Origin of the sequence: Pseudomonas sp. 10B238 (genome assembly GCF_000970615.1) — a bacterium.
GTDB lineage: Bacteria > Pseudomonadota > Gammaproteobacteria > Pseudomonadales > Pseudomonadaceae > Stutzerimonas.
In genome coordinates, this window is the sequence record NZ_KQ033931.1 from 1 (window position 1) to 55747 (window position 55747).

The following is a 55747-nucleotide window of genomic DNA, read 5'->3' on the forward strand; positions in this document are numbered from 1 at the left end:
CGCCAGCAAGCTGGCTCCTACAAAAACACCGAGCACACCCGTAGGAGCGAGCTTGCTCGCGATCAACCTTCAGGCACCTCGTAGCAACGTTAGCTTGCAAGCCCGCAAGCCCGCAAGCCCCCAGTTTCGCCAATAACCAAGCTGCCAATGCGAGATCAGCTAACGGCACGTTCAATCGTCGAGCGATGGCCCGATCATCTCCGCCAACTGTGGATACACGCCCGGACAGGCGACGAGATATGGATTGCCAAGCAGCAGCCCGTCGTTACGGAAGAAGTCGTTGACCCGACCGCCCGCCTCTTTCACCAGCACCAGCCCGGCCATGCAGTCCCAGCTTTTTAGCTCAGTCTCGTAGTAACCGAGCAGCCGCCCCGCTGCCACGTAGGCGGTCATCAGCGCGCCGGAGCCATTGCGGAAGAACATGCCGCCTTCGGCCAGCAGCTTTTCCATGAACGGAATGAAGTGCTCTTTCCCGCGAGGATGAAAGGTGCCAGTCGCGGTCACGCCTTGGCCGACGTGGGTCGCCGCGCTGACTTTCAATGGGGTGTCGTTGACGAAGGCGCCCTTGCCCAGGCAACCATAAAACAGTTCATTGTGGTTGGGGTCGGCAATCGCACCGAGGTGCGGCTCACCGTCAATCAGCAGGCCGATCGACACGCACCAGTTATGCAGGCCATTGACGAAGCAGGCAGTGCCATCGATCGGGTCGATGACCCAGACGCAGCGGGCGCCCAGATCGGCCGAACCACTTTCTTCCCCTAGGAACCCGTCCTCGGGGAAAAGTTGGGTCAGTCGCTCGCGGATAAAGGCTTCGATCTGCTTGTCGGCAATGCTGACCACATCCTGCAGGTCGTCGCCTTTGTGTTCGATGGTCAGTGCCTCGCGCTTGCGGTAGAAGTCCATGCCAAGCTGAGCGGCCTCGAGGGCAAGGGCTTTGGCGCTGGCATAGCGCGCGTCGATATCGAGCAATTGCTGGGAAGTCATGTCCGTCCTGTGAAGCGGCTGCGCGGTAGTCGCGCGGAAAGGCGGATTCTAGTCAATCGATCGCGATGGGCATACAGAGCGCCTTGGCTCACTGGCGCGCCAAGGCGTTGTCCACCTGACCTGACCGGCCAGGCGGAGCCGCCCGTTCTGACTCAGGGCAATTCTTCACCCTGCTCGTGCAGGCGCACGTTGAGTTCATCGACCACTGGCGCCCATTCGGCGTCGTCCATCAACAGCTCCTTGAGAAAGGAGCCCTGAGCTTGGCTCCAGAATGGCGCCTCGGAGACCTTCATATGGTTGGGAATCGGGCGGTGGCTGGCGATGAACGCATCGATGCTGGCCGGGTCCGACGGCAGGCCGAGCTGTTCGAAAAGTGTACCGAGATCTTTGTTAGGTAATTCCATGAACGGGCTCCATCAGGCTATGCAGAAAAATTCGACCGCCTCGCTGGCGATCCCTGTTCTAGATAGAGACGATGGAGTACCGCACAGTTCAACCCGAAGCCGGCAAGGAGCCAATGCCAGCGCTTTGTGCGTATCACGAGGGAGTCAAAAAACCCGCCGCAGCCAATGGGCTGCGACAGGTTAGAAAGGGTCAGGCAGCCCTGTCGAACAGCTGCCGTCCCTGATCGAGGCACTGATCGACCAGCCACTTGCCATGGGCGATGGATGCCCGCTGTGCCTGTTCGAGTTCCGCCATGAAGGCGTGCCCAACCGGAAGCGCCATGCGCCGGGTTGTCTGCCCCTGGGAATTGCTGATACGGCAACCGCCGGCCCAAGGGGTCGGTGTGCCGGGATGTTCCATTACCTCCGCGGTAATGACGTGATCACGGTACTCACACTGCATCATGGTCATGATGTCACCTCGCCTGCTGGTGGCACGGGTTAGCCACTGGAGCTCGCCCACGTGCCTGATGATCCCCCTTTTCGTCATCCAATTGCCGCACATTCCCGAGCGCGCTAGGCGGCCCGGCATCCAATGCAGCTCCATGCGGTATAGCACAGGAACGAACGCTCAGAGGCCCGGCCATCGGATCGACGGGGTCATGCGAGAACAGATGATGGCGAGGTTTAGCGAGGGGGCAGGCTTCGCGGGGCGATGCCTGCCTGTTGCGAGAGGACGTTAGGTATCAGAGCTGCGCAGCTGCTCGTCGGCAAGGAAGTCTTCTTCCAGCAAGGCGTCGCGGCCTTCCACTTCCAGGGTCTCGCCTTCCAGGGGAGTCGGCGCCGAGGCGCGCTTGCTGCGCAGCTTACCGAACTGGTGACTCAGCGCGTTGTTAAGCTTGTCGATGGCGCCATCGACCGCCAGCTCAAGCGAGGCTGCTTTGTGCGTAACGGAAACGGGTTGTTGGCCCTTCGGCCGTGCCTCGATCTGGCAGCGCTTGTCCTGCGCGCCGGCCTTCACGCCGTTCTCGTCGTTCAGGTGCACCACGACGCGGGTGACTTCATCGTCGAATCGATCCAGCTTATCGGCAACACTGCCACTGACCCAATCTACGAGACGGGCGCTGCCTTCGATGTGGTTATCGCTATGAACTTGGATCTGCATATGCTCTTCCTTCTACGCGATCTGGTAACCACCGTTCAGCCACAAACGGCCTGATCTAGGAATGCCACTATTGCGCAGAATAAGCAAGGCCAAGAAAGTCGCGTTTCGCTTGTGATCACCGGCCTGATGCGGCCGGATCGTTACGAGACGTAAATCAGCTACCAGATGCCAGTTTCTTCTTCGGGTAGATATCGTAACGGCTCGACTTGCCCTCCAGGCTGTAGCCCGGATTTCGCCCGTCGATGGCCGGAGCCTTGCGTGGTCGCTTCACCACCACCCGATGGCTGGCCAGCGCCAGCGCCTGTTCGAGCAAGACGCCCGCATCCAGATCATCACCAACAAAAGGCCGGAACAGGCGCATCTCCTTTTTCACCAGTGCGCTTTTTTCCCTGTGCGGAAACATCGGATCGAGATAGACGACCTGGGGCGGTTCGCCCTGCCAGTGCCCCATCAATTCGATGGCGTTGCCCTGCTGCAAACGCATGCGTTCGACGATGGGCCGCACCTCGGCATCATCGCGACCACGCCTCAGACCGTCTTCCAACAGTGCGGCAATCAGCGGCTGCCGCTCGAATAGCACCATTTCGCAGCCCAATGTCGCCAGCACGAACGCATCGCGCCCCAGGCCAGCCGTCGCGTCCAAGACGCTGGGACGGATGCCGGACTGGATGCCAACCGCCTTGGCGATCATCTGCCCGCTGCCCCCGCCGAACTGCCGACGATGCGCAGCACCGCCTTCGACGAAATCCACCCGCACCGGCCCTGGCGCGTTCGGCCCGAGCAACTGCAGCTGCAGACCGTCTTCCCCAAGCTGGAGCGCGAACTCCGCGTCGTCCGCTCGTATCGGCAAGCCCAGCCGCACCGCCCAGACGTCAGCCTCTTCGGCGAATCGAGGAGCGAGGGCTTCGACGCGAACCAACGGAGAAGAGGTCATAGGGAAACTCGGGGTCGGAAAAACGGCGCATTTTGCCAGAGGCGACGCCGGGCTGCCTCAGCGGCACATGCCGAAACCGCCCATATCCACATGAAAATGATCGTGATGGGCAGCGTTGTACTCAGGGCTCAGGGTGATCTTGAACGCATCACAGGCGGCTGCCTTGACCTCGCGGAGAAAGCGCGCCTTATCGTCGTCGCCGTTCCAGTCCCGCGCAACGGTAATGCGCGTGCCATCTTCCAGGCGAAACCCGGCCAGATCCAGCGCATTGGCCGAGGCGTGCTGACTGCGCCTGTTGCTTCGCGCAATGTTGCGGCAGGCGAAGCTGCCGAAATGATCGACTCGCGCAACCGGCTGATCGAAGATCCGCTGTGCTGCAGGCTGCAAACCATGTCGTTCAAACATCGCATACGCCGCGGCCAGAGGACAGGTGGCCAGAAACGCGCCGTTGAAGCGAACTGCCGAACCGCTGACGCGAACAGCGTTCTCGACCGGGCAGCCAGGTTGCGGCGTGCTGTCGGGCACGGCCACGTAGTCTAGGTCGGACGTTTTCAAAGCCTGTTCACACAATGCACGATTCTGCTGCAGCCGTCGCAGTTTGTAGGAGGTCAGCAGGTTCGGCGCCTCGCGGATGTCCAAAGGTGCCCAAGGATTCCACTTCGCCGGGACATCGACGTGCCCGCGCCACACCGCGTAGGCAAACCCAGCCACTGCGACGAGTAGCAGCAGAAAGAAACGGCCAAATGTCATAGCCGTTTCGGCAACGTCGGGACGTGAAGGTTGCAGCGCTGGCGATTGCGGTCTGTGCTGTTAGCGTTCCTCAGCCACGCCGAGCAGGGAGAGCTGCGACTCGGTTTGCATGGGCGGCGCGGTCAGCGGTGGCAAGCCGGGTAGCCGCTCGCTGAGCTGCTCATGGAAGCGCATGGCCAGCTCGGGCGCCAGGCGATTGTCTGGGGTATGCAAGTAGACGTGTGGGCGCTTCCCTGCTTCGATCCATTCCGCGACCTTGCCTAGCCAAGGCGCCATGAAGCGGTCATTGGCCTCCAATGCCGGATGCCCGACGAAGCGAAGCTGCGGAGACTCGCTGAACGCCGCCGGCCGCACCGGCAGCCGTGGCTTCTTGCTCTGGGCATGCAGCAGAGCCGGATCGCTGGACTGGCAGCTGAACAGCGCGCGCGTGTCCATGCAGATTCGTTCGACACCCCGCTCATGCAGCAACCGGTTCAGCGCCCGCTCCTCCTCACCCTTGGCAAAAAAGGCACTATGGCGCACCTCCACGGCAAGCGGTCTGTCTAGCGTCTCGATCAACTGCGCCAGCTCTGCCAGCCGAGCAGGGCCGAACGAAGCAGGCAGCTGCAGCCAGAATGGCGTCACACGCGCGCCAAGCGGTGCCAACAAGGTGCGGAACGACCGGATCAGATCTTCGACTTCGTACAGGTTCGGCGCCTGACTGATCTCGCGAGGCAGCTTGGCGCAGAAGCGGAAACCCTCTGGCATCAGCGCTGCCCACCGCTCGATCTTCTGCACCGAAGGCCAGGCATAAAGCGTGGTATTGCCCTCGACCGTGTTGAATACGGAGCAATAGCGCGCAAGGTATTCACTGGCGGGCAAGCCCGGCGGATAGAGCGAGCCACGCCAGGCGGCATCGTTCCAGGAGGGACAGCCGAGAAAATAAGGAAGATTCAAACGCGGTTCACTAGCAGGCCGTTGAAAAACGTGGGCGAGGCAGCCAGTGCAAGGCAAAAACAGGCGAAAAAGCGGAGTTTACGAGTTGTAAATGAGCATTTTGAGCCTGTTTTTAACGCAGCAATGGCAACGCAGGTAGTTTTTCAACAGCCTGCTACGCCTCAGGCATAGAGATCCAGACCTAGCACTTCGTGAGCGTCGAGGTCAGCCGTGAAGCTGGCAGTGGTGCCATAGCTCTGCAGCGCCTGGGTGGCGCGGCTGGTAAGCGGTCGCTCCATCATGGCTTCGAAGCGCGCCGGCATAAAATCACCGGAAATAACCGAACCGTAGTCAGTCGACTCGCTTTTGCTGCGTCGTGCGAGGTGTTCGTAGGTGGCATCGGCTTGGCTAGCCGGTGTAACGATGGACTCGCGTGCCTGCTCCGCAGCCCTTTCGCTTTCACGATAAGGGACCGGCGCACTGCCAGGGTGGGCAGGACGTTCAATGGGATAGGCAGAGGGGGCGAGACCGTTAAGGCGCATCATTCACCTGTTCAAGTTCGCCGACTCTAGCGAGCCGCTCCGCAATTGGCAATGCCGCTTGTCACCGAGGGGCCTTGGGAGTGGCGACATTGTCACGCAGGTAGATCGGCTGGGCCTGATCAGCTTCCACCGCTTCCCCACGCTGCCAGGCGAAGCCGGCCAACGTAAGCAGATCCAAAGCATGCGGTAGCAGGGTCGCGTCGCTCGCTGAGGGCTGAACGGCGAGACGCGCGCCATAACCCCAGCCCGTACCCGCACCGAACCATTGCCCTTCGCTTCCACGGGGAAGGCTGACCTGTTCCGGTGGCAACACCGCTTCGCTGCCGGCCAGCTGCATTTCACCCTGCTGCGCCCGATAGCAACCCCAGTAGACCTCGTCCATGCGGGCGTCGATCGCCACCGCCACCTGCTCCGTACCCTGTTCGCGGTAAGCGCGCTGGGCGATGGTTGCCAGGGTCGAGACTGGCAGCACCGGCCGCTCCAGGGCGAACGCCAGGCCCTGCACCACACCAACGGCAATACGCACCCCGGTAAAAGCGCCGGGACCACGGCCGAATGCCAGGGCGTCTACTGCCGACAGCGCGATGCCCGCCTCGCTCAGGAGCGTCTGGATCATGGGTAGAAGACGCTGGGCATGCAGCCGCGGAATCACCTCGTAATGGCTCAGCACCTGACCGTCATGCAGCAGCGCGACGGAGCAGGCTTCGGTGGCGGTATCCAGGGCCAGCAGCGTGGTCATCAGATGTTCCGGTCAGCAGGAAAAAGGGCGGCGATTGTAGCAGTTGCGCTTGTGCCGATTGAACAATGACGGCCCCGCCGTCCTGCAAATCTGGGAGAAACGAAAACGGCCCGCAAGCGGGCCGTTTTGGGAATCAGGCGATATCAGCTGAGCGCTGCCATCACCTTCGAGGTGATCTCTTCCACGGAGCCGACACCTTCGACGCGGCTGCACTTCGGCGTGCCTTGGGCCGCTTCGAGGTTCTGATAGAACGCAACCAGCGGCTTGGTCTGGGAATGATAAAGGCTCAGGCGGTGGCGGATGGTTTCTTCCAGATCGTCCTTGCGCTGAATCAGCTCTTCGCCTGTCAGGTCATCGACGCCAGGCACCTTTGGCGGGTTGTGCTCGGTGTGATAGACGCGACCTGAAGCCGGATGCACACGGCGACCGGACAGGCGACCCACGATCTCTTCATCGTCTACTGCGATTTCCAGTACGTGGTCCAACTTGACGCCGGCATCACGCAGCGCTTCGGCCTGTGGAATGGTGCGCGGAAAGCCATCGAAGAGGAAACCGTTGGCGCAATCGGGCTGCTGCAGACGCTCCTGGATCAGCGCGATGATGATCTCGTCGGAAACCAGACCACCGCTATCCATCACGTCCTTGACCTGCAGGCCCAGGGGCGTGCCGGCCTTGACCGCTGCACGCAACATGTCGCCGGTGGAGATTTGCGGGACGGCGAACTTCTCGGTGATGAAGCGTGCCTGTGTGCCTTTCCCGGCACCCGGCGCTCCCAGCAGAATGACGCGCATGGAGTGAGTCCTCAAGTTTGCAAAGGGATGCCGCCAGGATCGATGCAACGCACCCTCACCTCTGGCGAATCAAAAATTCTGGTTTGCCGCCATGCGACAAAAGGTTGAACACGATACACAGCGCACAGAATGCAGACAAGCGGCGCCCATTGCGCCTTGGCATGCCGATCCCGCGCAGCGTGAGGGGCCGATAAAATGCCGCTCACTGCCCATGGTGGCGGTTGCCAGACGCCACCTGAGCGAGACTGCGAAGGATCAACCAGTGTTGCGCAGCCCTGCGGCAATACCCGCGACGCTGACCAGCAAGGCCTGCTCCAGAGGGCTTTCCGCCGGACTTTGCTGTTGCCGTGAACGCGCCAGCAGTTCGGTCTGCATCAGATGCAGCGGATCGAGATAGGTGTTGCGCAGACTGAATGCCTCCAACGTTGTAGGGCTGTGCGCCAGCAGCTCTGACTGCTCGGTCAACTCAAGCACCGCCGCTACAGCCTGCGACAATCTGTCACGTAAATCGCGCCCCAACGGTTGTAGCTCTGCGCTGACCAGTCGCGCGTCGTAGCGTTCGGCTATTTCCGCGTCAGCCTTGGCCAGGACCATTTCGAGCATGTCGATGCGGGTGCTAAAAAACGGCCAGTGCTGGCGCATTGTCTTGAGGCGTTCACTTTCGCCTCGCTCCAGCGCCCCGCGCAGCGCCTGCTCCCAGCCCAGCCAGGCGGGCAGCATTAGTCGCGTCTGGGTCCAGGCGAAGATCCAGGGAATCGCTCGCAGGCTTTCAACACCCCCCTCCCGGCGCTTCGATGGGCGACTACCCAGCGGCAGACGCCCAAGCTCCTGTTCGGGCGTCGCCTGGCGGAAATACTCGACAAACTGCGGGTGATCGCGCACCACGCTGCGGTAGGTCGCCACGCCGTCCGCTGCAAGCTGCTCCATGGTTTCGCGCCAGTCCGGCTCGGGCATAGGCGGCGGTAGAAGGGTCGCTTCAAGCACGGCAGCCAGATACAGGCTGAGGTTCTGCTCGGCGATATCCGGCAGGCCGAACTTGAAGCGGATCATCTCGCCCTGCTCGGTGGTGCGGAATCGCCCCGCTACCGATCCGGGTGGCTGCGAAAGAATCGCCGCATGCGCCGGTCCGCCGCCACGCCCAACCGTACCGCCACGGCCATGGAACAGCAGCAATTCAACCTGATGAGCGCGGCAGATCTCGACCAGGCTTTCCTGCGCACGGTATTGCGCCCAGGCAGCCGCAGTGGTGCCGGCATCCTTGGCCGAATCCGAGTAGCCGATCATTACCTCTTGCGGGCCGTGGAGCCGCTGACGATACCCGGGCAACCCGAGCAGTTTGTCGATGGTCGGCCCGGCATTGTCGAGATCGGCCAGCGTCTCGAACAGCGGCACGACCCGCATCGGCCGTCGCAGCCCAGCTTCCTTGAGCAGCAGCTGTACGGCGAGCACATCCGAGGCGCCCCTTGCCATGGAGATGACATAGGAGCCGAGCGATGCAGCTGGGGCCTGTGCCACCACACGGCAGGTATCCAGCACTTCGGCCGTTTCGGCCGAGGGCTGGAAGTTCGGAGGTAGCAACGGCCGACGGTTGTTCAACTCCGATTGCAGGAAATCCAGGCGCTGCTGTTCGTCCCACTGATCGTAATGGCCGATACCCAAGTAGTCGGTAATTTCGGCCAACGCGGCAACATGCCGGGACGAGTCCTGGCGGACATCCAGGCGCACCAGAAACAAACCGAAGGCAGCAGCCCGGCGCAACGTATCGAGTAAGTCGCCATCGGCGATCATGCCCATGCCGCAGGCATGCAGCGAGTGGTAACAGAGCTCCAACGGCTCGCACAGGTCCTGATTATCGAACAACACTAGCGCTGGTGCCGGCTGGTCATGCTCGATTGCACCGTTCGCCCAGTCACGCGTGGCTTGCAGGCGCTCGCGCAGGGTCTTGAGCAAGGCCCGGTAGGGCTCGGCCGACTGCCCGCTGCGGCTGAGCAGTTCATCGCTGGCAGTCTGCATCGACAACGCCGTGATCAGACCGTCGATATCGCGCAGGAACAGGTCTGCCGCGACCCAGCGTGCCAACAGCAAGACCTCACGGGTCACCTTCGCCGTCACATTGGGGTTGCCGTCACGATCGCCGCCCATCCAGGACGCGAAACGGATCGGCGCGACGTCCAGCGGCAGGTGCAGACCGGTGCTGCGTTTGAGTGCTTGATCGGTCTGGCGCAGCACGTTCGGCAGCGCTTGCCACAATGAATTTTCGATAACGGCGAAGCCCCACTTCGCCTCTTCTACCGGTGTCGGTCGGCTGCGACGAATCTCTTCGGTGTGCCAGGCCTCGGCCACGAGCCGCTGCAGACGCAGCTCGATCTTGGCCAGTTCTCCTTGGCCAAGATCGGTGTGGTCCCGCGCCGCCAATTGCGCGGCGATGGCGTCGTATTTCTGGATCAGGGTCCGTCGTGAGACTTCAGTCGGGTGCGCGGTCAACACCAGCTCGATGTCCAGGCGGCCGACCTGGCGTGCCAGAAACTCCTGACCGAAGCCGTCACCCTTCAGGCGCTCGAGCAGGTCACTTAATGCACCAGCTTCGGGCGGGGCCGCTTCGTCAGTTCCACGCCTGCGCACCTGGTGATATTGCTCAGCGATATTGGCCAGGTTGAGAAACTGGCTGAAGGCGCGGGTCATCGGCAGCAGCTCGTCATCGCCCAGCCCGTCGAGCGTGTCCTGCAACAGCTGGGCCCCATCAGCCGAGCCACGGCGCGCGCCTTTGGCGCCCTTGCGAATGCGCTCGATCTTGTCGAAGAAGGCATCGCCGTGTTGCTCGCGAATTGCATTGCCCAGTAGCTCACCGAGCAGATGAACGTTTTCGCGCAAACGCGCGTCGATCTTCGCCATGTTCGCCTCTCTTTTTTTTACAGGCCGCCGCATCGGACGCACGTAAACAATGCTGCCCATGCTGAACGGCTACGCTGTATGAACCGTCCAAACAGAGTGCACAGCGTCTACGACGAAGACAAGGCATAGCAGAACAAGCCTGTCGATGCTGGCTCGTAATACCCGCCAATATTGCTCGCCAAGCGAGCTAAGGATTGAGCTAGATGAAAATTTCAGAACTGGTCCGGGAATGGGAAAGCAGCGCCACCGGCCGCATGAGCGCCGCGCAGTACACCATTCCACTGGATGTCGAAAGCGCGGCAAGGCTGGCAGCGCTTGCCGAGATGTATCCGAAGCGCAGCACTGAAGAGCTGTTAGGCGAACTGGTGGGTGCGGCTCTCGAAGGGATTGAGACCAGCCTCCCCTACGAGCAGGGCTCCAAGGTGATCTCGACGGACGAGCAAGGCGACCCGATCTATGAAGACATCGGGCCAACGCCGCGCTTCCTGGCCTTGTCACGCAAGCATCTTGAGCGCCTGCTTGCCGAGCGCGCTGAGCAAGCTTGATCGATTTTGAACGTTGCCGCCAACGTCAAATGGGCGTACCGAGGTGGCGTGCCATCGTCCCCTCGCGCCTGCTAAATGGCTCTAGTCAGGCCTTTTTCTAATCGTTGGGCTTGTTTTTACTGGAACGATTACGCTCAGCCGGCCTCACAAAAACATGCCCGTTTTAATTGCTGACCGCTCCTCACGAGTTCAAAGCACAGCCTAACGGGCACTGTTCTCGATATCCCATCCGATATCCCACTGGAGACTGGCCATGAAAATGAACACCATCGAAAGCCCTCTATCGCGATTTCAGCTGCCCAAGCTGGCAGCCGTTGCACTTGGGGGCCTGTTGCTGGTTGGTTGTGCCGGCAATCCACCAAACGAGCAGTTCGCCGTGACCGAATCGGCCGTGCGTGGCGCGGTGAGCGCTGGGGCCACCGAATACGCCCCGGTGGACATGCGCGCCGCTCAGGAAAAGTGGAAGCAGGCCGAACTCGCGATGCAGAAAGAAAACTATGAGGAAGCCCGTCGACTCGCCCAGCAGGCCGAGTGGGACGCCCGGGTTGCAGAGCGCAAGGCACAAGCCGCCAAGGCCCAGAAGGCCGTTGAGGACGCTCAGAAGGGGATTCAGGAGCTGCGCGAAGAAAGCATGCGCGGCCTTCAGCAATAACCCCTTCCCTTCCGCACTCTCATTTAGCAGAGGATGAATCGACATGCATAAGCTAGTAGCCATCCCCACAGCGATCGCCATGAGCATCGGCCTTGCTGCTTGCTCGTCGCAGCCAAACCAGAATCTGGAAACGGCACGCAGCGAGTTCTCGTCACTGCAGAGCAATCCGCTGTCACAGAAATACGCCGCTCTCGAAACCCAGGACGCCTCCAAGCAACTCGACGAAGCCAACAAGGCCTATCTGAACGACGCGGATGAAGAGCGCGTCAACCAGCTGGCCTACCTGGCCAACCGTCGGATTGACCTGGCCGAACAGACCATCGAACTGCGCAAGGCCGAGCAAGAGATCGAGCAGGCTTCCACACAGCGCGCACAAGCGCGGCTGGAATCCCGTGAAGCGATGCTCAAGCGTCAGCAGAACGAGATCCGCCAGCTACAGCAGGATTTGCAGGCCAAGCAAACTGAACGCGGCACCCTGGTGACCTTCGGCGACGTGCTGTTCGACCTGAACAAGGCTGAGCTCAAGGCTGCCGGTATGCGCGACGTTCAGAAGCTCGCCGAGTTTCTCAACGAGAATCCGGAGCGCAAGGTCATGGTCGAAGGCTATACCGATAGCACAGGCTCCGATTCGTACAACCAGCAGCTATCCGAGCGTCGAGCTGAAGCGGTGCGCCGCGCGCTCGTCCATTCCGGTGTAGAAATCGATCGAATCCAGACCGTCGGTTACGGTGAAGCGTATCCGGTTGCGAGCAACGACTCGCCTGCCAGCCGGGCGAGGAACCGCCGCGTTGAGGTGACAATCTCCAACGATGACAAGCGTGTAGCACCGCGCTCTTCGATGGAGTGACGGCGTCTCGAACCGCACCGTGACACCGAAGCCCGCCGTTATGGCGGGNGCCTTGAACAGCGACGCTATGGCTTGTTTGCCGGTGCCCTCTCGGTCGGCACCTGCTGGCCCATACAGCGGATCGCACGCCTGCGATTGTCAACCAGCACGCCGGTCAGGCCCTTCTGCTCGGTATCGAAGAGCACCAGCACGCCGTCTATGCACTCTGCGACCTGTGGCGCGGGTTTGAGCGAGACCCGATAGTCTTCACCGGGAACGGTTTTGAGCATGGTGTAGTCGGCCAGCAACAGCGCGTCTTCCGGCTTGGCGATGTGCACATAACCGTAGTAGGACAGCACCGCAACGGTGCCGATGACGCTGCCGATAGCGGTGAGAATCAGCGGAATGGGGTTGCGTTCGGACATGACGGGTTCGCCTGATCAAAGAACCGGCATTGTCGCAAAAATAACGGCCTCAGCGCGAAATCCGCTGACCGCCCAACACCAATCGACCAAGCTAAGCGCGCGTCGGCATAGGTGGTTTGCCATGCAAATGCCAGCAATCGTGAATATCAGTAATCACCCGTCATTGCCGAGGCGAATAGCGCTTCCCGCGCAGGTGCTAATTGCCGAAGGTTGTTCGATCTGCTGTGCTGCCATGCTTGCCGTTGCATGCAAGCGTCCTCTTGCCTTCGATAGAACGAGTCCGCAATGGATCTTTCCGCCAGCCCCGACGCTCTCGATCTGAACCATCCATTCGCTGCGGTCCCAGACCTTATCGCCTATTGGGCCCGACATCGGCCCGACCGAGCCGCGTTGATACAGGATGAGCGCCGCGTGAGTTACGCCGAACTCGACGCGCTGATGAGCAGCGTTGCTGCGGCCCTGCAGCGCGATGGGATGCACGCCGGCGATGTGCTGGCGATCTGTGCATACAACTCCATCGAATACGCCGTCGTGTTTCTCGGTGCGTTGCGCGCCGGCGTGGCAGTAGCCCCTTTGGCGCCCTCTGCCAGCGCCGAAAGCCTGCTGACCATGCTCGCTGACGCCGCGCCCCGCCTGTTGTTCGTCGACACCCATGCGGCCCAGCATCTGGAGCCGGTGGCAACTCGCCTTACTTGCCCAGCCCTGCGCCTGGAGCAGACGACAGAGGACGGCCTGTCCGCCTGGCTGAGTGATGCAGCGCCAGAGCCCGTCGCGACCCAACCGGAATGGGCGTTCAACATCATTTATTCCTCCGGTACCACCGGCGAGCCCAAGGGCATCGTGCAATCGCATGCCATGCGTTGGGCCCATGTACGCCGCAGTGCCGCCTACGGATACGGTGATGACGCCACCACGCTTATCTCCACGCCGCTGTACTCCAACACCACGCTGGTGGCCTTTCTCCCAACGCTGGCCCTGGGCAGCTGCGCTGTACTGATGAGCAAGTTCGAGGCTGGCGAATACCTGCGCCTGGCCCAGCAGCACGCCGTGACCCATACGATGTTGGTGCCGGTGCAATACCAGCGGCTCATGGCACGCGAGGACTTCTCGCAATACGACCTCAGCCACTTCCGCTACAAGATGTGTACCAGCGCGCCGTTCGGCGCGGCGTTGAAAGCGGATGTTCTGGCTCGCTGGCCGGGCGGGTTGATCGACACCTACGGGATGACCGAAGGCGGCGGCACCTGCATCCTCGCCGCCCATGAGCATCCGGACAAACTGCACACCGTCGGCAAGCCAGCCGAGGGGCATGACATCCGCGTGATAGATGATGCGGGTAACGAATTACCCGAAGGTGCCATTGGCGAGATCGTCGGGCATTCGCCGGCGATGATGACCGGCTACCTGAACAAGCCGGACAAAACGGCTGAGGCCGAATGGTTCGCCCCCGACGGTAAGCGGTTCATTCGTACCGGCGACATCGGCCGCTTCGATACTGAAGGCTTCCTGACGCTGGTCGACCGCAAGAAAGACATGATCATTTCCGGCGGCTTCAATCTCTATCCAAGCGATCTCGAGGCGATACTGCGTGATCATCCGGCCATAGCGGACGTCGCCGTGGTCGGCGTGCCATCAACGCGTTGGGGCGAAACGCCGGTGGCCTTCGTGGTGCTTTCGGAGCGTCAGTCGGAGGCGCTCGAGGCGCTGCTCGATTGGTTCAACAGCCGCGTGGGCAAGACGCAGCGACTGGCCCGGCTGGAGCTGATCGACGAGCTACCGCGGAGCGCCATCGGCAAAATACTCAAGCGGGAACTTCGCGATCGATACCTGGCCGAGCATGGAGCAGCTGATTGATCGCCGCCGGCTGACCCATCGCCGCTAATTGCCGTACAGCCCATCGCTGCGGCTTGCACGCGATGGGCTTCGGAGTGCAATTACTCGCGGATCGTATCGGGTGGGGGCCGCGTCCCGGCGAGCCCCGCCCTTAAATTTCAGCCGAAGCTGATCAGTATCCGCGCTGGATGTCGATCACGCCGCTGATAGATCGCCCGTCTTCCAGCGCAACGATCTTGTCCGCGATCTGGGCGATGGTCGCTTCGCGCAGGGTTCGCGCCGAGACATGCGGAGTGATAGTGACCTGTGGCATCTGCCAGAACGGATGCGACGACGGCAGCGGTTCTTCCCGGAACACGTCGAGCACTGCACGGGTCACCTTGCCCTCTTCGATGGCACGGCAAAGATCCTCGTCGACCAGATGCTCGCCGCGCCCAACATTGATCACCACTGCGTCAGGCCTTAGCCGCGACAGCAGCGAGTGGTCAATCAGATCGCGCGTACTGTCGGTCAGCGGCAGCGTGTTGACCAACACACGCGTTTCAGCGAGGAAGTCATCGAGTTCCACCTCGCCAGCAAAACTGCGCACTCCGTCTATGCCATGTGCGGAACGCGACCATCCCCTAACCGGGTAATCCAGCGTCGCCAGCGTCTTGGCGACCCGCTGGCCGATATGCCCGAGCCCGAGCACACCGATCGGCCACTCGCTGCGCTCGATGGGCCGCCGTAACTTCCACTGTCCGGCCGCCTGCTGCTCACGATAGGCGTCCATGTCGCGACTGATGCCTATCACGTGATAGGCAACGTACTCCGCCATCTGCACCGCCATACCGGCATCTTCCAGGCGCACTATCGGGATATCGCGCGGCAGGTTAGGTATCCGCACCAACGCATCCACGCCTGCGCCAAGGTTGAACACTGCCTTCAGTTGCGGCTCCTTGTCGAACAGCGTCGCGGGCGGATGCCAGACGATGGCGTAGTCAGCGGCGCAACTCGGATTGTCCGGCTGCCAGACCTGGATTTCGGCGTCTGGCAGGTGTTGCTGGATCAGGCTGGTCCAACGCTCGGGCTTGGGGTCGGCAGCGACGAAGAGGATTTTCATGGTCACTCAGCTTTATTCCTTGGAAGACGTCCGGAGCGCGCTAGCGTAGCGCTATATCGCATAGACATGACCATTGGCTTCCAGCAGACGCAACAATGCGGGCCAGGTCAGTTTGGCGGCGCTACCCAGCTCGGCCGATTGCTGGCGAGTCGTCTCGATGGCAGCCGCTGAAGGCATATGGGTCGGGCCGCAGGCCTGAGCGCGCACCTGAATCTCGCAGGCCTTCATCAGAAAATAGAGGTAGGTGAAGGCTTCGGCGACCGTGCCGCCTGCCGTCAGCACGCCGTGGTTGCGCAGCATCATCATTCGCTTGTCACCGAGGTCGCGGATCAGCCGCTCGCGCTCACTCAGGTCCAGCGCGACGCCTTCGTACTCGTGATAACAGAGGTGATCGAGGCAGAGCATGGCCGTCTGGCTCAGCGGCAGGAGCCCATCGCGATGCGCCGAAACCGCGACGCCGTCGGCGGCATGAAGGTGCATGACCGCGCCCGCATCTTCGCGGCCCATGTGTACCGCGCTGTGGATGGTGAAACCGGCCGGGTTGACCCGATGCAGGCTGCCGCTCTGAACGATCTGCCCCTCCTGATCGACCTTGACCAGCGACGAGGCGGTGATCTCCTGAAACAGCAGACCGTAGGGGTTGATCAGAAAATGGTGTTCCGGCCCGGGTACGCGGGCGGAGAGATGGGTGAACACCAGGTCATCCCAGCCAAAATGCGCGACCAGTCGATAGGCCGCCGCCAGATCCTTGCGCACCTGCCATTCGGCTTCCCGGTTCGTAGCGGTTGAATCTTGCATAGCATCTGCTCCGTTGATTTCGAAGGCGCCAGCCGGCGCGTGGCCTTGCAATGGCTTCGCTGCCGTCAGGCCTGCTCGGTGCTGGCGGCGTGTTTGCGGTTTTCTTCTTCCTGCAGTGCACGCCACATGAGCTTGCCCGTGGAGGACCGCGGCAACGATGCGACGAACTCCACGTAGACCGGCGCCTTGTACGCCGCCATTTCCGCCTTGCACCAGTCGATGATGTCCTGCTCGCTGACCTGCCCGGCCTGCCCATCGCGCAGCACGACGCATGCCTTGACCGTCTCACCGCGCTTGGGGTCGGGCCGCGAGATCACGCAGCACTCCTGGATCGCCGGGTGGCGATACATCAGGCTTTCCACTTCCGACGGCCAGACTTTGAAGCCGGACGCATTGATCATCCGCTTGACCCGGTCTACCAGGAAGAAATAGCCCTCTTCATCGTAGTAGCCCATGTCGCCGGTGCGGAAAAACCTGTGGCCGTCCAGTTCGATGAAAGCGCGCTCGGTCTCTTCCGGACGGTTCCAGTAACCTTGGAACAGCTGCGGCCCACGGCTGATGATTTCGCCTACTTCATCTGGGCCAAGCTCTTGCCCGGTATTCAGATCGATGACGCGGCTGTCGACGTCGAATACCGGAATCCCGAGGCACTGCGCCTTGGGTCGCGGCACCGGGTTGATATGGGTGGCCGCGATGGTTTCGGAAAGCCCATAGCCTTCGATGTAACGTAGGCCGGTAAGCCGATGCAGCTTCTCCTCAACCGCCTTGGGCATCGCGGCGCCACCGCCGCCGACGCTGACCAGGCTGGACAGGTTGTAGCGCTCCAGGTCCGGATCGGAGAGAAAGTCGATGGCCATCGTGGCGATATTCACCCAGCCGGTCACGGCGTGGCGCTCGATCAGTTGGGCCGCAACCTTGCGGTCCCAGCGGGTCATGATCACGGCGGTGCCGCCGTTGTAGATCGGCCCGCTCATGGCGCCCTGCATGCCCGTGACATGAAAGTACGGCAGTGTCGCGAGGATTACCGATTCGCTGGTGCTGTTGGTCCAGATGATGCGATGGATGATGGTCGCCATCGCCGAACGATGGGTATGCATGCAGCCCTTGGGCGCGCCAGTGGTGCCGGAGCTGTAAGGGAACACACAGAGATCGTCCGGACCGGCCGTGTGCGGACCGGGTGCGTGGCCGGCCGCGATAGCCTCGCGCCAGGCGGTGCCGCCTGAGAACGTCGGCGCGGCGACGGGCGCCTGCACTTCGGCCGGCAGCGCCAGGTCGGTGGGCTGGCGGACATACTCCGAATAGGCCGCAACGATTACCTGACGCAGCTGCGCCGTGCCGACCAGCGGTGCGATGAAGCCGGTCAGCTCCTGTCCGCAAATACATACGGCCGCGCCCGTGTCGTGCAGGTAGTGCTCCAGCTCGGCGCTGTGGTTCATCGGGTTTACCGGGATCACCACGGCATCCGCGCGCAGAATCGCATAATAGGCGATGGTGAATTGCGGGGAGTTCTGCATGTACAGCAGTACCCGATCGCCTTTTTCCACGCCCAGATGCTGAAGGTAACCGGCCAGCGCCTCCACCTCGCGCAGGAGTTCGGTATAGGTGATCAGGGTGTCGTAATAGACGATGGCTGGCTTGTCGGGAAAACGCCGCGCTGAGATCTCGAGATTAGTGAACAGGCTGGTTTCCGGCACGCTCAGGTGCTTGGGCAGATCGTCAGGCCAGACCGCATGATGACGAGTGAACATTACAGAACTCCTGAATCGCAATTGTTGGCCAGATCGGCCACAGCCCATTCTTCGCCCCATTCGAGCCAGGCACGGGTTTCGCGCAGCGGGGTGATGGCGATGCGCTTCTCGCGCAGCGCTGCGACGTCGAGTTCGGGGTCCGTGAGGTGAGCCGATGAGTGCTCGAAGCCAAGCCACCAGTACGGCAAGCCTCGCCCGTCATGGCCCGCCTGCAAACGCGGCCGGGTGATCGAGCCATGGGACTGACGGGTCATTCGCAGATGGCTGACAAGGTCAGCCGAGCACGCCGGGAAATTCACGTTCCAGCAGCAGCCGTTCTCTTCGCGACGTGCCCACAGCGCACGGATGGTGGCCGCGGCGTAGCGCTCGACGCTTGACCAGTCGATGGCGGTTCGATCAAGGAAGGCCTGGCTCAGACCGATAGCCGGCACCCCCAGCAGATCAGCACTGAGCACCGCGCCAAGGGTGCCGGAATAAGGCACCGAGTCGCCGATGTTCGCCCCGCTGTTGACGCCGGACAGCACCAGATCAGGCGGCGCGTCCTGCAGCCATTCGGCCATGGCAAACATCACGCAGTCCGACGGCGTGCCGGAGACGGCGAAGCGGCGTTCACCGTGGTGGTACACCCGCAACGGCGCATGCACCGAAATGCCCTGGCCCGTGCCGCTCTGGTCGTGCTCGGGTGCGACCACCCAGACTTCCTCGGCCAGTTGCGCGGCAATTCGCTCGAGCAGTGCCAAACCCGGCGCGGCGATACCGTCGTCATTGGTCAGAAGAACGCGCCGTAATAATGGGTTGCTCATGCCACCACCCCGCTATTGCCACGCTGGGCGATCCGCCAGCCCGCCTCAGCCAAGAGACCGGCACGCTGGCCAACCTGCAACGCATCGGCATTGCTGGCATTGCCCTGCAGGGCTCGCGCGTACACGCCCTGCAGGATCGCCGCGAGCCGGAACAGTGAAAACGCCACGAACACATGCCAGTCGTCGATGCCGTCACGCCCGCTCTTCAGGCAATACCGTTGCAGCACCTCGTGCTCTGACGGAATACCCTGCGCCCGCAGATCGATGCCAATCAGACCACGCAAACCGTCGACGCCGGCTGGCAGGTGATACGGCAGGCAGAAGTAGGCGAGATCCGCCAGCGGATGGCCGACGGTGGACAGCTCCCAATCCAGAATCGCCGCGACCTTCGCCTCGCCCGGCGCGAAGATCAGATTGCCGAGGCGGTAGTCACCGTGGGCAATGGCGCATTCGTCATGCTGCGGGACCTGCTCCGGCAGCCATTGCATCAGATGTTCCATCGCCGGCATGTCGCCGGTGCGAGACGCCTGATACTGACCGGACCAACGTTTCACCTGACGGGCGAAATAGCCCTGAGCCTTGCCGAAATCGCTCAACCCCGCCGCTTCAACGTCGACCTGATGCAGCGCGGCCAGCGTATCGATAGCAGCCAGGTGGATCGATTGGCGTTCGGCGACCGGCAATTCGTCCAGGGCCGGGTGACTAAAGATTCGTCCTTCAATATGGTCCATTACGTAGAACGCGGTGCCGATGATGCTTTCGTCTTCGCACAGCAGATGCACAGAGGGCACCGGCACGCTGCTGTGTTCGGAGAGCGCGCGGATCACCTTGTATTCGCGTTCGACCATATGCGCCGAGGGCAGCACCTTGCCCGGCGGTTTCTTGCGCAGCACGTAACGGCGCCCGGCGCTTTCCAGAAGATAGGTGGGGTTGGACTGGCCGCCCTGAAACTGGCGGACCAGTAGATCGCCAGCCATCTGCGGCAGATGCTCGCGCAGGTATCGAGCCAGGGCCGCCTCGTCGAATCGATGCGCCGGCAGCACGTCGATCAGCTCGGGTTCGTTCATCGTTGCGCCCTCAACATGCGGTTTCGCCACCATCGGCGACGATCACCTGCCCAGTGATATAGGCGCTGGCGGGCGCGGCCAGGAAGACCGCGAGACCGGCGATGTCCACCGGCTCACCGATACGGCGCAGCGGTGTCTTTTCGGCGGCGCGGCGAACCCGCTCCGGATCATCGAGCAATGCCTTGGCGAAATCGGTACGCACCAGCCCCGGCGCGATGGCGTTGACGCGGATGCCCTTTGGCCCCCACTCCGCCGCCAGGTTACGCGCCAGTGCCGCTTCGGCTGCTTTGGATACGCCGTAGGTGCCGATCACCGTATTGCCGCGCAATCCCGCAATGCTGGAAAGCATGATGACCGCGCCTTCGCCACGCTCGGCCATTTGCGGCAGCACCATGTTGGACAGCCAGAAGGTGCCCTTGACGTTGGTGTCCATGATCTTGTCCCAGGCGTCGTCGGTCAGCTCGCTGGTGGGACCGTAAACCGGGTTGGTAGCCGCGTTGCAGACCAGCACGTCTATGCGCCCCCAGGTCTGCAAAGTGGTGTCGACCAGCCGTTGCAGGTCTTCCTTGCGCCCCACGTGGCAGGGCACGGCGATGGCCTCGAAGCCAGCCGCGTTCAGCTCGGCAGCAACGGCCTCGCAGGCGTCGGCCTTGCGGCTGGAAATCACCACCCGCGCGCCGCAACGGGCCATTTCTCCGGCAATGGAGCGACCGATACCGCGAGTGGAACCCGTGATCAGCGCCACCTTTCCAGACAGGTCGAATAAGGGATTGGTCATCGGACGGCATCCTTCTTGTTGTTTTGGTGGAGGCTCAGCGCTTGCTGGCGTAGTTCTTCAGTTCCAGTTTGGCAATGGTGTCCAGGTGCACCTCGTCCGGGCCGTCGGCCAGCCGCAGGGTTCGTTGGTGCGCCCAGGCTGCTGCCAGGAAGCTGTCCTGGCAGACACCCTTGGCGCCATGGACCTGAATCGCGCGGTCCAGCACGCGCAGCGCCATGCTCGGTGCGGCGGCCTTGATCATCGCGATCTCCTGACGCGCCACCTTGTTGCCAACGGTGTCCATCATGCGTGCCGCCTTCAGCGTCAGCAGGCGAGTCTGTTCGATTTCGATACGGGACCGGGCGATGTCCTTGCGGATCGAGTCGAAGTCAGCCAGCGGCTTACCAAACGCGACACGCGAATGCACTCGCTCGCACATGGCTTGCAAGGCCCGCTCGGCTACGCCGATGGTGCGCATGCAATGGTGGATGCGCCCTGGGCCGAGCCGCCCTTGGGCGATTTCGAAGCCGCGGCCCTCGCCGAGCAGCATGTTGCTGGCAGGCACCCGGACATTGTTGTAATGGATTTCAGCATGGCCATGAGGCGCGTGGTCGTAACCGAACACGTGGAGCGCACGGACGATCTCGACGCCAGGCGTATCCAGCGGTACGAGGATCATCGACTGTTGCCGGTGCCGCTCGGCCGAGGGATCGGTCTTGCCCATGACGATGGCTATCTTGCAGGTGGTAGTCATCGCGCCCGACGACCACCACTTCTGCCCATTGATCACATACTCGTCGCCTTCACGGCGAATCTCGCAGGCGATATTGGTCGCGTCGGATGACGCAACCTCGGGTTCGGTCATGGAGAAGCAGGAGCGAATCTCGCCATTGAGCAACGGCTTGAGCCACTGTTCCTGCTGCTCGGGCGTGCCGTAGCGCGCCAGGACTTCCATGTTGCCGGTATCCGGCGCTGAGCAGTTGAACACCTCGGCGGCGACATGGGAGCGGCCCATGATTTCGCAGAGGTGCGCATACTCGAAATTGGTCAGTCCGGCGCCGTGTTCGCTTTCCGGCAGGAACAGATTCCACAAACCTTGCGCTCGGGCCTTGAGCTTCAATTCCTCGAGGATCGGCGGTGGTGCCCAGCGGTTGCTGGCGGTGGCGACCTGCTCGTGAAAGACGTGTTCGTTCGGGTAGATATGTTCATCCATGAACGCCGTGAGTTGCTGCTGGAGTTCCAGCGCCTTGCCGGTCAGTTCATACATCGCCGTCTTCCTTCTTGTTGTTGGGCACGAGGAAATCCACAGGCACGCCTTGCGCCTGTTCGCTGCCAGAGCGTAGCCGGAAGGTCGCCTCGCCAATCGCCAGCAGGCGATCGTCCGCGTCGCGCACCTCACCCGAGCTATTGAAAATGCGTGTCCCACCGGCCCGTCGCCGACCAATGGCGCGTATCACACCGCCCGAGCATTGGCCGGTGAAGGTGGTGTTGAGCACCAGGGTGATGGCCTTGCGAACGCGTCCCGGATAAGGGCAATAGGTGCCAGCCTCCGCGAGCACCACATCCAGCAGCGCAGTCATCACGCCGCCATGAAGCACGCCGGCCATATTCAGATGGCAGGCCTGCACATCGAGCTCGATCACGGCTTCGTCTTCGGTCCAGGACACCTGACGATAGCCAAGCACTTGATGAAAGCCAGGCAGGTCGCTGCCTCCACTGATGGGCAAATGATTGGTCCGGCTGTCGTCGACCGGCAGCTCCGTTTCCTGCCCTTTCATCGCGTCACTACCGCATAGCCGTAGGCAGCTGCAGAACCGGAGCGTGGACCTTGCGTCTGGGTGTCTCTTGCGTCGAGGCGCATGGCGAGTCCTCTCGATTGTTTTTGTGGGGAGTCCTCTTCTTTTTGAAGCTGGCATGCTTGAAACATTGCGTCAATTCGGAATCCAGTTCCATCAGGCAGAATTATGATGCCCCACAAACAGAACCGTCTAAGCTCAACCTTTGCTGGACAGGCAACGATTAGCCAGTCGCAGGACGCCGAACTCTTTATCGAGAAAGGCCGCGATAGCCTTCTGCTAGCGCTTGAAAAAGCCCCGCGCTATGTTAGCTTTCGATCAGCTCTGCAAAAGTCAGTTCTGCTGTGCGAAACAAGCATGCGACGCACGTGATACAAAGATGGCCTCAGCCAGACAATTACAACAAGAGGACGCGTTATGAAATCCATGCTCAAAAAGCTACTCGTTCCCGCCGGTCTGGTAGCACTGGCGGTTTCCGCCATGGCTCCGCAGATGGCGGCCGCACAAGACGTCACCAAATGGCGCGTGCAATCGCATTGGCCGAGTGCCAGCAGTTCCTATCAAGACAGCCTCGTCAGACTCAAAAACGAAATCGAGCGGCGCACCGATGGTCGTCTGGAGTTGCAACTGTTCGAGTCCGGCGCGCTGTTCAAGCCGCAGGAAACCTTCAATGCCGTCAGCCGCGGTATCGTCCAGATGGGCACCATCTCCCCCGGTTACGCACAGGACAAGATGACGCTCGCCGGTATCGCCTCCGGCCTGCCCTTCGCTTTCCAGAATGTCTGGGAGGCTGCGTACTTCCATAAGCAGATGGGCTTCGAGGACATGCTTCGTGAAGAAGCCGCGCAACACGGCGTGTACTGGTCGACCGACAAGGTCTACCCAACTGAAATGGTGGTGAAGAAGCCGATCAACAGCTGGGAGGATTTCACCAAGCTGAAGATTCGTTCATCCGGTGCGCTGCAGAAGTTTCTCGACGAGGCTGGTGCTTCGACCACCTATCTGCCTGGCGGCGAACTGTACCCGGCGCTCGATACCGGCGTAGTTGACGGTGCCCATTGGGGTGCCGTGCAAGGTGCCGCCAGCATGAGCTTCTACGAAGTGGCGAAGAATCACGTGCGGCCAGCACTGAACATCGCCGGCACAGATGTGATCATCATCAGCCAGAAAGCGCTGGACAAGCTGTCCGAGCGCGACCAGGAGATCGTCAAACAGATCCTCGATGAGCAGTTCTGGTATCGCACCAACGAGTATCTGTATCAGGAACAGATCGCCCTGCAGAAAGCCATCAAGGAACAGGGCGTAACGGTCAACGTATTGCCGGAAGACGTTCAGGCTCGGCTCCGCGAAGTTGCGAAGAAGACCTGGGAAGAAGAAGGCAAACGCAGTGACAAGTCGGCCGAAGCCCTGCAAAAGCTCAAGACTTTCCTCAGTGACCTCGGCTACCAGTAAACCCCTCGCCTGACCCATCCTCGGCGCGATCACGCGCCGGGGGTGCGATTCGCTCAATCCTTGCTCGTGGGGCCTGTCATGCGCCTGATTCATGCCTACATCAACGGCATCACCCGGCTCAACGAATTCATTGGCCGCTGGGTGGCCTATCTGATCTTCCTGATTTTCATGCTGCTGCTGCTCGAAGTCTTCATGCGCTATCTGTTCTCGAGCCCGACCTCCTGGACCAACGAACTCGGACAGATGCTGTTCGGGGCCTATGTCGTGCTGTCTGGCGGCTATGTCATGGCGCACCGGGACCACGTCAATGTGGATTTGCTCTACGCCTCCTTCGGTCCGCGCACACGCGCTTGGGTCGATATCTTCACCTCAAGCATGTTTTTTTTGTTCATGGCTGCACTGCTGTATTTCGGCAGCTCTATGGCCTGGGAGTCGGTTCAAGGGATGGAAACCTCCTACTCCGCCTGGAATCCGCCGGTCTGGCCGATCAAGGCGATGATCCCACTGGGCACCTTGCTGTTGTTGCTGCAGGGGATCGCCAAGCTGCTGCAGGACATCCTTATTGCGCTAGGACATGAATCACCCAGCAACACCAGTCACGCGGGGGATGCGCAATGAGCATCGAAATCACCACGCTGCTGTTCTTCCTGACACTGGTCTTCTTTCTGGTACTCGGCTTGCCGCTGGCCTTTGTGTTGGGCGGTGTCTCGGTGCTGTTCCTTTACTTCACCTGGGGCGTTGACGCCTTCTATATGGTCGCCTCGCAGATGTGGGGCACCATGGAAAGCTTCACGCTGGTCGCCATTCCGCTCTTCGTATTCATGGCCATGCTGCTCGAACGAACCGGCGTAGCACGCGACCTCTATCGCATGATGCACCTGTGGTGCGGCGGCATGCGTGGCGGGCTGGCAATCGGCACGCTGGGGATCTGCGCGGTGTTCGGTGCCATGGTCGGTATCAGCGGCGCGGCGGTCGTGGCGATGGGCACCATTGCCTTGCCTGCGATGCTCGAACGCGGCTACGACAAACGAATGGTGCTCGGCTGCATCAACACCGGCGGCGGCTGGGGCATCCTGATTCCACCAAGCATCATGATGATCCTTTACGCGATGATCAGCGGCCAGTCGGTCGGCAAGATGTTCGCGGCAGGCGTCTTGCCGGGTCTGCTACTGGTCGCGCTGACCGTTACCTACGTGCTGGTGCGCTCGTTCCTGCAGCCCCATCTGGCACCCGCACTGCCTAAGGAAGAGCGAGGCAGTTGGGGCGACAAGCTGCGCGCGATACGTGCAGTGCTGCTGCCCATCGGCATCGTCGTCATGGTGCTCGGCTCGATCATTGGCGGCTTGACGACCCCGACCGAGGCAGCCGCAATGGGTGTATTCGGCGCGCTGATCTCCGCTGCCGTCTACCGCAAGCTGAACTGGCCGGTCCTGCAGGAAGCCGCCATTCGCACGTTCAAACTGACCGGCATGATCGCCTGGATCCTGTTCGCCGCCCACGCGTTCAGCTCGGCCTATCAGGGCATGGGCGCGCAGTCGCTGATCGAAGGGCTGATGATGGATCTGCCTGGGGGCCGCTGGGCCATCATCATCGTCATGATGGCGATCGTCTTTGTCATGGGCATGCTGCTCGACCCCGTCGGCATCATGCTGATCACACTGCCGGTATTCCTGCCAATCGTCGCTTCACTCGGCTTCGATCCGATCTGGTTCGGCGTGCTGTTCGTGATCAACATGGAAATCGGCTACATGACGCCACCGTTCGGGTTCAACCTGTTCTACCTCAAAGGCATCGTGCCGCCCGGCATCACCATGAAAGACATCTACTGGTCGGTCATACCCTTCGTGATCGTCAACATCATTGGCATGGGCATCATCATGCTATTCCCGGAGATCGCAACCTACCTGCCGAATACGCTGTTCTGACGACGGGTCGCTGAAACGAAAAAGCCGGAGCGAAAGCTCCGGCTTTTTTGTGCGCTCCGGTCAGATGATATTGGCGTAATCCGCTTCGATCCGATCCAGGCTCAGGTGATTGAGGAAGTTGGAAAAACACATCCAGGCCGACAGCGCATTCAGGTCCTGAAACTGTTGTGGCAGATACTTGGGCGGCACCACCATGCCCTCCTCGACCAACTGGCGCAGGGTGCGCATGTCTTCCAGCGTGGTCTTGCCACAGAACAGCAGCGGAATCTGCTCCAGCTTGCCCTTGCGCACCGCCAGCTGGATGTAGTTGTAGATCATGATGAAGCCCTTGAGATAGGACAGGTCCTTGGTGAAGGGCAAGCCATCGGGCGTCGACCCGCGGAAGACGCGGCTGGCATTGCCGTAGCTGTCTTCCTCCGAATAACCCTGCTCACGGAAGAAGCCGAACACATCCAGAAAATCCGCGCCCTCTTCGGCCATGTGGATGGCGCGGGTGCGGTTGGTGAGCTTGCGCAGGCGGGTCGGGTAAGACGCGAATGCGATGACTTCCATCAGGATTGCGAGGCCTTCCTGGGTCACCGTCGACGACGGCGGCCCCTTGGCGAGGAAGGTGCAGATCGGCTGGTTTTGCCCGTTGAGCGTGGTGCCGACATGCACCAGCCCCTCGTGGACCTCCAGCGCACGCACGTCGCGTTCGTTGAACATCGCATCGCTGCGGATTTTGATGTAATCGGCGCCAGCGGCGGCATCGGCGAGGATGCCGTCGGACTCGAACACCCGGATCACGCCCTCGCCTTCACCGAACACCAAGTCCAGGCGACGCTGGAGCATGTCCACCGCCTGCGGGGCGTTGAGCGTTTTGGCTTCGTCTTTCAGGTCGCCGCGGTCGGCGATATTGTTCAGGTAATCGGAAAGCATCAGCCCGAGGTCGGCGAGCGTCGGATCACCGGCATGGAAGGCGTCCGAAGCGGCACCATAAAGCTCTTGGGAAATCAGGCCGAAATCGGCGGTGCCGCGGGCCTCGAGCATGCGGATCACCATGCGGTATTCCTTGCACATGCGTCGCATGATCTGCCCGACCGGGTTGAATTGCCCCAGCTGACGGGTGATGTCGCGCTCGATGTTCTGGAACTCTTCCTTCTTGGCGCTGGAATCGAAGCCCAGCGGACGGCCCTCGTAGTAGGCGCGGTCGACCTTGGGCAGCTCACGGCCGCCGGCGGCGAAAAAGCCCTGGCGGACGTTATCGTCCCACTTCACCGCATCGAGCACCCGCACCGGGGTTTGCGCCTCGACGATGCGATCGGACAGGCCGCGCACCGTGAGTTGGTATTCATCCAGGTTGTTGCGGGTATTCATCCGTACCTCGTCAGTGATGAGCCGTCGCCTTCAAGTTATACACCAGCGGGCCATGGCAATCCGTGCCCGGTTCGCGAACGGCCCGCTAAGCGTATGGAAGTGTGTCGGCGGACATCGACCGATCTGAACCCGGCCGAAGAGGCCAGCTGGGTAACCCCAGCGATGCCGCTTAGGCCTGAGCATGACCTTGGCGGAGTCTCCCTTGTAACCCGCGCCGCGACCTCAAATCACAGCGTGGGTAAGACGGCCGCTCGACCGAACATCCGAGCGGCTGCGCGCCATGGTCAGACTTCGGGACGCATGTGCGGAAACAGGATCACGTCGCGGATCGATGGCGAGTTGGTCAGCAGCATCACCAGACGGTCGATGCCGATGCCTTCGCCCGCTGTCGGCGGCATGCCGTATTCCAGCGCGCGGACGAAGTCGGCATCGAAATGCATGGCCTCGTCGTCGCCAGCGTCCTTGTCGCGGACCTGCGCGTGGAAGCGCTCGGCCTGGTCCTCTGCATCGTTCAACTCGGAATAAGCGTTGGCAATTTCACGGCCGCCGATGAACAGCTCGAAGCGGTCGGTGACGCTTGGGTCGTCGTTGCTGCGACGCGCCAGCGGCGAGACTTCGAACGGGTAACGGGTGATGAAGGTCGGCTGCTCCAGCTTGTGCTCGACCAACTCCTCGAAAATCATCACCTGCAGCTTGCCCAGCCCTTCGAAGCCGAGCACCTTGGCGCCGGCCTTTTTGGCGATGGCGCGGGCGGTGTCGATGTCCTGCAGGTCGGCGGCGCTGATTTCGGGGTTGTACTTCAGAATCGCATCGAACACCGAGAGCCGGGCGAAGGGCTCGCCGAAGTGGAACAGCTTGTCGCCGTACGGCACATCTGTACTGCCCAGGACCAGCTGCGCCAGCTCGCGGAACAGCTCTTCGGTGAGGTCCATGTTGTCTTCGTAGTCGGCGTAGGCCTGGTAGAACTCGAGCATGGTGAACTCGGGGTTATGCCGGGTCGAAACGCCTTCGTTACGGAAGTTGCGGTTGATCTCGAAGACACGCTCGAAGCCACCGACCACCAGGCGCTTGAGGTACAGCTCCGGCGCGATACGCAGGAACATCGGCAGGTCCAGCGCATTGTGGTGAGTTTCGAACGGCTTGGCCGCGGCGCCACCGGGGATGGTCTGCAGCATCGGCGTTTCGACTTCGAGGAAGTCGCGCTCGTTGAGGAACTTGCGAATATGGCCGATCACCTGCGAACGCACGCGGAAGGTGTGGCGAGTCTCCTCGTTGACGATCAGGTCGACATAACGCTGGCGGTAGCGCTGCTCGGTGTCGGTCAGGCCGTGGTGCTTGTCCGGCAGCGGACGTAGCGATTTGGTCAGCAGGCGTACGTCGGTCATCTCGACATAAAGATCGCCCTTGCCTGAACGCGCCAGGGTGCCTTCAGCGGCGATGATGTCGCCCAGGTCCCAATGCTTGATCGCTTCCAGAGTATCGGCCGGCAGCGTCTTACGATTGACGTAGACCTGGATGCGCCCTGTCATGTCTTGCAGGACCATGAAGGCGCCGCGGTTGAGCATGATGCGTCCGGCAACCTTTACCGGGATCGCCGCTTCAGCCAGCTCTTCCTTGGTCTTGTCGACGTACTTCTGCTGCAGGTCATTGCAATAGCTGTCGCGACGGAAGTCGTTGGGGAAAACGTTGCCCTTGGCGCGTTCGGCAGCCAGTTTTTCCTTGCGCTGAAGGATCAGGCTGTTTTCTTCCTCGTGGATGGCGTGCTGGTTCAGCGGTTGTTCGCTCATGGTTTAAAAATGCCTGGATCGAATGAATGAATCCCGGGGAGGGTGTGTTGGAAGGCGTTTCACTTCAGCCCACCATGGCCTGCCCCTGTTTTGGTGGGCTGAAGCCCACCCTACATCTGGACACTGGAACTCGAGTTGGGTGGGCCGGGCGGCATTCCGCTTCAGCCCACCCACGCTGGCCAAGCTCAGTAGCGTTAAAGCCCTTGCTTCAGACTGGCTTCGAGGTACTGGTCGATGTCGCCGTCCAGCACCTTCTGGCAGTCGCTACGTTCCACGCCGGTACGCAAATCCTTGATGCGCGAGTCGTCGAGCACATAGGAGCGAATCTGATGACCCCAGCCGATATCGGATTTGGTGTCTTCCAGCGCCTGGGAGGCCGCGTTGCGCTTCTGCATTTCCTGCTCGTACAACCGGGCCCGCAGCATTTTCATGGCGGTGTCCTTGTTCGCGTGCTGGGAACGCTCGTTCTGGCAGGCCACCACCGTGTTGGTTGGTACGTGGGTAATACGTACCGCCGAGTCGGTGGTGTTGACGTGCTGACCACCAGCACCGGAAGAGCGGTAGGTGTCGATGCGCAGGTCGGCCGGATTGATGTCGATCTCGACCCTGTCGTCGATCTCGGGCGAGACGAACACTGCTGAGAATGAGGTGTGGCGGCGGGCGCCAGAGTCGAACGGGCTCTTGCGCACCAGGCGGTGCACGCCGATCTCGGTGCGCAACCAACCAAAGGCGTACTCGCCTTTGATGTGCACAGTGGCGCCCTTGATACCGGCGACTTCGCCCTCGGACAGCTCGACAATCTCGGCGCTGAAACCGCGCTTGTCGGCCCAGCGCAGGTACATGCGCAGCAGGATGTTGGCCCAGTCCTGGGCTTCGGTGCCGCCAGAGCCGGCTTGGATGTCGAGGTAGGCGTTGTTGGGGTCCATTTCGCCGCTGAACATACGACGGAATTCCAGCCCTTCGAGGATGCCGCGCAGGCGGTCGAGTTCGGCGGCGACATCGTCCACGGCGCTCTGGTCGTCTTCTTCGACAGCCATGTCGAGCAGATCGCGGGAATCGGCCAGGCCGCCCTCCAGGTCGTCGATGGTCTCGACGATCTGCGCCAGGGTGGCGCGCTCGCGGCCCAGGTTCTGGGCGTACTCAGGCTTGTTCCAGACGTTGGGGTCTTCGAGTTCGCGGTTTACTTCGACGAGACGATCATGCTTCTGATCGTAGTCAAAGATACCCCCGAATTGACTGGGTGCGCTCGGACAGGTCCTTGATGCTGTTGAGGATCGGGTTGATTTCCATAGGTCGGCAGCTCTCAATCGGACGGTGCGAAAAGCCGGCGATTATAGCGCAGCAGGCCGCCGCTGACAGCCCACACGGGACCGCCGGAGCGGCAAAAGTCAAGCGGACTTAGTTTAGGAACGAGCGGAGGCGGCCCAGTGACCGCCCCGCATGCGGTCAGGCGGAGACGCCGCGCACTTGGCTTTCCAGCTCGGCCTTCAGCCCCGCTTCGAGTTTCAACTGGCGGGCCAGTTCGTCCAGGTAGGCACGCTCCATGAACTGTTCCTCGTCCACCATCAGCACGCTGGCGATATACATCTCCGACGCCATTTCGGGCGTGGTAGCAGCCGCGGCGACGTCGACCGGATCGAGTGGTTTGTTCAGCTCGGCTTCAAGCCAATGCTGCAAAGCTGGGTCATCAGTGAGCTGGGCCAGTTCGGCCTCGATCAACTTGCGTTCCTGCTCGTCGACGTGTCCGTCGGCTTTGGCCGCGGCGACCAGCGCCTTGAGGATGCCCCGGCTGTGCTCTTCCACTTGCTCGGGTGGCAGTCGGTCCACGGTCTTTGGCTCGGTCTGAACGGGGTTCGGCTGATTCACCCCGGCCCCACCCTGCTGCGCCTGTTGTGCCTGCCAGTTGCCGTAGGCTTTGTAGGCCAGCATGCCGAGCGCGGCCAGGCCTCCATAAGTGACGGCCTTGCCACCCATGCGGCGCCCTCGTCGGCTACCGAGCAACATGCCAAGCGCGCCGGTTGCCAGCGCGCCTTTCCCACCGCCGCCCGCACCTCCGAGCAAGCTGCCAAGCGGTCCGCCTGCGCCGGAAAGCATGTCACCGAGCGAGCCGCTGCTGCTGCCCTTCGGAGCGCCTGGAGGCGTAACGGAGTTTTGCTGTTTTTGTAGAAGGTCCTGCCCAGACTTGAGCAGCTGATCGAGCAAACCGGAGGCTTTCATAATATTTCCTGCTTACGAATGGAGGGGTTAGTCGAGCGAATCGGGGACCTGCCGGATCGGCGTATTACGATGGGCTGCACGTACATATTGGGCAGGCCAGGGCACCGAGTTATCACGCAGATCTTCGGCCGCGTGCAGCGGCCAGTAAGGGTCGCGCAGCAGCTCGCGGGCGAGCAGGATCAGGTCCGCCTGACCGGTGCGCAGAATGTGTTCGGCCTGGACCGCCTCGGTGATCATGCCGACCGTGCCAGTGGCGATACCCGCTTCGCGGCGGACCTGCTCGGCAAACTGGGTTTGGTAACCCGGCCCAACGGGAATCTCGGCGTTGACCGCTGTACCGCCGGACGATACGTCGATCAAGTCGACGCCCAGCGTCTTCAGCCGACGCGCCAGTTCGACGGTTTCTTCCGAATTCCATCCGTCCTGAACCCAGTCGGTTGCCGACAGGCGAACGAATAGCGGCAGCTCCTCCGGCCATACGGTGCGCACCGCCTGGGTAACCTCCAGTAGCAGCCGAATGCGGTTTTCAAACGAACCGCCATAGCCATCCTGACGCTGGTTGGAAAGCGGTGAGAGAAACTGATGCAGTAAGTAGCCGTGGGCAGCGTGTATCTCTGCGATCTTGAAGCCCGCCGCCAGGGAACGCTCGGCGGCACGAACGAATGCCTGGATGACGTCTGCGATCCCTGCGTCATCGAGCGCAGTGGGCACCGCATGCTCCGGATCGAAGGCAATGGTCGACGGCCCCACGGGTGTCCAGCCTCCAGCGGCGATGGGAACGCTACCGTGGCGTCCTAGCCACGGCTGCCAGGTGCTGGCCTTGCGGCCAGCATGCGCCAGCTGAATGCCCGCGACCGAACCCTGAGCCTCGATGAAGCGCGTAATACGCCGCAGCGGCTCCACGTGCTCATCCGACCATATGCCCAGATCCTCTGGCGAAATCCGCCCGTTGGCTGTAACTGCAGTTGCCTCGATAATCACCAGCCCCGCGCCACCCACCGCACGACTGCCCAGGTGCACCAGATGCCAATCGTTGGCCATGCCAGCCTTTGCCGAGTACTGGCACATGGGCGATACGGCAATACGATTGGGCAGGGTCAGCTGGCGCAGGGTGAGCGGCTGGAAGAGCTGTGTCATGGAAACCTCGACTGCATGGGATGCGTTTTGGACATCCTTCAGTACAGACTGTTTCGGTGACTTTGCCCGGCTTGGACTGTGTTTGCCGAAGAATCGGTGACGGGGTGTTGCAAGCTGTGCGCGAGCAAAATCCCTTCACCGGTGCGGCGCAACGCCCGCACAACGTGAAGATGCATCCGGGGCGGCGCCGCGCGCAACGTTGGCTAATGCCGCGGGCTTCGGGCTCCAGCTTGTCTAGAAAGAGTTAGAGCATCAGGAGATCGGTTGCCCGCCCCGATCAACCAACGCCTTCAGTTACGCCGCCTCAACCTCGACCGGCACGCCATTGAGCGCTGCGTTTCCAGACAAAGCATCGAGCTGGCGCTCATCGGTAAGGTCGTTGGCACTGGCGCCCGGCTGACGATTGGCGATTTCCAGCTGGACGCCGGGACGACCATGGCCCCAGCCATGCGGCAGGCTGACCACACCGGGCATCATCTCGTCGCTGGTGGCGACTTCAACTTCGATCATGCCAACCCGCGAGCGCACCCGCACGCGCTGACCGTCAAGCAGTCCCAGTCGGCTCAAATCTGCCGGATTCATCAGCAGCTGATGACGCGGCTTACCCTTCACCAGACGGTGATAGTTGTGCATCCAGGAGTTATTGCTGCGCACATGACGGCGCCCAATCAGCACCAACTGACCGGCAGGCACACTGGTCGCCGCAGCGAAACGCTGGAGATCACCGAGGAACAGCGATGGCGCCGCCTGGACCCGCTGCCCCTCGGTTTTCAAGCGGCTGGCCAGATTCGGCTTCAGCGCACCGAGATCGAGCCCGTGTGGATAGTCGCGCAGCTTGGAGAGGCTCAAGTCGAGCTCGCTTTTTTCGCCATACGGGCCGGCGCGCAAGCTACGGTCAATCATCTGTTCTGGCGCCATGGTGGGCTTGAGCTCAGCGCCGACACGCGCTGCGAAGGCCCGGGCCAGACCGACGAATATTTCCCAGTCATGCAGCGCACCCGCCGGCTTGTGGAGAACCGGCTCGTTGAAGCGGGTAACGTTGCGCACGGCGAAGACGTTGAAGGTAGTGTCGTAGTGATCATGCTCCAGCGGCGCTGTCGGCGGCAGGATCAGGTCGGCGTAGCGGGTGGTTTCGTTGATGTAAAAATCGACGCTGAGCATGAACTCCAATCCGTCCAGCGCCTGTTCCATTTTTCGCCCGTTCGGCGTGGAAAGCACCGGATTGCCGGCAACGGTGACCAGCGCCCGAATCTGTCCTTCCCCTTCGGTGAGCATTTCTTCGGCCAACGCTGACACCGGCAACTCACCACCGTATTCCGGCAGGCCCGATACACGGCTCTGCCACCGGTTGAAGTGCCCACCTGAGGTGCTCGCGACCAGGTCCACCGCCGGCTCCGTGCAAAGCGCGCCGCCCACACGATCCAGGTTGCCTGTCACCAGGTTGATCGACTGCACGAGCCACTGACACAGCGTCCCGAACGCCTGAGTAGAGACGCCCATCCGCCCGTAGCAGACCGCTTTGTCTGCGGCAGCGAAGGCCCGCGCCAGTTGTCGAATCTGCCCTGCCGGCACGCCGCAGCGCGGCCCCATCGCTTCCGCAGTGAACGGCGCAACCGCGGCTCGGAGTTCATCCAGCCCCTCTACCGGAAGATGGCTGGCACGTGTCAGGCCTTCATCGAATAACGTATTGAGCAAGCCGAACAGCAACGCCGCATCTTCACCCGGGCGTACGAACACATGCTGATCGGCAATAGCGGCGGTTTCACTACGGCGCGGATCGACTACCACCAGCTTGCCGCCGCGCGCCTGCACGGCCTTGAGGCGCTTTTCCACGTCTGGGACGGTCATGATGCTGCCATTGGAGGCCAGCGGATTACCGCCAAGGATCAGCATGAAATCGGTATGGTCGATGTCTGGAATCGGGATTAGCAGGCCGTGGCCGTACATCATCAGGCTGGTCAGGTGGTGGGGCAGCTGATCGACCGAGGTGGCGGAGAAGCGATTGCAGGTTTTCAGCTGACCGAGAAAATAGTTGCTGTGGGTCATCAGCCCGTAGTTGTGCACGCTGGGGTTGCCCTGGTAGACCGCCACGGCGTTATTGCCATGCCGCTTGCGGATCTCAGCCAGGCGCTCGGCGACCAGCGCAAACGCCTCGTCCCACTCGATCGCCTGCCACTCGTTGCCGACACGACGCATCGGATGGCGCAGGCGGTCCGGATCGTTCTGGATGTCCTGCAACGCGACGGCCTTGGGGCAGATGTGACCGCGACTGAAGCTGTCCTGAGCGTCGCCTTTGATGGAGACGATCTGCTCATCGCGGGTTTCGATGGTCAGGCCACAGATAGCCTCGCACAGGTGGCAGGCACGGTGGTGCTGGGTCGTTTCGCTCATCGCAGGCTCCGGAGGATTGTTCTTGTAATCCAATCACTCTAGGCCGGAGCCAGGCCGGCGCCAATCATGCACGTCGTGGCATATATGGGGCGATTCAGATAACCGATCTTCGTCAGCTGCCCGTTACCCTTGGAGCGAGAGCAGCCTTTCTGCCGGAGACATCCCAACACCGAGCCACCGACAAGCTGGCAGCATCGATGTGGAGCGAGCCGCTATCCGGCGCGCGAGGATACGAATGCACTCTTCGTCGATGTCGCGCTCCATGTGGTTGATCTGCTCATCCACGTCGCGCACCTGCTGCGCGAGCCCGGAATTGGCATTGATCAGCGCGTTGTAGGAGCGAGCTTGCTCGCGATCAAGGCCTCCACGCAGCAGAAACTCACCTAAGGCTCCTGAGCCTCTACATGCCCAGCGGGCAGATTCGATCGGTCAGCGCGCCGCTATATGCGCCACAAGTAGCTGCACGCTTTCCCGACCGCGAAACTCGTTCACATCCAACTTGTAGGCCAGATCGGCCCAGCGCACGGTGGGGTTGGGCCAAAGCTCGCGATCGATGTTGAAGGCGATGCCATCGAGGGTCAGCGAGCCGCATTCGCTCTTGAGCACCATCTTCAGGTGCTTCTCGCCGACCAGTCGCTGCTGCACCAGCTGGAACACCCCGTGAAACACCGGCTCGGGAAAGTGCTGCCCCCAGGGCCCGGCATTGCGCAACGCCTTGGCCAACTCCAGATGGAACTCCTGAATGCTCAGCTGCCCATCGGTTAACAGTCGCCCGGTGAGGTCGTCTTCGCACAGCTGACGCCGCACCTCAGCGTCGAAGGCCGCCGCGAACGCGCCAAAATTCGCCTCCGGCAGCGACAGACCAGCTGCCATCGCGTGGCCGCCGAACTTGCTGATCAGGCCGGGATGGCGCGCCGCGACAGCATCCAGTGCATCACGGATATGAAAGCCCGGCACCGAACGCGCGGAGCCTTTCAGCACGCCCTCCCCGGCATCGGCAAAGGCGATGGTCGGACGGTGATAGCGTTCCTTGAGCCGTGAAGCGAGGATGCCGATTACGCCCTGGTGCCAGTCCGGTTCGAACAGGCAGAGGCCAAATGGCATGTCTTCGAGTGGCAAATCCTTCAACTGCGCCAGCGCCTCGCGCTGCATGCCCTGCTCGATGCCCTTTCGGTCCTGATTGAGCTGGTCGAGCTGAACGGCCATGTCGCGCGCCAGCGTTTCGTCTTCACAAAGCAGGCATTCGATGCCCAGCGCCATGTCGTCCAGCCGCCCCGCCGCGTTCAATCGCGGGCCAAGGATGAAGCCAAGATCGGTCGAGGTGATGCGGCTATGATCGCGCCCGGCGACCTCCAGAATTGCCCTTAACCCGGGCCGTGCACGACCAGCACGGATCCGAGCCAAGCCTTGATGAACGAGGATTCGATTGTTGGCATCAAGCGGTACCACATCGGCAACGCTGCCGAGCGCAACCAAGTCCAGCAGCTCGGCCAAGTTCGGCTCGGCCCAGCCATTGCGGGTAAACCAGCCTTTTTCACGTAGCGCGGCGCGCAAGGCCAGCAGCACATAAAAGATCACCCCGACCCCGGCGATGCACTTGCTCGGGAAGGCGCATTCCGGCTGATTGGGGTTGACGATGGCATCGGCTGCCGGCAGTTCTGCGCCCGGCAGGTGATGGTCGGTCACGAGCACCTTGAGCCCCGCCGCTTTGGCCGCCGCGACGCCATCCACGCTGGAGATCCCGTTGTCCACCGTCACCAGCAGATCAGGCCGACGCTCGAGCGCCACGGCAACGATCTCCGGCGTCAGGCCGTAGCCATACTCGAAGCGATTGGGCACCAGATAATCCACATGTGCCGCGCCCAATTGGCGCAGCCCCAGCACGCCGACGGTACTAGCCGTGGCGCCGTCGGCATCAAAGTCGCCGACGAAGAGGATGCGCCGGCGGGCTTCCAGCGCCTCGACCAGCAATACCACGGCGGCATCGATGCCCTTGAGCTGGCCATAGGGGATCAACCGCGCCAGGCCCTTGTCCAGCTCGCTGATCGACTGCACACCACGGGCTGCGTAGAGACGCGTCAGCAGCGGCGGCAGGTCGCCCAGGTCGGGGAGCTGTTCGGGAAGAGGACGGGGTTCGATGCGCATCTATGGGGTATCCGGCTGCAGCGTGAAGACAATCAGAGTGAGGTAGCGGCGCGCGCGGCCTGGTCGTAAAGACCGGACATGGCGCGAAGCAGCCCGGCGAGACGGTGAATATCGTCGGGGTCGATGTTGAGGTTTTCGAAGGATGCGATCAGGCATTCACGACGGATATCGGCGTACTCCCGGCACAACGCGCCACCCTTTTCAGTGGGGCGATAGAACATTTCCTTGCCCTGCTTCTCGCCTTCCACCAGACCGAGCTTGCCGAGCTTCTTCAAGGCATAGGTCACGGTATGAGTGTCTTCGACATTGAGCAGCAGGCAGATGTCCGCTTGTCGCTTGGCACGGCCGCGGCTGTACAGATTGTGCAGCACCATGACGTCCAGCGCGTTCATCTCCACCGCACCAGAAGCCTTCATGCAGCGCTCCATCCAGCGCATCAGCGCAGCGCCGGCAACGATGATGCCGTACTCGAGTTCGGAGAATTCCTGCGATTGTTCGGCGAGATGCGCCGACGCGACGATGGACGATCGCAACGGCCGAGGGGATTTAGCGTCAACCATCTTGTGGACCATGACCTGAGGGGCGAAGCGTGATGTCGCCCGGTGAATCGGGTCGGTAAGCATACAGCAATGAGCCTGGAGCGACCTTCGGGAAGCTCTACATTAAATTTTTATTGATAAATCATCGATAATTTATCATCGTAACGTCACTCACCCACCGGCATACCGGCCCGGGCCTGCAGTTAAGCGAGGAATTGTATGAAACGCCTACTTCTCAACTGCGACATCGGCGAGAGCTTCGGGGCCTGGACCATGGGCCTGGATGCCGAGGTCATGCCGTTCATCGATTGCGCCAACGTGGCGTGCGGTTTCCATGCGTCGGATCCACAGATCATGCGACGCACCGTCGCGCTGGCAACGCAGCATGACGTGAAGATCGGCGCCCATCCGGCCTACCCTGATCTGGTCGGCTTCGGTCGCCGCTCCATGGCGTGCACGCCGGACGAAGTGGAGAATATGCTGCTGTATCAGATCGGCGCACTGGATGGCACCTGCCGTGCCGAAGGCACCCAGATCCGTTATGTCAAACCGCACGGCGCGCTATACAACGACATGATGCGCAAACCCGAATTGCTCCGGGCGGTGATGACGGCAGTCACGGCTTACTCGCAGTCGCTTCCGCTGATGCTCATGTCCACCCGCGACAACAGTGCAGCACAAGCTTTGGCTGACGAGATGGGCATAACGCTATGGTTCGAAGTTTTTGCTGATCGCGCCTATGACCCGGCCGGCATGCTGGTATCCAGGGCCTTGCCCGGGGCCGTTCATCACGACGCCGAAACTGTAGCGGCCCAGGCGCTGAGCCTGGCCAAAGGCGACGCCTTGACTGCCAGCGATGGCAGCCCTCTGGTGCTTCGCGCCGATACGCTCTGCGTACACGGCGATAACGCCGGCTCAGTCGCAGCCGTACAGCGCATTCGCCATGCGCTTGAGCAGCTGCCGGCATGAAGGCGCGTATCGAAGTAGTCGGCATCGATTGCCTGATGCTGCGCCTGTTCGACGAGATCAATGAAGCTCACATGCCCTGGCTGCTGGCCGCCTCACGGCGCCTGCGTGACACCTTCGGCGCCGCCTTGATTGATCTGGTGCCGTCCTACACCACCCTTCTCATTCATTACGACCTGGCTCAACTGGATGACGACCAGGCGCGTCAGCGGGTAGCGCAGGCGTTGCATGAACTGCAGCCGGATGCAGGAGGCCAGGCGCGCGAGCTAGACATCCCGGTCTGGTACGACCCAAGCGTCGGCCCGGAACTCGACGCATTGGGGCAGCGCAGCGGGCTCGGCGTTTCCGGCGTGATCGAGCGTCACAGTGCCCGGACCTATCAGGTATTCGCGCTGGGCTTCGCGCCGGGGTTCGCCTTCATGGGGTTGGTCGACGAAAGCCTCGCCAGCCCGCGCCTGCAGACACCACGCAAGCAGGTACCAGCTGGCAGTCTGGGTATCGCCGACCGCCAGACGGCCATCTATCCGCTGGTTTCGCCCGGCGGCTGGAATCTCATCGGCCGCAGCCCGACGCGCCTGTTCGATCGGGAACTGGACGGCTACAGCATCTGGCAACCCGGTGACCGCGTGCGATTCCAGCCCATCGAACGCGCCGAGTTCGTTCGGCTTGGCGGAGACGACAGTCCTTTCGAGGTAACACCATGAGCCTGTTGATCGAGCGCAGCGGCGCCATGGCCAGCCTGCAGGACGGCGGCCGGTTTGGCGTCCGTCACCTGGGCGTGACCCAGGGCGGCGCGGCGGACTGGATATCTCAAGCATGGGCGAACTGGCTGCTGGGCAATCCACTGCACGCCGCAACCATCGAGATCACACTGGGGAATTTCGCCCTGCTTGCCGAAGCTGACGGCTGCCTTGCGCTGTGCGGCGCTGACCTGGCGGCCACACTGGCTGATCAGCCGCTTGAACCGGGACGCAGCTTCAACATTCGCAAGGGTCAACGCCTGACCTTTGCTCAGCCGCGTCGAGGTGTGCGTGCCTATCTCGCCGCCCCGGGCGGCTTTGCTGCACCTTTGACCCTGGACAGTTGCGCAACGGTACGCCGCGAGGCCCTTGGCGGCCTGCATGGCGATGGCCAGCCGCTGGGCCAGGGTGATCGACTGCATTGGAGCGGCGCCGCGCCCGAGCCTCGTGCACTCGACAGCGACCTGATCGTGCCGTTGTCTTCTCCAGAGCCACTGCAGGTGGTGCTTGGCGCGCAGATCGGCGATTTCAGCGGGCAGAGCCTGTTCGACGCTTTCAACAGCGAATGGACGGTGGACCAGCGAGCCGATCGCATGGGCATCCGCCTACTCGGCCCGGTGCTGCGCAGCTCAAGACAGTCGATGATTTCTGAAGGTGTACCGCTGGGAGCGATTCAGGTGCCGCCCGATGGACAGCCCATCGTCCTGCTCAACGACCGGCAAACCATCGGCGGTTATCCCCGGCTTGGCGCCCTGACGCCATTGGCAGTTGCTCGTCTGGCGCAATGCATGCCGGGCACGGTCCTGCGGTTGAAGCCGGTTGCCCTGGAAGCGGCCCAACGTCAGCAAAGCCGGCTGCTCGCCAACTGGCGATAACCCACTCACCACGGAGCGAAGCCCATGAATACGAGCCCCCATCGCCATCTGCCTCCCTCCGAACTACGTCAGTTAATCCGCAGTGGTGAGCTGAACGGACCAACCGCAGGGCTGGCCAATGGCTTTGCCCAGGCGAACCTGATGATCGTTCGCCGGGACCTCGCTTACGACTTCCTGCTGTTCTGCCAGCGCAACCCCAAGCCCTGCCCCTTGCTCGATGTCACGGACCCAGGATGCACCGAGCCCTTGCGCGCAGCACCTGGAGCAGACATCCGCACTGACTTTCCGAAATACCGGATCTATCGCCACGGCAAGCTGGAGCAGGAAGTCAGCGATATCACGAGGTTCTGGGAAGACGACATGGTGGCCTTCCTGATCGGCTGCAGTTTCAGCTTCGAGGGTGCTTTGCTGGCAAACGACGTTCCGGTTCGGCACATCGAGGACGGCCACAACGTACCGATGTATCGAACCAACATCGCTTGCCAGAGCGCCGGCTCGCTGAATGGCCCGATGGTGGTCAGCATGCGACCGATGCTGGCAGACAAGGTCGTCCGCGCGGTACAGGTCACGTCGCGCTTTCCAGCCGTGCATGGCGCACCGGTACACATTGGCGACCCCCGTCAGATTGGCATCCATGAGCTGGATCATCCTGATTTCGGTGACCCATCAACCATCCATGAGGGTGAAATCCCGGTGTTCTGGGCTTGCGGCGTCACACCGCAAGCCGTGGCCATGCAAGCCAAACCCGAACTGGTCATCACCCATTCACCGGGCCACATGTTCATCACCGACATCCGTGACGAACACCTGGGGGTGCTCTGACCCCATACCACTCACCGTGCGGCACCTCATAACAAAAATCACATCCAGAGTCCGGCTCGTACCCGGCTGCATTCCCCTACCTGCCCCAACATTAAAAAGAAAGGTATCCCGATGCACCCCACCCCCAGCGCTACCCCAGCGTCACAACGCAACGTACTGCGCGGCGCGATCTTCATCATGGCGACGTCTTCGATCGGCCCGGCTTTCCTGACCCAGACGTCACTGTTCACCGAGAAGTATCTGGCGAGCTTCGCCTTCGCCATTGTCATATCGCTGCTGATCGACATCGGCGCTCAGCTCAATATCTGGCGTGTCATTACAGTGGCAAACCTGCGGGGTCAGGACGTGGCCAACCGGGTGATCCCGGGCATGGGCCATCTGATCTCCGCGTTCATCGTCCTGGGCGGCATTGCCTTCAATATCGGCAATATCGGCGGTGCCGGCCTGGCAATGAACGTGATTTTCGGTATACCGCCGGTGATCGGCTCGCTGATCGCCGCCGTGCTGATTATCGGCATCTTCCTGCTGCGCAATGCCAAGGGTGTGATGGACTCGATCATGCAGGTTCTCGGCCTGGCGATGCTGTGCATGATCGGCTACGCCATGCTGCAATCCAACCCACCGCTGATGGAGGCGGTCAGCCGCAGCTTCAATCCGGACGATCCTCTGATTCTGCTGCTGCCGATCGTGACGCTGGTCGGCGGAACGGTAGGCGGATACATCTCCTTTTCCGGCGGGCATCGGTTGGTCGAAGCGGGGATAACAGGCGTACAGAACGTCGGCGTGGTAACACGCGCAGCGGTGATTGGCATTGCCACCACAGGCGTAGTGCGCATCTGTCTTTTCCTCGCCGCGCTCGGGGTCGTCAGCCAAGGGTTGAGCCTGGACCCAGCCAACCCGGCAGCGTCGGTGTTCTCGCACTCCATGGGCACGATCGGCTACAAGATGTTCGGCATCGTGTTGCTGGCCGCTTCGGTGTCTTCAGTGATTGGCGCTGCCTACACCAGCGTGAGCTTCATGTATTCACTGCATGAAAGCATCCAGCGCCACAACCAACGGATGGTCATCGCCTTCATCGCCTGCTCGACACTAATCTACAGTCTGGTGGGGCAACCGGTGAAGGTGCTGGTCGTTGCCGGAACGCTCAATGCGCTGGTCCTGCCGCTTGCGCTGGCCTGCATTCTCTGGGCGGCCAAGAAGCCGAACATCGTCGGTAACGAGTACCGTCATCCGACCTGGATGCTGGTGTTCGGCCTGTTGGCCATGGTGGCCACAGCAGTTGGCGTGGTGATGTCGTTCAACGCCTTCGTGCAGTTCTGGCAGTCTTGACACAAACAGCGGAGGGCCCTTGCGCCCTCCTCTACAATCGCTGAGCGCTTAGCCGCGCTCGCCAACCAACCACTCCAACGGCACTTCGTGCTGGCCACGCTCGTCGGTGATAAACAGTGCGCCCTCGCTGACCATCACGCTCCAGCTGACCGACCTTGGCAGATCGCGCGCGACGGCTTCCAGCGCTTCTTGCCCCACCGCTACCACGTTGATCTTTTTCAGGCTGCGCACGCTGTCGAGCACCTTCGTCTGCCATACCCGCAGATTGCCGTAGGCCACCAGGCTGAAACGTTCGGCGCGCCGCGAGCACCAAGTGATCCGCTCGGCATCCGGCTGGCCGACCTCGATCCAGTGCAGCACGCGGTCATCGAGGCTCTTCTCCCAGAGCGCCGGCTCATCGACATCCGACAGCCCCCGGCCGAACGCGAGCTTTTCGTCATACCAAAGCACGTAAGCGATCAGCCGTGCCACCAGCCGCTCCTCGGTTTCCGAGGGATGCCGAGCAACAGTGAAGCGCAGATCCTGATACACGTGGCGGTCAAGATCGGTGAGATTGATCTCTACCTTATAAGGTGTGGCTTGCAGGGCCATGACAGCTCCAGGCGGCAAAAGGAGGCGCAGTTTAGCCTATTGGCACAGCCTCAGAGGCGACCGTAGCGTGGGTCCCCGCGCCGCCCGGAGAAGGTAAAATCCGACGAGCGTTCTTTGACAATCGTTCTCATTATATTTAGCATCCACTTATTAGCAGACCCAACGGGTAGTTCATATGTACGTGTGTCTTTGCCAGGGCGTTACCGACGGCCAGATCCGTGAAGCCATTTACGAAGGTTGCTGCAGCTATCGTGAAGTGCGAGATGCTACTGGCGTGGCCACGCAATGCGGTAAATGCGCGTGCGTTGCCAAGCAGGTTGTTCGCGAAACCCTGAGCGATATCCAGAGCGCCAGCACTTCTCTCGCTTACCCTGCAGGTTTTGCGCCCGCCTGAAACCCTGTCGATATTCCGGAGCCGGGCACATGCCCGGCTTTTTTCTGCCCGCGAATCAACGCCTTGGCGCCAAGTCGCGGAACAGACTTATTCTTATTCCGCTTTACCCTTTATCATTCAAGGACTTAGGTTTGACAGTACCTAGGTTCGTGGCCAGACTGCGCTTATCAACGAACCCGATTCGACGCAGGGCACCAACATGAAAGGCGACAAGCTGGTCATTCAGCATCTGAACAAGATCCTTGGCAACGAACTGGTCGCAATCAACCAGTATTTCCTGCATGCGCGCATGTATGAAGACTGGGGACTCGGCAAGCTCGGCAAGCATGAGTACAAAGAATCCATCGACGAGATGAAGCATGCTGACAAGCTGATCAAGCGCATCCTGTTCCTCGAAGGCCTGCCTAACCTGCAGGACCTCGGCAAATTGCTGATCGGTGAAAACACTCGCGAAATGCTCGAATGTGACCTCAAGCTCGAGCAGAGTGGCATCCAGGATCTCAAGGTCGCGATCGCCTACTGTGAGAGCGTCGGTGACTACGGCACCCGCGAATTGCTCGAAGACATCTTGGAATCCGAAGAAGAACATATCGACTGGCTGGAAACCCAGCTGAGCCTGATCGGCAAGGTCGGCATGGAGAACTATCTGCAGTCGCAGATGGACGAGTAAAAGCGTCCGAGCTGTAATGAAACGGGAGCCTCGGCTCCCGTTTCTTCGTTATTGCCTAGCACCTCGTTGTAAACACGAGCCGCTTTTTGACCTGAGCGAGCCGAAATGCAGACGAAAAAAAACCCGCGGCCAGGCGGGTTCTCTTTTTGGAGTCGCGATCAGGCGCCAGCTTTCTCGACGGCCTGCTTGATCAGCGGTTGCAGCTCACCCTTTTCGAACATTTCCAGGATGATGTCGCTGCCACCGACCAACTCGCCATCCACCCACAGCTGGGGGAAGGTCGGCCAGTTGGCATACTTCGGCAGATTGGTGCGGATTTCAGGATTTTGCAGGATGTCGACGTAGGCGAACTTCTCGCCACAGCCCATCACAGCCTGGGTCGCACGGGCAGAAAAGCCACACTGCGGGGCGTTGGGCGAGCCTTTCATATAAAGCAGCACCGGGTTCTTTTCGATCTGCTCTTTGATGGTTTCGATGATATCCATGGGGCACCTCGGCTAGTCTCGGTTGCCGCGCATTGTACAGAACAGCAGCCTAAAAGCCGAGTCACGGGCTCGGCTTTTATCAGCTCGCATCCGACACAGCTCGCCTGCAGCGCAGGAATCTGGCGCGCTGAGGCCGATTTGCGCCGGCTGAGACTTTCTGGATAAGATCGCGCCTTTCCCGTTTCGTCGCCATCTATGCGACCCCTGTCGTAGGCCCTTCTTTTTCGTCGAAATCTCCGGCCTCGACTGCGGCAATGAAAGGTAGTTGATATGAGCGCAAGGCATTTTCTCTCACTGATGGATTGCACGCCCCAGGAGCTGTTAGGCCTGGTCCGTCGCGGCATCGAGCTGAAGGATCTGCGCGAGCGCGGCATTCTGTTCGAGCCGCTGAAAAACCGCGTCCTGGGCATGATTTTCGAAAAAGCCTCGACTCGCACGAGACTGTCTTTCGAAGCGGGGATGATTCAGCTCGGCGGTCAAGCCGTGTTTCTCTCGCCGCGCGACACGCAATTGGGCCGCGGCGAACCGATCAGCGACTCAGCCATCGTCATGTCGAGCATGCTCGACGCCATCATGATCCGCACTTTCGCTCACTCGACGCTGACCGAGTTTGCAGCGAACTCCTCGGTGCCGGTGATCAACGGTCTTTCAGACGATCTGCACCCCTGCCAACTGATGGCCGACATGCAGACTTTTCATGAGCTGCGCGGCAGTATCGCGGGCAAAACCGTCGCCTGGGTCGGGGACGGCAACAACATGTGCAACTCCTATATGGAGGCCGCGCTTCAGTTCGATTTCCAGCTGCGCATCGCTTGCCCGGAGGGCTATGAGCCCAAGGGCGAGCTGCTCGCGAAGGCTGGAGACCGGGTACAGGTATTCCGTGACCCACGCGAAGCGGTAGCGGGTGCACACCTGGTCAGCACAGACGTCTGGGCCTCCATGGGCCAGGAAGACGAAGTCGCCGCTCGTATTGCCACCTTCCGCCCCTATCAAGTCGACCGCGCCTTGCTCGACGCGGCAGCCGAAGACGTCCTGTTCATGCATTGCCTGCCGGCGCATCGCGGCGAGGAGATCAGCCACGACCTGCTCGACGACAAGCGAGCAGTCGCTTGGCAACAGGCCGAAAACCGTCTGCATGTACAAAAAGCCCTGCTTGAGTTTCTGGTCGAGCCGGCATACCACCACGCATGAGCCATGAACCGCTGCTGCATCTGCGCAACCTCGACTGCGGCTATGGCGGTCAGAGCATCGTGCAGAGTCTCAATCTGCACCTGAATCGCGGCGATATCGGCTGTCTCCTGGGGCCATCCGGTTGCGGTAAAACCACTACATTGCGGGCTATCGCCGGATTCGAGCACGTCAACGAAGGCGAGATCCAACTCGGCGACGCCGTGCTTTCGCGCCGTGGTTTTACCCTGGCGCCCGAGAAGCGCAGGGTCGGCATGGTGTTTCAGGACTATGCCCTGTTCCCGCATCTGACCGTGACGGAAAACATTGGCTTCGGTATCCGCAAGCATCCGCAATCGCAACGCATCGTGCGAGAAATGCTTGACCTGGTGCATCTCGCGCCGCTCGGCAAACGCTATCCGCACGAGCTTTCCGGCGGCCAGCAACAGCGTGTTGCGCTCGCCCGAGCCCTTGCGCCCGAGCCGGAACTGCTTTTACTAGACGAGCCTTTCTCCAACCTCGATGGCGACCTGCGCCGGCGCCTGAGCCACGAAGTTCGCGAAATTCTCAAGGCGCGTGGCACCAGCGCCATTCTCGTCACCCACGATCAGGAAGAAGCCTTCGCTGTCAGCGATCAGGTCGGCGTGTTCAAGGATGGTCGGCTGGAACAGTGGGACACGCCGTTCAACCTGTACCATGAGCCGCTTACACCCTTCGTGGCGAGTTTCATAGGCCAGGGGTATTTCATCCGCGGCCAGCTGATTGACCCGGAGACAGTACAGACCGAACTGGGCGTCATTCGCGGCAACCGCGCCTACACCATGCCGGCTGGCAGCTCGGTGGATGTCCTGCTGCGTCCGGATGACATCGTCTATTCGCCGGAAAGCAGACTCAAGGCGCTCATCGTCGGCAAGACTTTTCTTGGCGCTTCGACGCTGTATCGCCTGCAGCTGCCTACCGGCAATCAGCTGGAGGGGATATTTCCCAGCCACGCAGACTACCCGACTGGCCAGGAAGTCGGTATTGCCATTGCTGCCGACCATTTGGTGGTGTTTCCTGCGCAGGGCAGCGTGGCCGCCCATGAAAAGCTGCCAGACGCGGGCGTGCGCCGCTACAGCAGCAGCGTCTGATCACTAACAGCGCTGCGCCTTAGCCCTCCAACGATCCTTGCGCCGCCTCGCCACCTTGTGTCTTGAGGCGGCGCCCCTTGAAGAACTCGCTCAGCACCTGGCTGCACGCCTCCGCGCTCACCCCGCCTTCGATCAATACGCGGTGGTTGAGGAAATGCTGCGAAAAGAACTCTCCGCGACTGACCGCAACGCCAGCCTTGGGCTCCGTGGCGCCATACACCACCCGCTGAATACGCGAGTGGACGATCAAGCCTGCGCACATGCTGCAAGGCTCCAGCGTCACGTACAGCGTGCTGCCCGGCAACCGATAGTTTTCCAGGCCCGCCGCTGCATCGCGAATAGCGACCATCTCAGCGTGAGCACTGGGGTCGTGAGTGGAGATCGGACAATTGAAACCGCGGCCGATAACCTTGCCATCCTGTACGACCACCGCACCGACCGGCACCTCCCCTAGCCTTGCGCCTTCGGCCGCAAGCGACAACGCCTCGCGCATGAACTCATCATCGCGAGAACGATCAATGATCACCGGCTTCTTCATCTATTCCACCCGACTGTCGCTTCCATCAAACCACTTCAATCGCCGCCATCAGCCCGGTTTCCATGTGATCGATCACATGACAGTGGAACATCCAGACACCAGGATTATCCGCCACCAGCGCGATTCGTGCCGTCTCGTTCTTGCCGAGCAAGTAGGTGTCGGTATACCAGGGATCGATTCGTTTGCGGTTGGACGAGATGACCTTGAAGGTCATGCCGTGTAGATGAATTGGGTGCTGATATTGGCTGAGGTTGCGCAGCTCGAATATGTAATGACCGTTTTTCTTCAACGTGGCAATGGGCCGATCCGCACAGGTCTTGTCATTGATGTCCCAAGCCTGACCATTGATCTGCCAGAACGTGAACGCGTCGCCCTGCCCCGCGTCGCTGGACAACGTGCCGGCCCACTCGAAGTTGAAGCGCAGCGTTTCGGCCCGCTGCAGGTCCGGTTCAGCGATTGGGTTGGGTGGCAGCGGTGCCGGCCAGTTGCCCTCGTCTTCTGTCGTGGCGATCGAAGCGAGCGTCGCCAGCCGCAATGGGCCATTGCGCAAAGATAGCTGCTCGCCAGCAGGCGGCACTTTCAAGGCCAGATCGATGCGCATTCCCGGCCCCAGCCAATAGGCTTTCCCCAGAGGCCGCGGCGCGATCGGGTTGCCATCGATTGCATAGATACGCGCACTACCACCCGGCAGGTTCAGCCGGTAGGTGACGGTGTTGGTGAGATTGATGATGCGCAAACGCACCACTTGGCCCGCCGGCAGTTCAAGGGTTGGCGCGTGCTCCCCATTGATGGTCGACAATACGCCAGGTGTTCCTCCTCGGGCAGCTTCTCGCGGTACGCTGAAATCGGTGAAGTGTCCCTGCTTGTCGACATGCCAGTTCTTAAGGCTTAGCGTTCGCTCATGGCGAAAACCGCTCGGCTCGCGCTCCTCGACAATCAACGGCCCTACCAGGCCGCGCCCCAGCTGCTCGGCGCTCGACGTGTGTGGGTGATACCAGAAACTACCCGCGTCCGGCACTTGAAACAAATAATCGAACGACTCGCCAGGCAAGACAGGCAGCTGGGAAACATAAGGAACCCCATCCATATTCAGCGGCAGGCGGATGCCATGCCAATGGATAGTGGTGGGCTCCGGCAGGTGATTGGTGAAGCGCACCCGCAACCACTCCCCCTGTCTGGCGCGCAGTTCGACGCCCGGCGCCTGCCCACCGTAGCACCATGCTGGGGTCTTGGTGCCGGCGATCAACTCGATCTCAGCTGGAGCTGCGATCAGCTCGTAATCATGGGTCACGGGATCAGCGGGACGCCCAAGCCAATAGCGTGCTCCGCCACCGGCAACGCCCAACGCCGCTAGCCCAGCTAACCCGGACAGCACTTTCCTTCGGGTAAAAGTCATTTCATTCTCATCAAAACTGCACGAGCAGTGGCACAAACAACTAGATTGGAATCGCTCGCATTTGCATCATGCTACAGCTTCGTGCGCTATGTCGCAGCATGCAAGCAATGCCCCTAGCAAGCCCCTCAATTAATAACAGCGAACCCTAGCGCCTAATCCCGCGTCTACTTAAGGAGACATTCATCCATATCGAGGAGGCGCCATGCACCCCACTGCAGCCCAGGCCAAAGGCGAAGTCAGCCGAGGCATCACCTGGCTCGCTCGAAGCGGCTACGCCGCACGAGGCGTTGTCTATCTGATTGTCGGCATATTTGCCTTTATGGCCGGCATCGGCAGCGGAAATACCGTCGGTACCAAAGGCGCCATTCAGAAATTATTAGGGCAGCCCTTCGGGGAGACCTTGCTCTGGATCATGGTTGTCGGACTCGTGGCTTACGTGGCGTGGCGCCTAACTCAGGCGATTACCGACCCGGAAGGCCATGGCACCGATGCCGAGGGCTTAGTGATCCGTGCAGGTCTCGTAGGAGGTGCCGTGGCCTATACCCTGCTTGCCCTATTCACCCTTGGGCTGCTTGGTAGCTCCATCGGCGGATCAGGCGGCAGCGGAGGGTCAGGCGGCGATTTCCTCTCAGGCCTGCTTGGTTGGAAATACTCGAACTACCTGATTTATCTGGTTGCGCTGGTACCCTTGGGCGTTGGTATTGCCCACATCATCAAGGGCTGGAAAGCCAAGTTCGAAAAGTACTTCTACGCATCCGAACACGTCATGAAATGGGTTCGCCCCATTTCCCGCGCAGGTCTCATCGCACGCGGCGTCGCCTTTCTCGTTGTTGCCGGCATGCTCTTCACAGGTGGCAGCCACTACGAGCCAACCAACCCGCCGGGCCTGGAAGACGCTCTGAACGCTCTGCAAAACTTGCCCTTCGGCACGTTCTGGCTATCGCTGGTTGGCCTTGGATTGGTGGCCTTCGCTATTTACAGCTTCTCCGAAGCGATTTGGCGCCGTATCGATACGCCGGCCGTCATGCACTGACTGGCACGCTGCAAAGCAGAAGCCCCGGCAACCCGGGGCTTCTTGGTTTTTATCAGACCGCTTGCTGAATCATTCCCACTCAATAGTCGCCGGCGGCTTGCTCGATACGTCGTATGTCACGCGCGAGATACCGTCGATTTCGTTGATGATGCGGTTGGAGACCTTCTCCAGCAGCTCATACGGCAGATGTGCCCAGCGTGCAGTCATGAAGTCGATGGTTTCTACCGCACGCAGGGCGACGACCCAGGCGTAGCGGCGACCATCGCCGACGACACCCACCGACTTAACCGGCTGGAACACCACGAAGGCCTGGCTGGTCTTGTGGTACCAGTCGAAGTTGCGCAGTTCCTGGATGAAGATGTGGTCAGCACGACGCAGCAGGTCGGCGTATTCCTTCTTCACTTCGCCGAGGATGCGCACGCCCAGGCCCGGGCCTGGGAAGGGATGGCGGTAGACCATGTCGTAAGGCAGGCCGAGTTCAAGGCCGATCTTGCGGACCTCGTCCTTGAACAGCTCGCGCAGGGGCTCGACCAGCTTGAGGTTCATCTCCTCCGGCAGGCCACCGACGTTGTGGTGCGACTTGATTACATGGGCCTTGCCGCTCTTGGCACCAGCGGACTCGATGACGTCCGGGTAGATGGTGCCCTGAGCGAGGTACTGGATGTTGTCGAGCTTGCTGGCCTGGGCATCGAACACGTCGATAAAGGTACGGCCGATGATCTTGCGCTTCTTTTCCGGATCAGCTTCGCCGGCGAGGTTATCGAGGAACTGGGCTTCGGCGTCGGCACGGATCACCTTGACGCCCATGTTCTCAGCGAACATCGCCATTACCTGGTCGCCTTCGTGCAGGCGCAGCAGGCCGTTGTCGACGAACACGCAGGTCAGCTGATCACCGATGGCCTTGTGCAGCAGTGCCGCAACCACCGAGGAGTCGACACCGCCGGACAGACCGAGCAGCACGTTGGCCGAACCGACCTGATTGCGAACCTGCTCGACCAGATCATCGACGATGTTGGACGGCGTCCACAGCGCTTCGCAGCCGCAGATTTCCAGCAGGAAACGCGACAGAATGCGCCCGCCCTGGCGGGTATGGGTCACTTCCGGGTGGAACTGCACGCCATAGTAGCGACGGTCATCATCCCCCATGGCAGCAATTGGGCAGCTCGGTGTGCTGGCCAGGATGTGGAAGCCTTCCGGCAGCGTCGTTACTTTGTCGCCGTGGCTCATCCAGACGTCGAGGCCGAAGACGCCGTCATCGTCCATATGATCTTCGATGCCGTCGAACAGCTTGGACTTGCCGACCAAGTCGACGCGCGCGTAACCGAACTCGCGCTCATCCGAACCCTGCACCTTGCCGCCGAGCTGCTCCGACATGGTCTGCATGCCGTAACAGATACCGAACAGCGGTACGCCGAGATCGAACACGGCCTGCGGCGCGCGCGGGCTACCTTCGGCGTGCACGGACTCCGGGCCGCCAGCCAGGATGATGCCGCGCGGCGCGAAGTCGCGAATGTCCTCATCGCTCATGTCGAACGGATGCAATTCGCAGTAGACGCCGAGTTCGCGCACGCGACGGGCGATCAGCTGGGTGTACTGCGAGCCGAAGTCCAGAATCAGGATGCGGTGAGCATGAATGTCTTGATGGGCCATTTTTTTCCCCTGGAAAAAACGGCTGAAGGCTGAACGCAAGCGGCTGAACGAGACATTGCCCATCCAGCCGCTCGGCGATCAGCCTCCAGCGACAGAAATATCAACCAACCCGGTAGTTGGGCGCTTCCTTGGTGATCTGCACATCATGCACATGGGACTCGGCCATGCCGGCACCGGTGATGCGCACGAACTGCGGGTGGGTGCGCATGTGATCGATGGTCGCGCTACCGGTATAGCCCATGGAGGCGCGCAGGCCGCCCATCAGCTGGTGAATGATTGCTGCCAGCGAGCCCTTGTACGGCACGCGCCCTTCGATGCCTTCCGGCACCAGCTTTTCGGCACCAGCGGAGGAATCCTGGAAGTAACGATCCGACGAACCCTGCGCCTGGGACATGGCGCCCAGCGAGCCCATGCCGCGGTAGGCCTTGTAGGAGCGGCCCTGGAACAACTCGATCTCGCCCGGAGCCTCCTCGGTACCGGCAAACATCGAGCCCATCATCACGGCATTGGCGCCGGCCACGATGGCCTTGGACAGATCACCGGAGAAGCGGATGCCGCCATCGGCGATCATCGGCACGCCGGTGCCTTCGAGCGCGGCGGAGACGTTGGCGATCGCGGAAATTTGCGGCACGCCGACACCGGCGACGATTCGCGTGGTGCAGATCGAACCTGGGCCGATGCCGACTTTGACCGCGTCGGCGCCAGCCTTGACCAGGTCCAGCGCGGCTTCGGCAGTGGCGATGTTGCCGCCGATGACCTGGACCTGCGGGAAGTTATCCTTGACCCAACGAACGCGATCGAGCACACCGCGAGAGTGGCCGTGTGCGGTGTCGACGACGATCACATCGACGCCGGCAGCAGCCAACGCTTCGACACGTTCAGCGGTATCAGCGCCAGTCCCAACGGCAGCACCGACACGCAGGCGGCCCTGATCATCCTTGGAGGCCAGCGGGTAAGTCTTGGCCTTCTCGATATCGCGGAAGGTCACCAGGCCGCGCAAATGGAAATTGCCGTCGACCACCAGCATCTTTTCGATGCGGTGCTCGTAGAGTTTGGTTTTGATTTCCTCGAGCCCAGTGCCTTCCTGAACGGTGATCAGCTTTTCCTTCGGCGTCATGATCGCGGCAACCGAATCACCGACGTTCGGCGTGAAGCGCAGGTCGCGCCCGGTGACGATACCCACCAGCTCTTTGCCCGAGACAACAGGGAAGCCAGAGAAACCAAGCTCCCGCGCCTTGCGCAGCAGTTCGCTGATCTTGGTTTCAGGCGTCACGGTCGCCGGATCGTGAACGATGGCCGTCTCGTGGCGCTTGACCTTGCGCACTTCGGCAGCCTGCTGCTCGACATTCATGTTCTTGTGAATGATGCCGATGCCGCCTTCCTGCGCCATGGCGATGGCCAGACGGGCTTCGGTGACGGTGTCCATTGCCGCCGAAACAAGGGGAATGTTCAGCTCGATTTCGCGGGTCAGGCGGGTCTTGAGGCTGACATCCTTCGGCAGGACCTCGGAATATCCCGGGATCAGGAGAACATCATCGAAAGTCAAGGCTTCTTGGCTGATACGCAGCATGGCGGGGGCTCCCAGGCGGGAAAAAGGAAGCGCGGCATTATACCCACGCACACCATTACGCTCAATGCAGTTGTAAGGTCCGCCGCGCGCGTTCCGCTTCGCTACGTCGAACAAATGACTGACCGGTCACCGCTACGCGACCACCACCGCCACCTTGAATCCCAGTCGTCCAGCGAACTCGTCAAGAAAGGGCTGGGCAAATACAGCCTCGCCCCAACCGTTGAAGATGAAGCCAAGATTGGAAAAGCCGCAAGCCGGAAGGAACAAGAAGCCGTTGATGTCATCCTCGTACCCGCATTCCGGACAGGTGAAGGTGTCGGTCTGTGCAGGCATCCACTCGTCGAGACTCTCGAACAGCGCCTCACCAATCTCTTGCCGACATTCAGGGCATCCAGCCTCCTCGGCAAACGCCCGGGTCGGCGTGTAGATGCAGCGCTTGGTCACAACCTCCAAGCCATTGATCGGCTCAGCGAACGGCAACCGCTCAGGGTGCAGCACAACGTTGCGCGCACCCGACCCAAGCGCATAGGCCATGCCGCCAACACCGCGCCCACAGGTGGTTGGCAGCGCCTCGACGATGCGCCGCTCGGCAAGCCAACGCAGGATCATTCGCGCCTTGGCTTCATGGCCAGGAAAGGATGAGATACGCGGCACGACGATCGCTTGACTGTGACTCATGACTGACTCGAAAGGAGGCGAATAAAGCGGCGCAGCTTAATGACTACTGGGCGCAGGTCAACGACGCGGCGTCGCCTGTTGTCCGTTTGGCCATTCGCCCTCAGCGCCTAACCACAGTTTTCCCTTATCATCCCGGCATGCTCAAAGATCCTTTCCAACGCCTCAATCTCGACCGTGAAGTGCTGACCGTCAGCCAGCTCAACGGTCGCGCGCGGCTTCTGCTCGAAGATGTCTTCGCCCAGGTGTGGGTAGAAGGCGAAATATCCAATCTGTCCAAGCCGGCATCCGGCCACGTCTACTTCACGCTGAAGGACAAGAGCGCCCAGGTGCGCTGCGCGCTATTCCGACAGAACGCCTTGCGTGTGCGTCAGGCATTGCGCGACGGCCTCGCGGTAAAAGTACGCGGACGGGTGTCCTTGTTCGAGGGCCGCGGCGACTACCAGTTGATCCTCGACAACGTCGAGCCAGCGGGCGACGGCTCGCTGCGCCTGGCCTTCGAAGCGCTAAAAGAGAAGCTAAGCGCCGAAGGCTTGTTCGACGCCGCCGGCAAGCGCGCCCTGCCCGCTCACCCGCAACGTATTGGCATCGTCAGCTCGCCCACCGGTGCGGTGATCCGCGACATCATTTCGGTGTTCCGTAGACGTGCGCCGCATGTTGCCCTGACGCTGGTACCGACCCCGGTCCAGGGCCGCGAAGCGACGGCACAAATCGTCCGTGCGCTGGAACTGGCCGACCGTGGCGGCTTCGATGCGCTGATCCTGGCGCGCGGCGGCGGCTCATTGGAAGACCTGTGGTGCTTTAACGAAGAAGTGGTCGCACGCGCCGTGGCAGCCTGCGAGACGCCGATCGTTTGCGCCGTAGGTCATGAAACCGACGTTTCCATTGCCGACTTCGTCGCCGACGTACGCGCACCGACGCCTTCCGCGGCAGCCGAACTCCTGGCACCCAGCAGCGCCGACGTGCGCCAGCGACTCGATGGCCTGCGCCAGCGCTTGCTGCTGCGGATGCGGGACCGTTTACACCGCGAGGCATCGCGCCTCGAAGGCCTGACACGCCGGCTGCGACACCCCGGCGAGCGCCTGCAACAACAGGCCCAGCGCATCGACGATCTTGAACAACGCCTGCTGCGCGGCATCGACCGTCGCCTCTGCGCCGGGCAGGAGCGCCTCGCCCGCCTCGAAACACGCCTTGCGGGCCAGCACCCAGGCCGAAACCTGAACCTGTTACGCCAACGCCTCGATCATCTGGCCAGCCGCCTACCCCGAGCAATGCAGGACACCCTGAAAGGCCATCGCCAACAGTTACAGGGACTGGCGCAGACACTGAATGTCGTCAGCCCGCTCGCCACCTTGTCACGTGGCTACAGCATCCTGCTCGACGAGCGCGGCCAGGCTATTCGGCATGCGGGCCAGACCCAGCCCGGTCAACGACTCAAGGCGCGTCTGGGCGAAGGCGAGCTGGACGTCAGGGTCGAAGACAACCATCAGACGCCCGTCACCTTGTCACTGCTGGACTAACCCACTTTTTGCCCAGGACTCTTATGCGTTTTGCCCTTGCCCTGCTGCTCTGCCTTTCACTTCCCGTCCACGCCGAAGGTTTTCTCACCCGCCTGCTGAACAAACCCGTACCCGGCGGCGTCGCGGTAATCGACCTCGGTAACGATGCCAGCGCGCCAACAGCACGGTACGACGGCAAACCCGTGCTGGTGGTACGCGAAGATGACCAGCGCTGGATCGCCGTTGTCGGCATCCCGCTGTCGGTCAAAGCCGGTCAGCAGTCGCTGGACGTCAACGGCCAGGCACATAGCTTCCGTGTCGAACCGCGCACCTACCGCGAACAGCGCATCACCTTAAAGAACCAGCGCCAGGTCAACCCCAACCGCGCCGACCTCAAACGTATCGAGCGCGAACTGGACGAACAGACACGGGCCTATAGGCAGTTCAGCCCACGCCAGCCCAGTAACCTGTTGTTCGACAAGCCGGTCAACGGTTCGCTGTCCTCGCCGTTCGGGCTGCGCCGCTTCTTCAATGGTGAAGAGCGCAACCCGCATTCCGGGCTGGACTTCGCTGCGAAGGCCGGTACACCGATCAAGACACCGGCGGCCGGCAAGGTCATTCTCACCGGCAATTATTTTTTCAATGGCAAAACCGTGTTCGTCGACCACGGCCAAGGCCTGATCAGCATGTTCTGTCATTTGTCGCAGATTGATGTGAAGGTCGGCGACGAGCTTTCCCGTGGTGCCGTGCTCGGCAAGGTCGGCTCCACCGGCCGAGCCACCGGCCCGCATCTACACTGGAACGTCAGCCTAAACGATGCA

At 61.4% G+C, this 55747-nt stretch carries 54 protein-coding genes and 1 pseudogene (1 of these 55 cut by a window edge); 19 read left to right on the forward strand and 36 right to left on the reverse strand.

The window, feature by feature from the left end:
- Nucleotides 1-171: 171 nt before the first annotated feature.
- The 11 genes from RT21_RS08505 to ppc form a co-directional block, all read right to left on the reverse strand.
- The gene (locus RT21_RS08505) at nucleotides 172-984 is read right to left on the reverse strand and encodes an inositol monophosphatase family protein (RefSeq protein ID WP_046162405.1); all 813 of its coding nucleotides are present in this window, start codon (nucleotides 982-984) and stop codon (nucleotides 172-174) included.
- A 152-nt stretch (nucleotides 985-1136) separates the two neighbouring features.
- Nucleotides 1137-1388, reverse strand: coding sequence for a DUF2789 domain-containing protein (locus tag RT21_RS08510; RefSeq protein WP_046162406.1), 252 nt, complete (start codon nucleotides 1386-1388; stop codon nucleotides 1137-1139).
- A 190-nt stretch (nucleotides 1389-1578) separates the two neighbouring features.
- A complete protein-coding gene (locus RT21_RS08515; RefSeq protein ID WP_045425413.1) occupies nucleotides 1579-1839 on the reverse strand; it encodes a hypothetical protein in 261 nt (86 codons plus the stop codon).
- Nucleotides 1840-2106: 267 nt separating this feature from the next.
- Nucleotides 2107-2532: an HPF/RaiA family ribosome-associated protein gene (locus RT21_RS08520; protein ID WP_045425410.1), complete on the reverse strand. Its 426-nt coding sequence runs from the start codon at nucleotides 2530-2532 to the stop codon at nucleotides 2107-2109.
- 154 nt (nucleotides 2533-2686) lie between these two features.
- Nucleotides 2687-3466 carry a class I SAM-dependent methyltransferase gene (locus tag RT21_RS08525; protein WP_046162407.1) on the reverse strand — a complete coding sequence of 260 codons (780 nt, stop codon included), beginning with the start codon at nucleotides 3464-3466 and terminating at the stop codon, nucleotides 2687-2689.
- Nucleotides 3467-3523: 57 nt separating this feature from the next.
- Nucleotides 3524-4216 (reverse strand): extensin-like domain-containing protein, encoded by a 693-nt coding sequence (locus RT21_RS08530; protein WP_046162408.1) that lies wholly within the window; start codon nucleotides 4214-4216, stop codon nucleotides 3524-3526.
- Nucleotides 4217-4276: 60 nt separating this feature from the next.
- Entirely contained in the window at nucleotides 4277-5152 is an 876-nt protein-coding gene (locus RT21_RS08535) for a DUF72 domain-containing protein (RefSeq protein ID WP_046162409.1), read from the reverse strand.
- Between the two features lie 161 nt (nucleotides 5153-5313).
- Nucleotides 5314-5676, reverse strand: coding sequence for a hypothetical protein (locus tag RT21_RS08540; RefSeq protein ID WP_234463693.1), 363 nt, complete (start codon nucleotides 5674-5676; stop codon nucleotides 5314-5316).
- Nucleotides 5677-5734: 58 nt separating this feature from the next.
- Entirely contained in the window at nucleotides 5735-6412 is a 678-nt protein-coding gene (gene tsaB, locus RT21_RS08545; RefSeq protein WP_046162410.1) for a tRNA (adenosine(37)-N6)-threonylcarbamoyltransferase complex dimerization subunit type 1 TsaB, read from the reverse strand.
- 143 nt (nucleotides 6413-6555) lie between these two features.
- Entirely contained in the window at nucleotides 6556-7203 is a 648-nt protein-coding gene (gene adk / locus RT21_RS08550) for an adenylate kinase (protein ID WP_045425398.1), read from the reverse strand.
- Between the two features lie 255 nt (nucleotides 7204-7458).
- Complete coding sequence (ppc, locus tag RT21_RS08555; RefSeq protein ID WP_046162411.1) at nucleotides 7459-10095, reverse strand: phosphoenolpyruvate carboxylase; 2637 nt, start codon at nucleotides 10093-10095, stop codon at nucleotides 7459-7461.
- A gap of 203 nt (nucleotides 10096-10298) precedes the next feature.
- On the opposite strand from ppc, the gene RT21_RS08560 reads away from it, so the two are divergent.
- From RT21_RS08560 to RT21_RS08570, 3 genes are all read left to right on the forward strand, one after another.
- The gene (locus RT21_RS08560; protein WP_045425394.1) at nucleotides 10299-10640 is read left to right on the forward strand and encodes a hypothetical protein; all 342 of its coding nucleotides are present in this window, start codon (nucleotides 10299-10301) and stop codon (nucleotides 10638-10640) included.
- Nucleotides 10641-10893: 253 nt separating this feature from the next.
- Nucleotides 10894-11292 (forward strand): DUF4398 domain-containing protein, encoded by a 399-nt coding sequence (locus tag RT21_RS08565; RefSeq protein WP_046162412.1) that lies wholly within the window; start codon nucleotides 10894-10896, stop codon nucleotides 11290-11292.
- Nucleotides 11293-11335: 43 nt separating this feature from the next.
- Nucleotides 11336-12139 carry a lipotoxin F family OmpA-related lipoprotein LptF gene (locus tag RT21_RS08570; protein ID WP_045425390.1) on the forward strand — a complete coding sequence of 268 codons (804 nt, stop codon included), beginning with the start codon at nucleotides 11336-11338 and terminating at the stop codon, nucleotides 12137-12139.
- Between the two features lie 65 nt (nucleotides 12140-12204).
- Here RT21_RS08570 and RT21_RS08575 read toward each other — a convergent pair whose 3' ends face one another.
- On the reverse strand, nucleotides 12205-12543 hold the full coding sequence (locus tag RT21_RS08575) for a PA3694 family proteiin (RefSeq protein ID WP_046162413.1): 339 nt from the start codon (nucleotides 12541-12543) through the stop codon (nucleotides 12205-12207).
- 285 nt (nucleotides 12544-12828) lie between these two features.
- Here RT21_RS08575 and RT21_RS08580 point away from each other — a divergent pair, with 285 nt between their 5' ends.
- A complete protein-coding gene (locus tag RT21_RS08580; protein WP_046162414.1) occupies nucleotides 12829-14397 on the forward strand; it encodes a class I adenylate-forming enzyme family protein in 1569 nt (522 codons plus the stop codon).
- 151 nt (nucleotides 14398-14548) lie between these two features.
- On the opposite strand, the gene RT21_RS08585 is transcribed toward RT21_RS08580, so the two are convergent.
- The 8 genes from RT21_RS08585 to RT21_RS08620 all read right to left on the reverse strand — a co-directional run bounded on the left by RT21_RS08585 (nucleotide 14549) and on the right by RT21_RS08620 (nucleotide 22429).
- Nucleotides 14549-15478 carry a 2-hydroxyacid dehydrogenase gene (locus RT21_RS08585; RefSeq protein WP_046162415.1) on the reverse strand — a complete coding sequence of 310 codons (930 nt, stop codon included), beginning with the start codon at nucleotides 15476-15478 and terminating at the stop codon, nucleotides 14549-14551.
- Between the two features lie 51 nt (nucleotides 15479-15529).
- Nucleotides 15530-16276, reverse strand: a complete 747-nt coding sequence (locus RT21_RS08590; protein WP_045425379.1) for a class II aldolase/adducin family protein — start codon at nucleotides 16274-16276, stop codon at nucleotides 15530-15532.
- 65 nt (nucleotides 16277-16341) lie between these two features.
- Nucleotides 16342-18024, reverse strand: coding sequence for a long-chain fatty acid--CoA ligase (locus RT21_RS08595; protein ID WP_046162416.1), 1683 nt, complete (start codon nucleotides 18022-18024; stop codon nucleotides 16342-16344).
- Entirely contained in the window at nucleotides 18024-18827 is an 804-nt protein-coding gene (gene surE, locus RT21_RS08600) for a 5'/3'-nucleotidase SurE (protein ID WP_046162417.1), read from the reverse strand. Before surE ends, RT21_RS08595 begins: the two co-directional genes overlap by 1 nt.
- On the reverse strand, nucleotides 18824-19894 hold the full coding sequence (locus tag RT21_RS08605; RefSeq protein WP_046162418.1) for a phosphotransferase: 1071 nt from the start codon (nucleotides 19892-19894) through the stop codon (nucleotides 18824-18826). Before RT21_RS08605 ends, surE begins: the two co-directional genes overlap by 4 nt.
- A 10-nt stretch (nucleotides 19895-19904) precedes the next feature.
- On the reverse strand, nucleotides 19905-20672 hold the full coding sequence (locus tag RT21_RS08610; RefSeq protein WP_046162419.1) for an SDR family NAD(P)-dependent oxidoreductase: 768 nt from the start codon (nucleotides 20670-20672) through the stop codon (nucleotides 19905-19907).
- Nucleotides 20673-20706: 34 nt separating this feature from the next.
- Entirely contained in the window at nucleotides 20707-21918 is a 1212-nt protein-coding gene (locus tag RT21_RS08615) for an acyl-CoA dehydrogenase family protein (RefSeq protein WP_046162420.1), read from the reverse strand.
- A complete protein-coding gene (locus RT21_RS08620) occupies nucleotides 21911-22429 on the reverse strand; it encodes a PaaI family thioesterase (protein ID WP_046162421.1) in 519 nt (172 codons plus the stop codon). Before RT21_RS08620 ends, RT21_RS08615 begins: the two co-directional genes overlap by 8 nt.
- A gap of 435 nt (nucleotides 22430-22864) precedes the next feature.
- On the opposite strand from RT21_RS08620, the gene dctP reads away from it, so the two are divergent.
- From dctP to RT21_RS08635, 3 genes are all read left to right on the forward strand, one after another.
- Nucleotides 22865-23899 (forward strand): TRAP transporter substrate-binding protein DctP, encoded by a 1035-nt coding sequence (dctP, locus tag RT21_RS08625; protein ID WP_045425362.1) that lies wholly within the window; start codon nucleotides 22865-22867, stop codon nucleotides 23897-23899.
- A 78-nt stretch (nucleotides 23900-23977) separates the two neighbouring features.
- Nucleotides 23978-24517, forward strand: coding sequence for a TRAP transporter small permease subunit (locus tag RT21_RS08630; RefSeq protein WP_046162422.1), 540 nt, complete (start codon nucleotides 23978-23980; stop codon nucleotides 24515-24517).
- Entirely contained in the window at nucleotides 24514-25824 is a 1311-nt protein-coding gene (locus tag RT21_RS08635) for a TRAP transporter large permease (RefSeq protein ID WP_045425356.1), read from the forward strand. Before RT21_RS08630 ends, RT21_RS08635 begins: the two co-directional genes overlap by 4 nt.
- Before the next feature lie 60 nt (nucleotides 25825-25884).
- On the opposite strand, the gene RT21_RS08640 is transcribed toward RT21_RS08635, so the two are convergent.
- The 9 genes and pseudogenes from RT21_RS08640 to RT21_RS08675 all read right to left on the reverse strand — a co-directional run bounded on the left by RT21_RS08640 (nucleotide 25885) and on the right by RT21_RS08675 (nucleotide 37417).
- Nucleotides 25885-27180: a flavohemoglobin expression-modulating QEGLA motif protein gene (locus RT21_RS08640; protein WP_046162423.1), complete on the reverse strand. Its 1296-nt coding sequence runs from the start codon at nucleotides 27178-27180 to the stop codon at nucleotides 25885-25887.
- 284 nt (nucleotides 27181-27464) lie between these two features.
- Nucleotides 27465-28967 carry a lysine--tRNA ligase gene (gene lysS, locus RT21_RS08645; protein WP_046162424.1) on the reverse strand — a complete coding sequence of 501 codons (1503 nt, stop codon included), beginning with the start codon at nucleotides 28965-28967 and terminating at the stop codon, nucleotides 27465-27467.
- A 194-nt stretch (nucleotides 28968-29161) separates the two neighbouring features.
- A protein-coding gene (gene prfB / locus RT21_RS08650) for a peptide chain release factor 2 (protein WP_101153256.1) occupies nucleotides 29162-30257 on the reverse strand; the annotation gives its coding sequence in 2 pieces (ribosomal slippage) (nucleotides 29162-30184 and nucleotides 30186-30257; 1095 coding nt in all).
- A 156-nt stretch (nucleotides 30258-30413) separates the two neighbouring features.
- Entirely contained in the window at nucleotides 30414-31184 is a 771-nt protein-coding gene (locus RT21_RS08655; protein ID WP_046162425.1) for a tellurite resistance TerB family protein, read from the reverse strand.
- Between the two features lie 27 nt (nucleotides 31185-31211).
- On the reverse strand, nucleotides 31212-32321 hold the full coding sequence (locus tag RT21_RS08660; RefSeq protein WP_046162426.1) for an NADH:flavin oxidoreductase/NADH oxidase: 1110 nt from the start codon (nucleotides 32319-32321) through the stop codon (nucleotides 31212-31214).
- Nucleotides 32322-32615: 294 nt separating this feature from the next.
- Nucleotides 32616-34712 carry a molybdopterin oxidoreductase family protein gene (locus RT21_RS08665; RefSeq protein WP_046162427.1) on the reverse strand — a complete coding sequence of 699 codons (2097 nt, stop codon included), beginning with the start codon at nucleotides 34710-34712 and terminating at the stop codon, nucleotides 32616-32618.
- Nucleotides 34713-34913: 201 nt separating this feature from the next.
- Nucleotides 34914-35087: pseudogene (locus tag RT21_RS23570) on the reverse strand (PhoU domain-containing protein); the annotation flags it as partial.
- 54 nt (nucleotides 35088-35141) lie between these two features.
- Nucleotides 35142-36857: a single-stranded-DNA-specific exonuclease RecJ gene (recJ, locus tag RT21_RS08670; protein WP_046162428.1), complete on the reverse strand. Its 1716-nt coding sequence runs from the start codon at nucleotides 36855-36857 to the stop codon at nucleotides 35142-35144.
- A 32-nt stretch (nucleotides 36858-36889) separates the two neighbouring features.
- Nucleotides 36890-37417 (reverse strand): winged helix DNA-binding protein, encoded by a 528-nt coding sequence (locus RT21_RS08675; RefSeq protein ID WP_046162648.1) that lies wholly within the window; start codon nucleotides 37415-37417, stop codon nucleotides 36890-36892.
- Nucleotides 37418-37615: 198 nt separating this feature from the next.
- Between RT21_RS08675 and RT21_RS08680 the strand changes: the two genes are divergently transcribed.
- The 5 genes from RT21_RS08680 (at nucleotide 37616) to RT21_RS08700 (ending at nucleotide 42128) form a co-directional block, all read left to right on the forward strand.
- The gene (locus RT21_RS08680) at nucleotides 37616-38365 is read left to right on the forward strand and encodes a 5-oxoprolinase subunit PxpA (RefSeq protein WP_046162429.1); all 750 of its coding nucleotides are present in this window, start codon (nucleotides 37616-37618) and stop codon (nucleotides 38363-38365) included.
- Nucleotides 38362-39066, forward strand: coding sequence for a 5-oxoprolinase subunit PxpB (gene pxpB, locus RT21_RS08685; RefSeq protein WP_046162430.1), 705 nt, complete (start codon nucleotides 38362-38364; stop codon nucleotides 39064-39066). Before RT21_RS08680 ends, pxpB begins: the two co-directional genes overlap by 4 nt.
- Nucleotides 39063-39977: a 5-oxoprolinase subunit C family protein gene (locus tag RT21_RS08690; RefSeq protein ID WP_046162431.1), complete on the forward strand. Its 915-nt coding sequence runs from the start codon at nucleotides 39063-39065 to the stop codon at nucleotides 39975-39977. Before pxpB ends, RT21_RS08690 begins: the two co-directional genes overlap by 4 nt.
- Nucleotides 39978-40001: 24 nt before the next feature.
- A complete protein-coding gene (locus tag RT21_RS08695; protein WP_046162432.1) occupies nucleotides 40002-40799 on the forward strand; it encodes a putative hydro-lyase in 798 nt (265 codons plus the stop codon).
- Between the two features lie 111 nt (nucleotides 40800-40910).
- Nucleotides 40911-42128, forward strand: coding sequence for an NRAMP family divalent metal transporter (locus tag RT21_RS08700; RefSeq protein ID WP_046162433.1), 1218 nt, complete (start codon nucleotides 40911-40913; stop codon nucleotides 42126-42128).
- A 48-nt stretch (nucleotides 42129-42176) separates the two neighbouring features.
- On the opposite strand, the gene RT21_RS08705 is transcribed toward RT21_RS08700, so the two are convergent.
- The gene (locus tag RT21_RS08705; RefSeq protein ID WP_046162434.1) at nucleotides 42177-42719 is read right to left on the reverse strand and encodes a YaeQ family protein; all 543 of its coding nucleotides are present in this window, start codon (nucleotides 42717-42719) and stop codon (nucleotides 42177-42179) included.
- A gap of 175 nt (nucleotides 42720-42894) precedes the next feature.
- Between RT21_RS08705 and RT21_RS23225 the strand changes: the two genes are divergently transcribed.
- Together RT21_RS23225 and bfr are read left to right on the forward strand one after the other, a co-directional pair.
- A complete protein-coding gene (locus RT21_RS23225) occupies nucleotides 42895-43113 on the forward strand; it encodes a bacterioferritin-associated ferredoxin (RefSeq protein ID WP_082082138.1) in 219 nt (72 codons plus the stop codon).
- 199 nt (nucleotides 43114-43312) lie between these two features.
- Entirely contained in the window at nucleotides 43313-43783 is a 471-nt protein-coding gene (bfr, locus tag RT21_RS08710; protein ID WP_046162435.1) for a bacterioferritin, read from the forward strand.
- A gap of 158 nt (nucleotides 43784-43941) precedes the next feature.
- Here bfr and grxD read toward each other — a convergent pair whose 3' ends face one another.
- Nucleotides 43942-44268: a Grx4 family monothiol glutaredoxin gene (gene grxD / locus RT21_RS08715; protein WP_019341028.1), complete on the reverse strand. Its 327-nt coding sequence runs from the start codon at nucleotides 44266-44268 to the stop codon at nucleotides 43942-43944.
- 270 nt (nucleotides 44269-44538) lie between these two features.
- On the opposite strand from grxD, the gene argF reads away from it, so the two are divergent.
- Together argF and RT21_RS08725 are read left to right on the forward strand one after the other, a co-directional pair.
- A complete protein-coding gene (gene argF / locus RT21_RS08720) occupies nucleotides 44539-45459 on the forward strand; it encodes an ornithine carbamoyltransferase (RefSeq protein ID WP_045425318.1) in 921 nt (306 codons plus the stop codon).
- Entirely contained in the window at nucleotides 45456-46565 is a 1110-nt protein-coding gene (locus RT21_RS08725; RefSeq protein ID WP_046162436.1) for an ABC transporter ATP-binding protein, read from the forward strand. The genes argF and RT21_RS08725 overlap by 4 nt, the downstream gene beginning before the upstream one ends.
- A gap of 19 nt (nucleotides 46566-46584) precedes the next feature.
- On the opposite strand, the gene tadA is transcribed toward RT21_RS08725, so the two are convergent.
- Together tadA and RT21_RS08735 are read right to left on the reverse strand one after the other, a co-directional pair.
- The gene (tadA, locus tag RT21_RS08730) at nucleotides 46585-47103 is read right to left on the reverse strand and encodes a tRNA adenosine(34) deaminase TadA (protein WP_046162437.1); all 519 of its coding nucleotides are present in this window, start codon (nucleotides 47101-47103) and stop codon (nucleotides 46585-46587) included.
- A 25-nt stretch (nucleotides 47104-47128) separates the two neighbouring features.
- The gene (locus tag RT21_RS08735) at nucleotides 47129-48499 is read right to left on the reverse strand and encodes a multicopper oxidase family protein (protein ID WP_046162438.1); all 1371 of its coding nucleotides are present in this window, start codon (nucleotides 48497-48499) and stop codon (nucleotides 47129-47131) included.
- A gap of 202 nt (nucleotides 48500-48701) precedes the next feature.
- Here RT21_RS08735 and RT21_RS08740 point away from each other — a divergent pair, with 202 nt between their 5' ends.
- Nucleotides 48702-49532 (forward strand): DUF1206 domain-containing protein, encoded by an 831-nt coding sequence (locus RT21_RS08740; protein WP_046162439.1) that lies wholly within the window; start codon nucleotides 48702-48704, stop codon nucleotides 49530-49532.
- 69 nt (nucleotides 49533-49601) lie between these two features.
- Here RT21_RS08740 and guaA read toward each other — a convergent pair whose 3' ends face one another.
- The 3 genes from guaA to RT21_RS08755 all read right to left on the reverse strand — a co-directional run bounded on the left by guaA (nucleotide 49602) and on the right by RT21_RS08755 (nucleotide 53430).
- The gene (gene guaA, locus RT21_RS08745; protein ID WP_045431660.1) at nucleotides 49602-51182 is read right to left on the reverse strand and encodes a glutamine-hydrolyzing GMP synthase; all 1581 of its coding nucleotides are present in this window, start codon (nucleotides 51180-51182) and stop codon (nucleotides 49602-49604) included.
- Nucleotides 51183-51282: 100 nt separating this feature from the next.
- A complete protein-coding gene (gene guaB, locus RT21_RS08750) occupies nucleotides 51283-52752 on the reverse strand; it encodes an IMP dehydrogenase (RefSeq protein ID WP_045425305.1) in 1470 nt (489 codons plus the stop codon).
- Nucleotides 52753-52884: 132 nt separating this feature from the next.
- Nucleotides 52885-53430 carry a hypothetical protein gene (locus RT21_RS08755; RefSeq protein ID WP_046162440.1) on the reverse strand — a complete coding sequence of 182 codons (546 nt, stop codon included), beginning with the start codon at nucleotides 53428-53430 and terminating at the stop codon, nucleotides 52885-52887.
- A 137-nt stretch (nucleotides 53431-53567) separates the two neighbouring features.
- Here RT21_RS08755 and xseA point away from each other — a divergent pair, with 137 nt between their 5' ends.
- Both xseA and RT21_RS08765 read left to right on the forward strand, forming a co-directional pair.
- Complete coding sequence (gene xseA, locus RT21_RS08760) at nucleotides 53568-54947, forward strand: exodeoxyribonuclease VII large subunit (RefSeq protein ID WP_046162441.1); 1380 nt, start codon at nucleotides 53568-53570, stop codon at nucleotides 54945-54947.
- Between the two features lie 23 nt (nucleotides 54948-54970).
- Nucleotides 54971-55747, forward strand: the 5' portion of a protein-coding gene (locus RT21_RS08765) for a M23 family metallopeptidase (RefSeq protein WP_046162442.1). 42 nt of this gene lie beyond the right edge of the window; 777 of the gene's 819 nt are visible here — the first part of the coding sequence; the start codon lies at nucleotides 54971-54973; the stop codon falls past the right edge of the window.

Bases quoted from the DNA above. Each gene is read 5' to 3' on its own strand.
- RT21_RS08505 (WP_046162405.1), bottom strand. From the start codon at position 984: ATGACTTCCCAGCAATTGCTCGATATCGACGCGCGCTATGCCAGCGCC.
- RT21_RS08510 (WP_046162406.1), bottom strand. From the start codon at position 1,388: ATGGAATTACCTAACAAAGATCTCGGTACACTTTTCGAACAGCTCGGC.
- RT21_RS08515 (WP_045425413.1), bottom strand. From the start codon at position 1,839: ATGACCATGATGCAGTGTGAGTACCGTGATCACGTCATTACCGCGGAG.
- RT21_RS08520 (WP_045425410.1), bottom strand. From the start codon at position 2,532: ATGCAGATCCAAGTTCATAGCGATAACCACATCGAAGGCAGCGCCCGT.
- RT21_RS08525 (WP_046162407.1), bottom strand. From the start codon at position 3,466: ATGACCTCTTCTCCGTTGGTTCGCGTCGAAGCCCTCGCTCCTCGATTC.
- RT21_RS08530 (WP_046162408.1), bottom strand. From the start codon at position 4,216: ATGACATTTGGCCGTTTCTTTCTGCTGCTACTCGTCGCAGTGGCTGGG.
- RT21_RS08540 (WP_234463693.1), bottom strand. From the start codon at position 5,676: ATGATGCGCCTTAACGGTCTCGCCCCCTCTGCCTATCCCATTGAACGT.
- tsaB (WP_046162410.1), bottom strand. From the start codon at position 6,412: ATGACCACGCTGCTGGCCCTGGATACCGCCACCGAAGCCTGCTCCGTC.
- adk (WP_045425398.1), bottom strand. From the start codon at position 7,203: ATGCGCGTCATTCTGCTGGGAGCGCCGGGTGCCGGGAAAGGCACACAG.
- ppc (WP_046162411.1), bottom strand. From the start codon at position 10,095: ATGGCGAAGATCGACGCGCGTTTGCGCGAAAACGTTCATCTGCTCGGT.
- RT21_RS08560 (WP_045425394.1), top strand. From the start codon at position 10,299: ATGAAAATTTCAGAACTGGTCCGGGAATGGGAAAGCAGCGCCACCGGC.
- RT21_RS08565 (WP_046162412.1), top strand. From the start codon at position 10,894: ATGAAAATGAACACCATCGAAAGCCCTCTATCGCGATTTCAGCTGCCC.
- RT21_RS08570 (WP_045425390.1), top strand. From the start codon at position 11,336: ATGCATAAGCTAGTAGCCATCCCCACAGCGATCGCCATGAGCATCGGC.
- RT21_RS08575 (WP_046162413.1), bottom strand. From the start codon at position 12,543: ATGTCCGAACGCAACCCCATTCCGCTGATTCTCACCGCTATCGGCAGC.
- RT21_RS08580 (WP_046162414.1), top strand. From the start codon at position 12,829: ATGGATCTTTCCGCCAGCCCCGACGCTCTCGATCTGAACCATCCATTC.
- RT21_RS08585 (WP_046162415.1), bottom strand. From the start codon at position 15,478: ATGAAAATCCTCTTCGTCGCTGCCGACCCCAAGCCCGAGCGTTGGACC.
- RT21_RS08590 (WP_045425379.1), bottom strand. From the start codon at position 16,276: ATGCAAGATTCAACCGCTACGAACCGGGAAGCCGAATGGCAGGTGCGC.
- RT21_RS08595 (WP_046162416.1), bottom strand. From the start codon at position 18,024: ATGTTCACTCGTCATCATGCGGTCTGGCCTGACGATCTGCCCAAGCAC.
- surE (WP_046162417.1), bottom strand. From the start codon at position 18,827: ATGAGCAACCCATTATTACGGCGCGTTCTTCTGACCAATGACGACGGT.
- RT21_RS08605 (WP_046162418.1), bottom strand. From the start codon at position 19,894: ATGAACGAACCCGAGCTGATCGACGTGCTGCCGGCGCATCGATTCGAC.
- RT21_RS08610 (WP_046162419.1), bottom strand. From the start codon at position 20,672: ATGACCAATCCCTTATTCGACCTGTCTGGAAAGGTGGCGCTGATCACG.
- RT21_RS08615 (WP_046162420.1), bottom strand. From the start codon at position 21,918: ATGTATGAACTGACCGGCAAGGCGCTGGAACTCCAGCAGCAACTCACG.
- RT21_RS08620 (WP_046162421.1), bottom strand. From the start codon at position 22,429: ATGAAAGGGCAGGAAACGGAGCTGCCGGTCGACGACAGCCGGACCAAT.
- dctP (WP_045425362.1), top strand. From the start codon at position 22,865: ATGAAATCCATGCTCAAAAAGCTACTCGTTCCCGCCGGTCTGGTAGCA.
- RT21_RS08630 (WP_046162422.1), top strand. From the start codon at position 23,978: ATGCGCCTGATTCATGCCTACATCAACGGCATCACCCGGCTCAACGAA.
- RT21_RS08635 (WP_045425356.1), top strand. From the start codon at position 24,514: ATGAGCATCGAAATCACCACGCTGCTGTTCTTCCTGACACTGGTCTTC.
- RT21_RS08640 (WP_046162423.1), bottom strand. From the start codon at position 27,180: ATGAATACCCGCAACAACCTGGATGAATACCAACTCACGGTGCGCGGC.
- lysS (WP_046162424.1), bottom strand. From the start codon at position 28,967: ATGAGCGAACAACCGCTGAACCAGCACGCCATCCACGAGGAAGAAAAC.
- RT21_RS08655 (WP_046162425.1), bottom strand. From the start codon at position 31,184: ATGAAAGCCTCCGGTTTGCTCGATCAGCTGCTCAAGTCTGGGCAGGAC.
- RT21_RS08660 (WP_046162426.1), bottom strand. From the start codon at position 32,321: ATGACACAGCTCTTCCAGCCGCTCACCCTGCGCCAGCTGACCCTGCCC.
- RT21_RS08665 (WP_046162427.1), bottom strand. From the start codon at position 34,712: ATGAGCGAAACGACCCAGCACCACCGTGCCTGCCACCTGTGCGAGGCT.
- recJ (WP_046162428.1), bottom strand. From the start codon at position 36,857: ATGCGCATCGAACCCCGTCCTCTTCCCGAACAGCTCCCCGACCTGGGC.
- RT21_RS08675 (WP_046162648.1), bottom strand. From the start codon at position 37,417: ATGGTTGACGCTAAATCCCCTCGGCCGTTGCGATCGTCCATCGTCGCG.
- RT21_RS08680 (WP_046162429.1), top strand. From the start codon at position 37,616: ATGAAACGCCTACTTCTCAACTGCGACATCGGCGAGAGCTTCGGGGCC.
- pxpB (WP_046162430.1), top strand. From the start codon at position 38,362: ATGAAGGCGCGTATCGAAGTAGTCGGCATCGATTGCCTGATGCTGCGC.
- RT21_RS08690 (WP_046162431.1), top strand. From the start codon at position 39,063: ATGAGCCTGTTGATCGAGCGCAGCGGCGCCATGGCCAGCCTGCAGGAC.
- RT21_RS08695 (WP_046162432.1), top strand. From the start codon at position 40,002: ATGAATACGAGCCCCCATCGCCATCTGCCTCCCTCCGAACTACGTCAG.
- RT21_RS08700 (WP_046162433.1), top strand. From the start codon at position 40,911: ATGCACCCCACCCCCAGCGCTACCCCAGCGTCACAACGCAACGTACTG.
- RT21_RS08705 (WP_046162434.1), bottom strand. From the start codon at position 42,719: ATGGCCCTGCAAGCCACACCTTATAAGGTAGAGATCAATCTCACCGAT.
- RT21_RS23225 (WP_082082138.1), top strand. From the start codon at position 42,895: ATGTACGTGTGTCTTTGCCAGGGCGTTACCGACGGCCAGATCCGTGAA.
- bfr (WP_046162435.1), top strand. From the start codon at position 43,313: ATGAAAGGCGACAAGCTGGTCATTCAGCATCTGAACAAGATCCTTGGC.
- grxD (WP_019341028.1), bottom strand. From the start codon at position 44,268: ATGGATATCATCGAAACCATCAAAGAGCAGATCGAAAAGAACCCGGTG.
- argF (WP_045425318.1), top strand. From the start codon at position 44,539: ATGAGCGCAAGGCATTTTCTCTCACTGATGGATTGCACGCCCCAGGAG.
- RT21_RS08725 (WP_046162436.1), top strand. From the start codon at position 45,456: ATGAGCCATGAACCGCTGCTGCATCTGCGCAACCTCGACTGCGGCTAT.
- tadA (WP_046162437.1), bottom strand. From the start codon at position 47,103: ATGAAGAAGCCGGTGATCATTGATCGTTCTCGCGATGATGAGTTCATG.
- RT21_RS08735 (WP_046162438.1), bottom strand. From the start codon at position 48,499: ATGACTTTTACCCGAAGGAAAGTGCTGTCCGGGTTAGCTGGGCTAGCG.
- RT21_RS08740 (WP_046162439.1), top strand. From the start codon at position 48,702: ATGCACCCCACTGCAGCCCAGGCCAAAGGCGAAGTCAGCCGAGGCATC.
- guaA (WP_045431660.1), bottom strand. From the start codon at position 51,182: ATGGCCCATCAAGACATTCATGCTCACCGCATCCTGATTCTGGACTTC.
- guaB (WP_045425305.1), bottom strand. From the start codon at position 52,752: ATGCTGCGTATCAGCCAAGAAGCCTTGACTTTCGATGATGTTCTCCTG.
- RT21_RS08755 (WP_046162440.1), bottom strand. From the start codon at position 53,430: ATGAGTCACAGTCAAGCGATCGTCGTGCCGCGTATCTCATCCTTTCCT.
- xseA (WP_046162441.1), top strand. From the start codon at position 53,568: ATGCTCAAAGATCCTTTCCAACGCCTCAATCTCGACCGTGAAGTGCTG.